Here is a 57,671-nt window from a genome sequence, read left to right as displayed (position 1 = left end):
TGCGACTTCCCTGTAGACCCCTTTAGACCCCTTTCAGGATTCCTTGTCAGGCTCCCGCACTACCAGATCTGCGGCCGCACGAACCCGTGCCGCTCGAGGAACCGCTGCACGTCGCGCAGCTCGTCCATGTTGATGGAATGTGCCATGCCCGGGTACACGTGCTCGTCGAGCGTGCCGTGCGTGCGCCAGAACGCGCTCATCGCCGCCACATCCGACTTGGGGAAGATGTCGTCGATCGCGCCATGGCCGTAGAAGACCGGCGGCTTCGCATCCGCACCCGCGCCCGCGAGCGTCGCGTCGCCGGGCAGGTCGCCGGGGGCGAGCCAGCCGGAGAAGCTGACGGCCGCCGCATAGCGCGCCGGGTCGAAGCGGAGCATGTGCGCGGCGAGCAGGCCGCCCTGCGAGAAGCCCATCGTGACGACCGTGCGGTCGGCGGGGATGTTCTCGTGCACCCAGTCGTCGATCGCCTGCGCCGCCTCCTTTGCCTGACGGGTCAGGGATTCGCCTTCCGGCACGCCCTCGTGCGCCCAGTCGCCGAACCAGGTGCCGCCCATGCCGTAGGGGATTGGGGCCCTCAGGCTTGCGTAGTCGGCGGAACCCGCGCCGCAGTAGCGCAGCAGGTCGGGCAGATCGTATTCGTTGGACCCCCATCCGTGCAGCAGCACGAACACGGGGGAGTCGGAGGAACCGTTCAGACGCGTCAAAGCCTTCGTGATCTTCATGCCTCCCAGTGTAGGCCGGGATGCCAGCGCGATAACAACCGCGATAACACCCCATAAGGAAGGCGTATAGCAACGCCGTATGTTTTCCGGACGACGTTGGTTATGCTCGGTACCAGCCGCATGGGGAACGGCCTCATGCCGATGCCGGTCGCGATACGCGCAAGCGATACGCGACACGGCGATACGCAACACGCAACACGCAACACGATAGGGGGTGCGCAATGACCAGGTTCAACACTCAGCTCGTCCACGGACTGCCGCTCGGAGACAACTCCACCGGAGCCGTGAACCCGCCGATCTACAACTCCACGACATATGCCTTTGAGAAGGTCGAGTCCATGCCCCGCTATGATTACGCGCGCAGCGGCAACCCGACCCGCGAGTTCCTGGAGAACCAGATCGCGCAGCTCGAGCACGGCACGCGCGGTTTCGCGTTCGCGTCCGGCCTGGCCGCCATCCACGCCGTGCTGAGCGTGTTCAAGCCGGGCGACCGCATCGTCGTCGGCAAGAACATCTACGGCGGCACCTATTCGATGTTCCACGAGTACTTCGCCGACCGTGGCCTCGAGTTCGTCACGGCCGACACGCATGACTACAAGGCGCTGGAGAAGGCGATCGCCGGCGACGTCGCGGAGGGCCGCGAAGCCGCGAAGGCCGTCTACTTCGAAGTGCTCACCAACCCGCTGCTCGACGTGAACGACGTGCGCGGCATCGCGAACATCGCGCACCGCTACGGCACGAAGGTGATCGTCGACAACACGTTCGTCACCCCGTACCTGCAGCGTCCGCTCGATCTGGGCGCCGACGTGGTCCTCCACTCCGCCACCAAGTATCTCGCCGGCCATTCCGATGTGAACGCGGGCCTCGTGGTCACGCTCGGCGAGAAGATCGGCCAGCAGATCTACTTCGCGCAGAACCGTTTCGGCGGCGTGCTCGCGCCGGCCGAATGCGACGCGGTGCGTCGCGGCATCCAGACGCTCGCCCTGCGCATGGACCGTCAGCAGGCGAACGCGAAGGCCATCGCCCAGTACCTGCTCGCGCATCCGCTCGTGAAGACCGTCCACTACCCGGGGCTTCCCGGCAACGAGGCGGAGCTCGCCGCCAAGGGCCTCAAGGGTGCGGGCGGCGTCCTGAGCTTCGAGGTCGTGCCGGGCGTCGATCCGGCCGACGTGCTCGACAACCTGCACATCTTCCGTCTGGCCGTCTCGCTCGGCGCGGTCGAAAGCCTCGCGGAGCTTCCGTGTCGCATGACGCATTTCGAACTGCCGCGTGAGGAGCGTCTCAAGGTCGGCATCACCGACGAGCTGGTGCGCCTGTCCGTCGGCATCGAGGATGCGGCCGACCTGATTGAGGATCTCGGCCAGGCGTTCGACATCGCCTACGACCGTTACATCAAGCGTCACGCCGGCGCCGACGTCTTCAGCGAACTCACCGCCGGCGTGCTCGCGTAAGGCTCGCGTAAAACCTGTCTAAGGCCTGCGTAAGACCCGCCTGATTCCTCAGATTAGCCCATCCTCCTCAAGCGCGGCCGCCATGCGGTCGAACGCCTCGACGAGCAGCGGGCGCGGCATCGCGACGTTGAACCGCACGCAGCCGCGCCCGGCCTTGCCGCATTCGCGCCCGTCGGTGAGCGCCACGTGCGCGCGCTCCAGGAAATACCCCGCCGGGTCGTCGAGCCCGAGCGGCGTGAAGTCGAGCCACGCGATGTACGTGCCCTGCGGCCGCGCATACCGCACCGCCGAGAGACGCCCGCGCATCGCGGCATCGACCACGTCGAAATTGCCCTTCAGATAATCGAGCACGCCGTCCAGCCACGCCGAGCCGCCGTCGTAGGCGGCGACCGCCGCGAACGCGCCAATCGTGGCCGTCTGATGCTCGGACATCTCCGCGTCGCGGAGCCACATCTCCATATCCGCCGGATTCGTGAGGATCACCTGCGCGCATTTCGTGCCGGCGATGTTGAACGCCTTCGAAGCGCTCGTCGCCGTGAACGCCTGCATCGCCGTGCGTTCGTCGATCGACGCGAACGGCACGTGCCGCGCGCCATCGTAGACGAACGGCGCATGGATCTCGTCGGAGAAGATACGCACGTCGTACCGCTCGGCGAGCGCGGACAGCCGCAGCATCTCGTCGCGCGTCAGCACCTTGCCGATTGGATTATGCGGGTTGCACAGCACGAATGCGTGGCAGCCGCCCGCGAACGCGCGTTCGATCGCGTCGAAGTCGAACAGCCATCCCGCGCCGCTGCCGTCGCCGCCGTCCTCGCCGTCGCGCAGCATCGGAATCTCGATCACGTCGACGCCGCACAGTCCCGGCACGCTCAGGAACGGCATGTACGCGGGCGTCGGCACAACGATCGAGCTGCCCTCGCCGACGATCTCGTTCAGGAAGACCTCGTACGCCTCCATCACGTCCGGCACGGTGCGGATGACCGCCGGGTCGACGGTCCAGTCGTAACGCAGCTGCCATGCGGCGCACGCGCGCGCCACCTCGCGCTTCAACGGGTCCGACAGGTAGCCGGTCGCGCCGCGCGTCGCCGCGTCGGCGATCGCGCGTGCGACGCACGGCGCGAGACCGAAGTCCATTTCCGCGATGAACGCGCCAATCGCGCCCGGGAACCGCGTCCACTTGTCCGAGCCGATGCGCACGAGGTCGTCCGCCGTGAGCGCATCGATCGCCGCCGCGTCGAACGCCGGCGTGGCGGCGCCGCACGTGCGTGCGCGCGCGCCGCAGCCGGCGGTTTCGGTGATGATGGTCTCGTCGATGATGGTGCCAGTCATGCTCATGGCGTCCATTGTCCGCGCGACGGCATCGCCGCTCAACGCCGCGGCACCACGAAATCGTGATGGCGTCCGTCCATTTGCTTATCGCGACGGACGCGGCGAGGCGGCGGCCATGCCGCGCCGCCGTCGCCGCGACGTCACTGCGCGGTCAGATACGTGACCGCCGTACGCTGCATCTCGCGCACCAACGCGTCCACCGCCGGACGATGGTCGCCGGCGCGCGTCACCACGCCCACCTCGCGCGTCGCGTAATCGTCGGCGATCGGGCAGGCGACCAGGTCCTCGCCCAGATTGATGTGCGTGTCCAGTTCGGGCACGAGCGAGACGCCCATGCCCACTTCGACCAGATTCTGCGTCGCCCAGTAGTCGTCCGTCGCGTGGACGACGTCCGGCGTGAAGCCGGCGCGCGAGGCGAGTTTGACGAGATTCGCGCGGCAGGTCGGGCAACCGGCGATCCATGACTCGTCCTTCGCGGCCGCCAGCGAGACCGGCTTGTGGTCCTCCTCGTAGCGGCGCGCCACGTCGCTCGACCGGCGCACGAGCAGACGCAGCGGATCCGAGCCGAGCGAATGGAACGTGAGATCGTCGCCCAACGGGAGGAACGACGGGATGGAACTGTAGCGGAACACGGCCGCCGCGTCCGCCTTGCCGCGCGACACCTGCACGATCGCCTCCGGCGGCTCCATCTGCGTGAGACTCAGCTTCACGTCGGTGAACATGCCCAGCTTGACCACCGTGCGCGCCGCGATCGTCGAACAGATCGACGGCGGGGCGATCAGCGACAGGTGCGAGTAGCGGCGCTCGCGGTAGTCCTCGAGTTCGCGCGAGGCGTGTTCGAGCCGTTCCGCGATCGACTCGCCGTGACGGGCGAGCATCGCGCCCGTGGCCGTCAGCCGCACGCCGTGCGACGTGCGCTCCACCAGCGTCGTGCCGCACTGCGTCTCCAGCTTCTTGACCTGCTGGCTGATCGCCGGCTGCGACCAGCCGAGCGCCTTCGCCGTGGCCGAGAACGAACCGTAGCGTTCGATCTGCCACAGGGTGACCAGCGACTGCGGGTTCAGTTCCGTCATAAGCGACTCGATTCGTTGAGGGTGGGTGGATGATGCGGTGCGTGGAATGGGTGATGCCGTCGGCTAGTTTTCGTTCGTCAGATAGGTGCGTGCGGAAATGAACGAGGCGTGCTTCCCTCGGAAATCCACATCTCCACGATAGACCACGGAACGCTGTTCCGGCGGGATGCCGAGTCCGTCTCCCACGGGCGTGAGGTTCTTGCAGAAATCGTCGCGAGCCGTCTGTCCGGATTTGATTTCGATGAGCCGCGGATGCAGGGCGTCGGTCATGTCCATGAGGTCGATCTCCACGCCGTTGGCGTCGCGGTAGAAGAACAGGCGAGGCTCCTTGTCCGCGTTGAAGTACCGTTTGATGGTCTCCCCGATGATGAGGTTCTCGAACACTTCGCCGCGCTGTGGATGATGGATGAGCGTCTCCGCGCTGTCGATGCCGAGCAGGTAATTCAGCAGTCCGGTGTCGTGGAAGTAGAGTTTCGGCGTCTTGATCAGACGTTTGCGCGCGTTCGACGCGTATGGTGCTAGCAGGAAAACGATGTAGCTGGATGTGAGAATGGATAGCCACGCCTTCGCGGTTTTACTGCTGACACCGGCTTCCGCCCCCAGTTTGCTGAAATTGACGAGCTGACCGGCGCTCTGCGCGCACAGGCGCAGAAACGTACGGAACGATTGCAGGTTGCGTACGTCGAGGATATCCGCCACGTCGCGCTGTATGTAGGTGGTGATGTAGCTGCGGTAATACACGGATTCGGGGATGTCCACCTCGTACAGGTGAGGGTATCCGCCGCGGAACATGAACGCGTCGACGGTAAGCGAGGGGTTGTCCTGAGTGGCTTCGGCATAGCTCAACGGCAGCAGCTGCATGATGCCGACCCTGCCGGCCAGTGATTCGTCCACATGCTTGAGCATGAGAAAATTCTGGGAACCGGACAGGAGATATTGGCCCATGTCATGTCGTTCATCGGATGCGGCCTGAATCTCCGAGAACAGGTCGGGAGCGTATTGCGCTTTGTCGATGAACAGATGCGAGGGGCGGGATCGGATGAATCCCACCGGATCCTCCTGTGCGCCTGTCCGGATGTTCCTGGTCTCCAGATTGAGATAGTCGTAATCGGGGAACGCATGGCGGAGCAGCGTGGATTTGCCGCTTTGCCTTGGGCCCATGACCGATACCACGGGGAACCATGTCGCCATCTGGCGGGCGCGTGCCGTAAGCGTGCGTGGGATCATCGCTGATGCCTTTCCTGCAGGTTCGTCGATCGCCGAGAATGGATATGTAGATTCGGAAGTAGGACTTATGATAATCGGGAAGTGGGACTTATGATAATCAGGAAGTGGGATTGCTGATGATTCATCAGTGGAAAGCATGCGGATTCATCAGTGGGCCGATGAAGGCGAAGATCTCGTCCAGCACGGCGCGGCTCCAGAAGTCGTTCTCGTGTTCGGCGCCGTCGACGAGGACGAGCCGCGCATCGTAGCCGTGGGTGACGAGGCGGTCGCGCATCTTCACCGACTGACGGTAGGGGACGACGGTGTCGCCCGTGCCGTGCAGCAGCAGCGTCGGCGGGTAATCGCGGCCGTCCTCCACCTGCAGGAACGGACTCATCGCGGCGGCGCGCTCACGCACCTCGTCGGTGATGCCGGTGGCGGGCGTCGCGCCCACGACGGCGGCGAACGGGCCGAAATAGTAGAGGCGGAACGGGTCGTCCTCGTGGCCGAACGCTTCGACTGCCTCCGTCAGGTCCGTGGGCGGGAAGCAGCTGACCACGAAATCCACGGCGTCGCTTTCGTCCGGCCAGGTGCCGTCCTCATAGCGCGGATCGTTCGCGGTCATGCCGACCAGCAGCGCCGTGTTGCCGCCCGACGACGTGCCCCAGATGCCGAGTCGGTCCGGGTCGACGTGCCATTGCGCGGCATTCGCGCGCAGATAGCGGATCGCCGATTTCACGTCCTCGAGATATGCGGGGAACACGTGCTCCGGATTGCGCGAGGCGTTGCGATGGTTCACCGTGGCGACCACGTAGCCTTCACGCGCGAGCTCGGCGAGCTGCGGCAGCTCGTAGTCGCGGTCCGGCGTGGTCCACGCGCTGCCCTGCACGAACACGACGGCGGGGTAGCGGCGGTCGTCACCCTCGCCGAACGTCTGCGGCGCGATGATGTCCATGACGAGATCGTCCGATCCGGTCTTGTATGCGACATTGCGTGTGACGCGAGCGAGTCCCAGCCGTTGCGGGTTCGCGGGAATGTGGACGGTGGGTGCGGTTTGCGCGGTGGGTTGCGACGGGAGAGAAGCGGTTTGCGATGATACGTTTTGCGATGATGCGGTCGGCATAGGATGCGCAGCTTTCGGTCGGAGTGGGTTGGGTGATGGGAAAGAGGTACGGATTGCTGCCCATGGTAGGCGACGCACAGCCGCCGTTCCCGTAACGGTTCATAAAGGATGGATATAGCAGGGATAGCCGTTCATAAGGAGGTCGTATAGCCACGCCGTGTTTTCGTCGATTCCGGCATGGTAGTTTCTAGGTACACGCGGAAAACGTGTGGAAATACGAGGATTCCGACCGGTGGGGGAACATCCGGGCGGAATCACGAATCAGGGGGGCACCATGGAAGGTACGAACCGTATCGGCATATTCGCCATACCACGTCGCACTGTACGAATGTGATGGCCTGCGGCCAAGGATTCAGCTAGGCCGCGGGCGGTAAACCAATCAATCTTCAAGCATGGAACGGGATTCCCGGCAATAGGGGAGCCGGAATGACCATTCCCATTCCGTGTGCGGGAACCGGCATCGTGAGAAGGGGATTCACACGACGATTCCGATTCCCATTCCAGCCGTGTACGCTACAAGGCCCTGCGTGAGCCATATCTCCAGGGCCTTGGCGTGGGGAGCAGTGGACCATGTTCGGTTTATCCCAAAACAGTGATGTCGAGCGTCATGGTCGATTTGTCCAACTGCTGACAAGGTAGACGTCAGGTTGGCTTATAAGGGGGACACCGACCTTGCCGGGGAGCAGAGATACCGTTCTAATCTCTTTCAGGTAAGCGAAACCGGATGCTCTGGAGATAAGCTTGCGACTTCGGTAATCGGAAGTAATTAATTGGAGCGGCTCGTCTATTCATATGGAACGGCCTCCGTTGCAGAGAGACATCTGCATTCGTCATGCTTGAACACAGATGTCTTGACGTTCAGTCGCCAGAGCCAATCAATTCCACCATAGCGACAAACCTTCGTTTATAGCGCGTCATAACGTCGGCCGATAAGGGCTTGAATCCTATTGGGCGACGTTATGACGCGCTATTGGCGTTAGGGATTCCAACGCCTGACGAACCGCGCGACGACGTGCATAACCGATGCTTATGTCTTGCCCTAATCAACGGTGATAGAAAACCCGTGGTGGGCGCTTCCGATGCCGTGTATAAACGAAAACAACGTTGGGGAGATCGGGAAACCACAAGTGGAAGACCCCCGCGCAGCACACATGAAACGTCATTGGACACGTCGCATCACGATCGTCGTATCGGACTGCATCGGGGAAGAGAAGGACAAACAGGCATGAGCGTCGCACAATCTGTTCAGCTGGACGGGGTCTCTCCGGCCGTCCGGCGCGAAAGCCGCAGCGAGAGGTCGACGAGGGCGCTGTGCTTCCTGCGCTTCGTCGGCGCGCGTCTCGCCCAGGCGGTGTTCGTCGTCTGGAGCGCCGTCACCCTCGCGTTCGCGGCCATCCATCTCGCTCCGGGCGATATCGTCGATTCGCTGTTGAGCGAGGCTCAGAAGAACAATGTGGAACTGCGCATGAAGGTCGTGCAGGACTGGGGATTGGATAAGCCCGTCATCGTGCAGTACGTCGGTTACCTATGGCGTCTGCTCCACGGCGATCTGGGCGTATCCTACGCGCAGAAGAAAAGCGTGAACGCGATCTTTGCAGACCAGTTCCCGGCCACCCTGCAACTCGCCCTGACCGCTTTCGTCATCGCCGTGGTCGTGGCGTTGCTCGGCTCCCTGCTTGTCAACGGACGCTTCGGTGGTTTCGGCTCCTCCCTGTACAAGGGATTCGAGCTGACGCTCCTGTCCACGCCGCCGTTCTGGTTCGGCATCCTGTTGCTGTCGATCTTCTCCTTCCGTCTCGGTTGGTTCCCGGTCGCCGGTGATACCGGCATCCGTTCGCTCATCCTGCCGGCGCTGGCCATCGGCATCCCGGTCGGCGGCAATCTGTCGCAGATTCTGCGCCAGGGCATCGAGAAGAGCTCGGAACAGCCCTATACCGTCACCGCACGCTCCCGTGGCCTGTCTCCGATGGCGATTCGCATCCATCACTCGCTGCGCCATGCCAGCATTCCCGCGCTCACTGTGGGCGGCATGATGTTCGGCGGCCTGCTCGGCGGCGCCGTCATCACCGAACAGGTCTTCGGTCGTCCCGGCCTCGGTCAGATCGCCGTCAACGCGATCAACACCAAGGATCTTCCGGTGCTGCTGGCCGTCGTGTTCGTCACCTCGCTCGTGTTCGTCACGGCCTCCACATTGCTGGATGTGCTGTACTACATCGTCGATCCCCGTCTCAAGGTCATTCGTTCAGGAGAGCAGTCATGACGCAAAGCAACGCCAATGTCATCGATTCCAAAGTCTTCCAGTCGCTCGTCTATGAAAAGGAGCGCGTCGCGTCGGTCTCCCGCACTGCGTCCGCCTCACGTACCGCGGCCATCGCCCGTGTGCTCAAGTCCGTCAGGCGTGTGCACATCGGCACGTTGCTGGCCGGACTCTATGTCGCACTGATCGCGCTCATGGTCATCGCGCCCGGTCTCTTCACGAAGGCCGATCCGCTGGAGAACGACCTGCTGTCCGTCAACCAGGCGCCGTCGGCCGCCCACTGGGCCGGCACCGACTATCTGGGACGTGACCTGTTCGCCAGAATCATCTATGGTGCCCGCTACTCCGTCGGCATCGGTCTGGCGGTCACGGTGTTCGCCCTGGCGTTCGGCATCCTCTTCGGTGTGCTGGCGGGCACCAGCCGCTCCCGGTTTGTCGATGCCGTCGTCATGCGCGGCGTCGATATCCTCTCCTCCTTCCCGTCGGTCCTGCTGGCTCTGGTCATCGTGGGCATCACCGGCGCCGGCGTGCAGAACCTGATTCTGGCCCTCGGCATCGGAGCCATCCCCTCATTGACACGACTGATTCGCGCGGAGACGAAGAAGGTGCTCACCTCCGAATACGTCCAGCAGAGCAAGACCTTCGGTCTGTCCAGGACCACTATTCTTCTGCGTCACGTGTTGCCCAACTCTCTGGGAGTCATCCCGTACATGGTCACGATGAGCGTCGGCGAAGCGATCATTGGCGTCTCCGGCCTGAGCTTCCTCGGCGTCGGTCCGCAGCCGCCCACCCCGGAATGGGGCACCATCATCGCCGAATCGCGCAACTATCTCAACGCCGCTTGGTGGACCGGTGTCTTCCCGGGCATCGTGCTGGTGCTCGCCGTGATCTCGTTCACCGTGCTGGGCCAGGCCTGGCAGGCCAAGTTCGAAAGGAGGAGCCGATGACCGCGACCGCAACGGCTGTAAAAACCGCAACGACCGTCAAGGCGGATGCCTCCGCTCCTCTGGTACGTGTGCGCAATCTCAACGTCGGCTTCGATGGTGACGAGGGATTCAAGAAGGTCGTCAACGACGTCTCCTTCACGATTCACCCCGGTGAGGCGGTCGGCCTCGTCGGTGAATCCGGTTCGGGCAAATCGGTCACCGTGCGCACGCTGCTTGGTCTGTTCGATCGAGGCGAGCGTCTCAATGCCGAAGAGTTCGAGCTGTTCGGCAAGCCGTCGCTCGGCAATACCGAGAAGGATTGGCGTGCCATCCGCGGCGAGAAGATCGGTTTCGTGCTGCAGGATGCGCTCACCTCCCTCGATCCGCTCAAGACCATCGGATATCAGGTCGACGAGGCGCTGAAAGTCCATGGTTCCGCATCCAAGACCGAGCGCGACCATGAGGTCTCCACATTGCTGTCCGAGGTGGGCATTCCCGAGCCGGATATCCGCCGTGACCAGTATCCGCACGAGCTTTCCGGCGGCCTGCGCCAGCGCGCGCTCATCGCCGGCTCCATCGCCAACTCGCCGTCCCTGATCATCGCCGACGAGCCCACCACCGCGTTGGACGTCACCGTGCAGCAGCAGGTGCTCCAGCTCCTGCGCGACCGCAAGGACTCCGGCAACGCCCTGTTGCTCGTCTCGCACGATCTGGCCGTCGTGGCCTCCGTGTGCGACCGCATCCTGGTCATGAGGCACGGCGAATTGGTCGAATCCGGCACGTCGGATCAGATTCTCAACCATCCGAAGACCGAATACACCAAGCTGCTGCTGGCCGCGGTGCCGTCCGCCCGCTCGCGTGGGCGTCGACTTTCCAGCATCGAGCATGAGCCGTTGCCTGCCAGGAACGTCGATCTCGACCATGTGGTGCTTCGGGGCGAACATATCCACAAGACGTATGCCGGTCGCCACAGCGGCGTCGTCACAGCCGTGAACGACGCGACGATTGATCTGCACCGTGGAGAGACGCTCGGCATCGTCGGCGAATCCGGCTCCGGCAAGAGCACCTTGGCCCGCATTCTGGCCGGTCTGATCGAGCCGGATTCCGGAACCGTGGAATTGGACGGCGAAGCGTGGTCTCCGCTCCCCGAACGTCGCAGGAGGAGCCGCAGGCGTGACATTCAGGTCATCTCGCAGGACCCGATTTCCTCGTTCGATCCCCGTTATAGCGTCGGCAAGATCATCGCCGAACCACTCAAGGCGTTGAAGACGTACGACCGCAAGCAGATTCGCGAACGCATCGATGATCTGCTCGACCTGGTCCAGTTGCCCCGCACCGTCATCGACCGCAACCCCCGCCAGCTTTCCGGTGGACAGCGTCAGAGGGTGGCCATCGCCCGCGCGTTGGCGACGGACCCCAAAGTGCTGATCGCGGATGAGGCCGTCTCTGCGCTCGACGTGTCCATTCAGGCGCAGATTCTCGATCTGCTCGCCGACATCCAGTCCAAGACGCAGGTGAGCATCCTGTTCATCTCCCACGATCTGGGCGTCATCCATCACATCTCGGATGCCGTCGTCGTGATGAAGAACGGCGTGATCGTTGAACAAGGCGATCCCGACCGGGTGTTCACCCATCCCGAGCATCCGTACACGAAGAGGCTGCTCGCTGCGCTACCGACCGTTCCGGTCCAAGGCGGGGAGCGAATGCCGGAAACGGCTGCCGACTGATTGACATTGCCGGCCCCGCAAGGGGCCGGGCCCACTTGATTCCCATCACTTCGACGATGCCGATTCCCGGCACCGTTTCCACCGTCTTTTCATATCTTCTTCGAATCGTTTCGTAGATTCTTGTTTTTCCATTTTTGCTTTTCGCAACACACAGAGAGGGGAACCCATATGTTCATCAACCGCATCAACCGATTGAGGACCGCGGCGGTGGCCGCCGTGCTGGCCGTCGGACTGACGCTGTCCGGCTGCGGCAGCTCCGGCGCCGCGTCTTCGGCTTCGGCCACCGACACGGCCGGCGAACCGGTCAAGGGCCAGACCATTACCTGGGGCATCGAGAAGGAGCCCACCACGCTGAACCCGCAGCTCAACAGCTCCGACGCCGCCATCCCGATCCTGCGCAACATCGCCGACTCCTACCTGTACCTCGATGACAACGGCAAGTACGAGCCGTGGCTCGCGGAAAGCTACAAGCAGAGCGACGACCTCAAGACCATCGACCTCACCCTGCGCCAGGGTGTCACCTTCTCCGACGGCGAGCCGTTCAACGCCGACGCGGTGATCGCGAACTTCGACTACTTCAAGTCCGACAAGAACACCAACCCGGGCACTTGGCTGCAGTACCTGGATTCCTGGACCAAGACCGGCGACTATTCGGTGCGCTTCACCCTCAACGCCGTCTACCCCGGATTCCTCGCGGTTCTGGCCGACACCGGCACGGCACCGATCTCCCCCAAGTCCCTCAAGGAATCCAAGGAGCTTGAGACCGGCGGCAAGTCCGTGGCGCTGACCGGACCGTATACGATCGAGGACTACCAGCAGGGCAGCCAGTTGACCCTCAAGGCCCGTTCCGACTACTCCTGGGCGCCCGAAGCCGTCACCAAGACCCTCAAGGGCAAGGAGTCTGTCCCGTACGCCTCCAAGCTGGTGTTCCGCTTCCTGCCCGAGGCCGCCACCCGAACCGGCGCCCTCACCTCCGGCCAGGTCGACATCATCAACGGCGTGCCCTCGCAGGACATCGCCCAGATCAAGTCCAACTCCTCCCTCACCTACGGCCAGGTCATCAACTCCGGCACCGCGTACACCCTGTACTTCAACACCACCAAGGCACCGTTCGACGATGCCAACGTCCGCCGCGCCTTCCAGCTCGGCGCCGACTACCAGGCCATCGTCAAGAGCGTCTACTACGGCACCGGCACGTGGGCCGACCAGTCCTTCTCCCCGGCCAGCATCTTCTACGACAAGTCCTTCACGAGCCTGAAGTTCGACAAGGCCAAGGCCAACAAGCTGCTCGACCAGTCCGGATGGACGAAGCGTGATTCCGAAGGCTACCGCGTCAACGCCAAGGGCGAACGACTGTCCATCTCCCTGTACTCCGACGCCCCGTACGTGCGTGACTCCCGTGACGTGCTCAACCAAGCCATCGCCTCCGAGCTCAAGAAGAACGTCGGCATCGAGTTCACCTTCAAGGCGCGCGATACCGGCACCGTCACCGAGACCTGGAACAAGAACACCAACGACGCCTTCGACAATTCCATGAGCGGACTCGACATCTCCACCTCCATCGACTCCGCGTACCTGTGGAAGGCCGAGCCGAACCGCGTGTTCCTCAAGAACGACCCGAAGGTGCTCGAATACGTCAAGGAAGGCCAGAACGGCGCCACGACCGAAGCCCGCAAGACCGCCTACTCCAAGCTGCAGAAGTACGTTATCAACGATCAGGCGTACATCCTTCCGCTGTACTTCCCGCGCGACAACTGGGCCGCCTCCAACAAGGTCCACGGTTTGGTGATCAGCAAGAGCGGCGGCCACATCTTCAACTCGGCCACCCTGTGGAAGCAGCAGTGAGCCAGGAACGGAGCAAGCGACATGACCACCACGCAATCCGACGTCCATGACCCCATCGGCGTCGCCGGCGCCAGGAGCAATCCCGCCCGCCGAGTGATCGCCGCCGCGCATCTGCTTACCGGGCGTCCCGGGGAACAGCTCGACGACCATGCGCTCGCCATCGACGGCAGGCATATCGTGTGGGTCGGCCCCACCGCCCAACTGCCCGCGGAGTACGCCGATTGGCCTCTTGAAAACCATCCCGGTGCGACCATCCTGCCTGGGCTGGTGGAGACCCATGCCCACTTCGGACCGCGTCCCGGCGACGAACCCGCCGTCTCCTACCCGGAACTCCACGAACAGGCGTGGAACGCGCTGCACTCCCTGCACTGGGCGCGCAGAATCGCGTCGGTCGGCGTCACCTCCGCGCAGTCGCTCGGAGCGAACTTCTACACCGATGTGGCGCTGCGCGAGGCCATCGACAAGGGGTATGCGCAGGGTCCGCGCATCGTCGCGGCCGGCCCGATGATCACCACGACCGGAGGCCACGGTTGGCGCGAAGGCGGTGAAGTGGACTCGCTCGACGATATCCGCCATGCGGTGCGTGAACATCACAAGGCCGGCGTCGACGTCATCAAGGCGGCGGCCACCGGCGGATTCTTCACCCCCGGCACCGCCCAGTGGAAGGCGCAGTTCACCGTCGAGGAGCTTCGGGTCCTCGTCGAGGACGCGCATCGTCTCGGCCATCGCGTGGCCGTGCACGCCCACGGCACGCAGGGCATCCGCCGCGCCGTCGAGGCCGGAGTCGACTACATCGCCCATGGCACCTTCATCTCCGATGACGGGACCACGCGCTTCGAGCCCGATTTGGCCGATGAAATCGCCCGCAAGGGCATCTACGTCGATGTGGCGGCACCGCCGTCCTATCCGCCGGTGGAAGGCGAGACCATTGCTCCCAGGGCGCACGATCTCTACAGCCATGGCGTGCGGATCGTCACCGGACATGACATCGGCGCGGTCATCCCGCCCGAGGCGTATCTGTATGGGCTCCATCAGCTTGAGGAGGCGGGCATTCCGCGTGCCGAGATCCTGGTCGCGGCCACATCCCGCGCCGCCGCCGCCATCGGACTGGCCGGCGTGACCGGTGTGCTCGAGGCCGGGTACGAGGCGGACCTGCTGGTCGTGGACGGCAATCCGCTCGACGACCTGTCCGCGCTGGAACGCAAGCTTCGGATCGTCATCAGGGGCGACGACTTCCACCCCGACTACGTACCCGAATACGCGGGGCGCGATTCCTCGGCATCCGAACACAAACCCACCGGAAACGTACTCGCCGAACGGCTCGAGCGCGTCCGTCGCGCCTCGTTGCAGCAGTGGTGAGGGACGTATAAGCCGACATTATCGGGGGCAACAACGAAAGGCGATATGCACGCCGACGTGTTGCCCCCGAACCATACGCATAATAATCCACAACATCGGCCGAACGCCATCCACAAGAAGGCCGGTCGAACGGCGGCGAATCGGGGGACACCATACCGCCGACCATTCACCTAATCGAAACGGACCTTGCATGTCCGTCAGCACCAACAAAGGGGAAACCATCATGGCACTCACTGTCTCGCCCATCTCGCTGAAGGCGTCCGACGTCGCCGCCGACGCTTGCGGCGTCCGTTCCGCGCAGCCGGCCGCCACGCCGCGTCCCGGCCATGACAAGCTCGACCGCCCGTTCGAGGAGACCACCGTCGAACAGACTCCGGACGGCGCCTTCCGCCGCCAGCGCAACGCCTTCACCGTGCGTTTCGGCGACCAGCCCGGCCAGGCGCCGGTGGAGGCCGGGCGATACCACATCCTCGGCGCGCTCGGTTGCGGCTGGAACCGTCGCCAGCGCATCGTCATCCGACTGCTCGGCCTGTGGGATGCGTTCACTCCGGAGATCATCTACGGCCGTGACCAGGACGGCTGGAAGCTCACCAAGACCCCGGGCGGCGTCGCTGAGAAGTTCGGCTATGATCGTCTCAACGACTTCTACCGCCGCACCGTGGGGGACCGATTCACCGGACGCGGCACTTCGCCGACCGTCATCGACCTGACCAACGGCAAGGTCGTGACCAACAACTACCACATCCTGAGCAACGATCTCGAGACCGCATGGGCGCCGTTCCACAAGCAGGGCGCGCCGGACCTGTACCCGCAGGAGCTGCGTCAGGAGATCGACCTGCTCAACCAGCAGCTGTTCGACGACATCAACAACGGCACCTACAAGGTGAACTTCGCCACTTCGCTCGGTGCCGCGAAGGCCGCCTACACGATCTTCAAGGCCCGTCTCGCCGACTACGACTTCCGTCTCGCCTCCCGTCGCTACCTGTTCGGACCCAACTTCACCGACTCCGACGTGCGCCTGTTCCAGACGCTCGAATCGTTCGAGTTCGGCTACCGTCCGGGCTTCGTCCGCACGCTCGGCACCGAGGACATCGTGCACGTGTGGGACTACCCGAACCTGTGGGCCTACGCCCGCGACCTGTTCCAGACGCCGGGATTCATCGACGACCCGGAGCTGTTCGAACTCGGATACGTCCCGGACGAGGACGGCAACTACACGCGCGACCCGTTCACCCGCGACGAGGGCACCACGCCCCAGTCCGTCAAGGACGAGCGCAAGGCCATCTACGAACGCTGGCTCGAGCCCGCCGGTCGCGAGAACCTCACCGGTTCCCCGTTCTACTCCGGCCCTGGCGTCGGCGGCTCCTACGAGCTGTGGAAGTTCGGCGCGTTCAACAACTACTACGAGGCCTGAGAAGGACCATTCCATACACATCTCCGCCCTTGTCCCGGAGCCGGTCGGCCGGAGTCGGACAGGGCGGATGGTGACATCCTGGAACGACGAAAGGGAGAATCCCGATATGACGACCGTTGCGACGCTGCCCGACGCGCTGCTCGTCGAGGATCTCGGCGACGGCTTCACCCTGCGCATCGCCCGTGAGGACGAGTATGGGGCCGTGGGCGACGCGTTGACGGCGGCATTCACGGATGGATGCTGGGTCACCCCGGAATATGAAGCGGGGCTGCGTCGTATCGCCGAACGCGCCGAAACCTCCGACGTGTGGGTGGTCGTCGGCGCGGATGGCGTAGTGCAGGCCGCGGTGCTCACTCCGAAGCCGGAACACCATCACGAGGAGCGGTACACGTTCAACATCCTCGGCGTCGCACCATGGGGGCGTGGTCATGGTTTCGGCCGAAAACTGGTCGAGCATGCGCTGGCGGTCGGTCGTACCTACGGCTACCGGACCTTCGAACTGCACTCCAGCCCGCAGATGACGCACGCCCACCGGTTGTACTATTCGTGCGGGTTCCACCGGCGTCCCGACTGGGAGACCATCATCGTGGATCGGGGGCAACGCCTGCTGACCTTCACACGAACCGACTACGCATTCGCCGATACCAGCGTGAAGACGGGTGCTCGGCCGGAAGCGGCATCTGCAACGCAACGGAAAGGAAACGAACAGTAATGTCGCAAGCGACGCAATCGACAAAGGCATCCGTGGTGTTCACGCCGTCCGACATCGCACGCAGACTGCCCGCCGGCGAAGTGGACGAACTGGGATTCTTCGCATCGCGTTGTCCGGCGGCACCGATTGTCGTGGAGGACGGTGCGTATCGCACCTCTGCCGAGCTCTCTTCGCCGATTCTGTCGGCGAGCCCGCTCGACCCGCGTGCATGGTCGTCTTTGATCGCCGCGCGGTGGGGGAGCGGAGATTCCATTCCCACGCGTTCCGCGGAATCCAAGTCGGTATCGGTGGGAGTTTCGGTTCCCGAAGTCCTGTTGCTCGATGCCCGTGATCGTGACTCGTCCGCCGTGACGGTCAGCGACGACTGGCGTCGTCTCAGCCGATGGGTCGAACAGTCGCGTGCCGCCGCATCCGAACTGTATCCGCGGGAACTTGCCGCGCGTATCGACGCCCTCGATGACGTGATTGATCGGGACCTCGTCGACACCTTGTTCGCCGTCGTGCATTTGTCCGCGGATGCCGGCGACGAGCAGTTGGATCGACGCGACTTCCTGCACGGCGCACAGGGGCATGCCGTGTTGCGGCGCGTGTTCTACGCGCGTCTCGGATGGTTCGACGATATTCTGTCGCGCAACGAGTTCGTTCTCGGAGACCGGTTCACCGACGTCGACGCGCACTTGTTCGGCGTGCTGCTCACATTCGACATCGGTTATCGCAACGCGTTCCCCGTACCGGACGCTGCGGTCGTCGATTATCCGCATCTATGGGAGTACGCGAAACGCATCTACGCGATCGAAGGTCTGGTGTCCGATGCAGACAAGCGTGCCATCGGACTGCTGCCTCAGGCGGATGGCACCTATGCTGCACCATGGGGTGCGCCTGCATTCACCGAAACGGTGGACGACATCCGAGCCGCCTGGAACGCGTGAGATTTCGACGTCAAAGTGCCATAGCGATTGATGGCGAAATAAGTCAGGTTTTCTCCACAATCCGTAGAGACGGCCGGCCGCAAGAGTAGCCGATGGGCATCACGTGAACGTGGTGCCCATTATGTTTGCCGGACCGCAGATTTTGCCGTGTCCGCTGCGGGGCTTCTTCGTCATATCGGCACGGGTTCCCTCCATATTCGTCACGCCTCGCTCCTCGCCAGTCACGCTTCGCTCCGGGGTCAGCCACGTTTTCGCGTGGCAAACCCCGGAGCGAACCGTATGCAATCGGGAGCGAACCGTATGCAATCGGGAGCGGACCGCCGTAGACCGCTGCGAACCGACCGTGAGGGCGATGCGGCTGCCGGTGCCGGCATTGCTGCCGACCCGCACCTGCACCGATCATTCGGCCATGTCCTCGAACGGGACCAGTTGCAGTGCCTCGTCCTTGTCGGCCAGACGTCTGAGGTCGTCGGTGAAGCCGCTTTTCGAGAACAGGATGTAGTGCTTGTCGGGGTACGGCAGCAGCAGGCCGCGACGCCGGAGTGTGTGGTATTCGGCCTCGCCCATGGGATTGTTGCGCCATTTGCATTCGCAGAAGATCGCCTGTGAAGGATCGTTTCCGGTGGCGATGATGTCGATTTCCTCCTGCTGCCGGGTCTTTGGGTCCGAGCCCCACCAGCGTCCGGCCTGCAGTACCGGGAACGGCAGCTGGTCGTATCTGCGTCCCCACAGCCATTGCAGGCTCATGTCCTCGAATACCTGTCCCATGAATCGTGGCAGATCGTCCATGACCATGTCGGCCACGAGGTCGAGTCTGCGGGCCTGCAGCGCGGACATGCTACGCGGAACATACCGGTACCAGAAGCGGAAGAACGAGTCCTTGATCCGATAGATGGTCTTCCGGTGGCTCTTCGCGCCGAACGGCGTCTCCTTGTCGAGGATGCCGAGGTCGATCATGTTGGTCAGATATGCCTGTGCCTGTCCTGTCGGCATGTGGCTGGCCGAAGCGATTTCGCTCATCCGTGATGAGCCGGTCGCGATGCTGTCGATCATCGCATTGTATTCGGCCGGCTTGCGCACTTCCTGCTGCAGGAGCATGTAGGGCTCGTCGAACAGGTTGCATGAGGGGGAGAGCATCCTGTCCCTGATCGTGGCGCGGATGTCGTCGGCGGGGTCGAGCCATTCGAGGTATTGGGCCACGCCGCCGGTCAGCCCGTAGGCGATGGCCGAGTGCTCCTTCGTCAGCTCATGCGTGTATTCGCGCGTTTCCTCGAAGGTGAACGGGTTGAGTCTGATGGATCCGGTCCTCCGACCGTACAGAGGGCTTTTGTAGTCGAGTACCTGTCGTTCCATGAAGGACATGCTCGACCCGCAAAGGATGAGCATCAGGTGGCTGTCGTCCTTATGGCGATCGATGGCATGCTGCAGTATCGACGACACCGATCGATCGGCCTGTGCAAGGAATGGGTACTCGTCGATCGCCCACACCAGGCGTTGGCTCTTCGCCATGTCGAAAACGGCGTCCACCGCGCTTTGGAAGTCACGGTAAATTGGGGCGTTCGTCTCCAGTCCGCCGCCGTTGCGGTAGGCGCCGATGGCATTGCTGAGCGCGATGAGGTTTCCCTGCATGGTGGACTCGATCGCCGAGTAGAAGATGCCGGGCTTGTCTTCGAGGAATCGGTTGATGAGCGTGGTTTTGCCGATTCGGCGACGGCCGTATACGACGATGCATGCGAATCGTCCCGAATCGTATGCCTGCTCGAGTTGACGCTGTTCCTCGCTTCGCCCTACGAACATGGCTCCGTGCCCTTTCTCAATTAGGTATATCGCAATATAGTATATTGCGATATACTAGTATATCGCACTGCGGAATCACCGATGATGAACCTCTCGACCCCGCCTGATGGCCGCTACAGACAGTGTGCCATGTACAAGGGCAGTCTCACGCGTTCTCCCTCGACTTCCATCTGCCGGGGATGCAGTACGTACTCCTTGCCGAGCCGGTTGCCGTACAATGCGCGGAACTTGTCGAGTGACGACGTGCCATACCGTTTGGTGGATTTCACTGGCGTTTCGGTATGTTCCGCCACAAGATACACGAAATCAATGGTGTGGAGTCGCCTGCTTCTACACGAAATCAACAGTGTGGAACCACCGGATTCTACACGAAATCAACAGTATGGAGTTGCCGATTTCTACACGAAATCAACGGTATGGCCGCAGATTCCGGCGTCTTCCCCACATCCCCGGCCCATCGCCCATAACCGATTCCTATAGACGCGTCCCGCCAATCGCGATACCGGTGCGACGGGTCGCGAGCCGGATTCCTGATAGCATGCGTGCAGTGCCGCCGCAGACGGCGGTCGCGAAGGGCTCGAATCGTCGTGGCATGCGATCGCGGCGATACGCATGAAGGGGAATGACCATGGCCGATACATCGAATACACCAAATACGCCGAATACACCAAACGCAACGAACCCGCGCACGGCGGTCGTCACCGGGGCGAGCGGCGGCGTGGGTGGCGCGCTGGCGCGGTTGTTGGCCGCGCGCGGATGGCGCGTGATCGCGCCGGTCCGCTCGCAGGCCGCGTTGTCCGAACTCGACGCGATCGACGGCGTCGAAGCCGAACGACTCGACTTGTCGGACGGCGAGCAGGTGCGGCGGTGGGCGGAGCGGACCGCCGCACGACTCGACCGTCTCGACCTGCTGGCGCACGTCGCCGCGGCCGGTCCCACCGGCAAGGCGGTGGACGCCGGCCTCGACCTGTGGGAATCGACGTTCGCCGTCAACGTGATCGCGCCGGCGACGCTCACCTCGGGATTGATCGCGCCGATTCGCGCGGCGCGCGGCACCATCGTGTTCGTGAATTCCGGCGCCGGCACGCGTGGCGTGCCGAACCACGCCGTCTACGCCGCGAGCAAGCACGCGCTGCGCGGCTATGCGGACACGTTGCGTCTGGAGGAGTCGGCGAACGGCGTGCGCGTGAGCACGGTCGCGCCCGGTCCGATGGACACGAGGATGCTGCGCGAGGACGACAGTTGGGGCGCGTTCCGTCACGAGGACGTCATCGATCCGGCGAGCGTCGCGAACGCGATCGCATGGATCGCCGACGCCACTCCGGACGTGCAGATCACCAACATCGACGTCCGCCCCCGCCAGGAGCTCTCCATCAAAGTGAAATGATGGGCCCGTCACCCGCGACCGGGGTGGGGTGCGGGGAACCGCACAATGAGCGGTTGGGCGGCGGCGCATTGGCCGACGGGGACGAAGACGGGCGTGGCCTGCGGCGCGCCCGTCTTCGGCGTATCGGGGTTCCGGTCCAGTCCCAGCAGCTGTAGCAACGTCGCCAAGCGGGATGATTCCGCCGGATTATGTGATTTCCCATCGTGTCGCGTCGCCATCGTTCCCCCGTTGCCGAATGTGCGCGCCCCCGCGCGTCACGTTTGAAAACCAGCGTATCCGGCCCGCGGCCGGGCCATTCCGGCGCCGTTAGCCGGTTTCGCTATGGACGGTCATCCACCGAATCTATGACCCTGCCGCGCACGCCCTGCGCCGTTGCGGCGCGCGGGTCTGATAGTCGCGTATAGGCAACGGTTATACGTGACGGCGCATTTCCGCGTTCGTCGTGCCGTATATTCGCTGTCGTCCGCGATTCGTCGCGGGCAGGTTGGGGAACATCGTGGGGGATGGCGGATGACGGGAACGTCGTCCGCCATGGTCCGCGGCATCATCGCATGATTCGGGGGAATCAGGATATGACTTTGCGGCTCAAGGGGATCGGCTACCGCGTCAAGGGGCGCACCATCCTGGACGGCGTCGATCTGACGGTCGAGGCGGGGCGTACCGCCGTGATCCTCGGCCCGTCCGGCGTGGGCAAGTCGACGCTGCTGAAGAACATCACGTTCCTCAAGCCCCCGGTCCAGGGCAGCGTCACGCTGGACGACCGCACGGTCGCCGCCGGCGAGGCGAAACCAGCCGACGTGGCGTGGCTGCGCCGCACCATCGCCACCGTCTTCCAGACCTACCCGCTGTTCAACCACCGCACGGTGCTGGAGAACATCGTCGAGCCGTTGCGGCTCGTGCACGGGCTCAAGCGCGAGGAGGCGGAACGGCTGGCGAAGACCAATCTCGAGCAGCTGCGTCTGGGGTCGAAGTTCGACGCCATGCCACGCGAACTGTCCGGAGGCGAGAAGCAGCGCGTCTCCATCGCGCGCGCCCTCGCCGCCAAGCCGAAGGCCGTGCTGTTCGACGAGCCGACCTCGGCGCTCGACCATGCGCTGGTCGGCGAGGTCTGCCAGACGATCCGCGATCTGGAGGGCAAGGGCATCGCGAACGTCGTGGTCACGCACGACATCGACTTCGCCCGGCGTCTCGACGCGGACGTGTACGAGCTCAACGGCACGCTGCGCCCGCTGAGCGGCGTCGACGAGTTCATCGCCGGCCGCTGAGGCGCCGCGCAATCCGCGATATCGCATATCGCATATCGACAAGACGTCAAGAAGAAGGGGAATCACCATGCCCAAGACCACCATCATCCGCAAAACCATCGCGCTCACCTGCGCCGCCGCGGCCCTCGCCTCGCTCGCCGCATGCGGGTCCGGCACCGCGTCCGGTTCGGGCGACGCGAACGCGAAGACGATCAGCATCGCCGTCGCCGCGAACTCGAAGCCGCTGAGCTACACCGACGACAACGGCCAGCTCGCCGGCTACGAGGTGGACGTGCTCAAGGCCATCGACGAGGACCTCAAGGACTACAAGTTCACCTACGAGGCCGTCGCCGACGACGCCGAGACCGTCGGCATCGACTCCGGCAAGTACGCGCTCATCACCGGCGGCTACTTCAAGACCGACGAACGCGTCAAGAAGTACCTGATCCCGGACGAGACGACCGGCATCTCGCTGATGAAGATCTACACGCTGCCGGGGGAGAAGGACATCAAGTCCCTCGACGACCTGCACGGTAAGAAGGTCGCCCCGATCTCCCCGGACGGCGGCGTCAACAAGCTCGTCACCAAGTACAACGCGGCCAATCCGGACAAGGCCATCACCGTCACCCACCAGGACAACGTGACGATGGCCCAGAACTTCCAGGGCCTCGTCGACAAGAAGTACGACGCGGTGATCGAACCGGAGCAGAGCTTCGACGTGAACGCCATCAAGAAGAGCCTCGGCGTCGACTTCCGCGCCACCGAGCCGGTGGAGGTCGACCAGCAGTACTTCCTGGTCTCCAAGAAGCAGCCCGAGTTCTTCAAGGCGCTCAACAAGTCCATCACCAAGCTCAAGAAGGCCGGCACGCTCAAGGACCTGTCCGTCAAGGACTACGGCGAGGACGTCTTCAAGTACGACACCCAGCAGTGACGTCGCCGACGCCGCCGGCATCGCCATGACGTCGCCGGCGTCGCCGCCATGACCCCGCACCGCACCATCATCGACGATCATCGACAAAGGACCCGCATCCCGTGGATTTCGCATACGTACTCACCCTGCTGCCGGCGTTTCTCGTGAAACTGCCGTACACGCTGGCCATCGTCGCCGGCTGCTACGCCGTCGCGTTCGCGCTCGCGTTCCTGATATTGCGGGCCCGCGTCGACCGGATCCCGGTCCTGTCCGCGATCCTCGACGTGTACGTGTCGTTCGTGCGGTGCGAGCCGATCGTGCTGCTGCTGTTCCTCATCTACTTCGGACTGCCGCAGCTGCTCGGCAACTTCGGCATCGACATCACGTCGCTGACCAAGACGACGTTTGCCTGCGTCACGCTCGTCTTCTTCAACGCGGGCTGGCTGAGCGAGATCCTGCGCGGCGCGTACCTGAGCGTCACGCCCGACCAGTTCGAGCTCGCCGACTCGCTCGGCTACAGCAAGGGTCAGCTGTGGCGGCACACGCTGCTGCCGCAGATCGTCGGCATCGCGATCCCGGACCTAGGCAACGCGGCCGTCGACCTGCTCAAGGACACGTCGCTGCTGTTCACGATCGGCGTGGTCGACATGATGGGCCTCGCCTCGATCAAGGTGGCGAACAACTACGGCGTCAAACAGTCCGAGGTGTATCTCGCCGTCGCGCTCATCTACTGGGTGGCGGCGCTCGTCATCGAAGCCGTCGTCCATCTCGCGAAACGTTCCAACCGCTACTACCGCGTGGTCGACGAGGCCTCGCGCGCCCGTCTCGCCGCGGACGCGGCCTGACGGACGCGACCGGAAGCCCGCAAACGAAGGAAGAACGAAGGAAACCACCTATGCCGGCATTACTGGACTACCTCATCAAGATCGCCGTCATCGTGCCGTCCGTGCTGCTGCACGCGATCGTCATCCTCGCGCTCGGCCTGCTGTTCGCGATCCCGGTCGCGCTCGCCTTCCGCGCCCGCGTGCCCGTGCTCTCGCAGCTGCTGCGCCTGTACACGTCGTTCTTCCGCGGCACGCCGATCCTCGTGCAGCTGCTGTTCTGGTACTACGCGCTGCCGCAATGGTCGTCGGCGATGCTCGGCACGGTGGGCATCCACGTGAGCAAGAACTCGGTGAACGCGACCGTCGTGCTCATCTTCACGTTCGTGCTCGTCTACATCGCCTACCTGCAGGAGACCGTGCAGGCCTCGCTCGCCTCCATCGACCCGAACCAGCTGGAGCTCGCCGACTCGCTCGGCTACACGCGCTGGCAGAAGGCGATCCACGTGATCGTCCCGCAGGCCGTCGTCTACGCGTTGCCGAACCTGTTCAACATGTTCATGAACATCATCAAGGCGCTGTCGATGGGCTTCACGATCGCCGTGATTGACATCTTCGCGCAGGCGAAGCTCATCGCCGGCCTCAACGGCGACTACATGACCTCGTACACGGCGGCCGCGCTCGTCTACTGGGCGTTGTGCGGCGTGCTGTTCGTCCTCATGAACCTCTACCTGCGCCGCCGCGACGCCTCGCTCACCGGCGTGCGCCTGTGACGTGACCCGCGCGTCCGCCATCCATCCTTACCCATCGAACAACACCGTCGCCGCCACCGCCGCATGACGACGACGCCACCCACGCGGCAAACGAAAGGCACCATCATGACCCGCGACCGCAGACAGGAATTCCACGACCTCGCCAAGGGGGAGGGCAGCACGCCGTACCTGACCAGCGCATGGCAGCATTTCGTCGGCGACGAATACGACGTGGAGCGGCAGGCACAGGCGCACATCGACTTCGTGCGCAAATGGGACTGGGACTACGTGAAGATCAACCCGCGCTCCGCCTACTACGCGGAAGCGTTCGGCGCGCACTTCGACCCGGACGACTACGGCACCGGCCGCTCCCCGCGCCTGCTCGACTACCCGGTGAACGCTCCGGAGGACCTGGCGAAGATCGCGCCCGTCGACCCGACCGCGAGCAAGCCGTTCGCCGACCAGATCGCCTCCGCGCGGATCATCCGCAGGGAGCTCGGCGACCGCGCGATCCTCGAGACCGTGTTCTCGCCGCTCACCGTGCTCCTGTTCGTCGCCGGCCTGCCGCGCATCAACGGCAAGCCGCTCTACGGCGCCGCCCCGAAGCTCGACAAGGACACGCTCCTGTTCACCGACAAGGAGGCCACCGCCAAGGCGCTCGACGCGATCACCGAGACGCTCATCGCCTACGTGAAGACCGTGCTCGCGCCGGTCGAACAGGGCGGTGCCGGCCTCGATGGCATCTTCTACGCGGAGACCGGCATGGCCAGCCGCGGCTACTTCACGTACGAGCAGTTCGAGGAGCTCGCCCGCCCCTACGACGAGCGCATCCTGGCCGCGGTCGGCGACGGCGTGAAGCTGCTGCACACCTGCCGCGATCATGCGAACCCCGACTGGTTCGCCGACTATCCGATCGACTTCCTCCAGTGGGATCCGTACGTGCCCGGCAATCCGCCGATCAGCGACGACTTCAACGCCGTACCGGTCAGCGGCCCGGACGCCGTGCTCATCGGCGAAGGCACCGACATCGACGAGCTGAAGCGCCAGGTCGCGGACACGGTGAAGGCGCGCGAGGGCAAGCCGTTCCTGCTCGCCCCGAGCTGCACCGTCCCGCCGAAGCCGGACGACGCCCACCTGCGCGTGCTGCGCGAGGCGTGAGTCCAGACATGAGAACGCCTCCCGTACCGTGTGGTACGGGAGGCGTTCGTCGTTTCGTTTCGTATCGTCGTGTCGTCGCCGTCTTCCGCCACGTGACGGAAGACGGCGACGTTCCGGCTACAGGCTGCGGTAGCGCGCCTTGCCGATCGTCACGTCGAAGGACTTGCCGGCCGGTGCCTCGTACTGGAGTTCGGTGATGGCGTTGCGTCCGCCGCGCACGAACCGCCACGCGCGGCCCTCTCCCACGTTCAGGTCGATATAGCCGTCGCCGTCCGTGCGTTCCAGGTCGAACACGTCCGACCAGTGGGCGGCCACGGTCTCCGGATCGGGCACCTCGAACAGCGCGCGGCGCGTGTTCACCTCGCCGATCGCGTGCTGGTGCAGCAGCCCGCTCTTCTCGTAGCGTTCCAGCTGTTCGGCCTCGCTCGCGCCCCAATCGATGACGAACGGGTAGCGCAGACCCTGGTCGTCGCCCTTGATCCACAGCAGCTGCCAGCGGATCTCCTCGCCTTCGGCGGTGGTGCGGTTGCCCGGCACGATCTCGCCCAGATCGAGGCCCTTGGCGCGCAGACGCTCGGCCGCCGCCTCGATGCCGTGCACGTGCAGCGCCGGGCGGTAGAAGCCGACGAAATCGGGCAGCAGCTCGCCCGCCTCGTGGAAGATCAGGCCGCGGTCCGGCGTCTCCGCCAGCGCCTCGTCGCGGCTGTAGAGCGTGAGGAACTCGAGGTAGTTGTCGGTGAAGTAGGCGAGCGAGTTCTCGGTGCCGTGCCCGACGTGCTTGCCGCCGTAGCGCGCGGTGAGGCCCGCCTTGGCGAAGCGCTGCTCCGCCTCCTTCAGGTCGTTGACGAATTCGACCGTGTGGTCCCAAGTGAATTGCTGTGCCATGTGTCTGCTAGGTCTCCTGTCCCTGTCCTGTTTGTCCGTCCTCTTGCGTCACTTCGCGTTCGCGCCCAGCGACGTGGTGCGCTCCATGGCGGCGAGCACGGCCGTCTGCACGGAGGCCGCGAAGCCCGTCTTGTTGAGCGTGTACGCCTCGGTGATGCCCACGCCGCCCGGCGAATTGTTGATGTTGAGCAGCACCTGCGGCAGCACGTCCTTCTGCTTGAGGAACTCGGTGCCGCCGATGATCGTGTCGAGCGCGATCGCCTTCGCCACGTCGCGCGGCAGGCCGGCGAGCACGCCCGCGTCCACGTAGGCGTCGATGAAGTGGTAGACGATGTTCGGCGGGTAGAAGCCGGTGATGATGTCGATCAGACGCTCCTCCACATACAGCACCTTGCCGAACGTGTTGAGGAACGCGTCCACGTCCTCCTTGCGCGCGTTCGTGTTGAGCGCGGCACCGCTGTAGCCGTAGTCGACGGTGGTGAGCGTGTTCGGGATGATGCGCACGACGCGCCAGCCCTCGCCGAGGCTCTGTTCGAGCTTCTCGATCGTGTACCCGGCGACGATCGAGACCACGGTGGTCTTCGCCGGGTCGAAGCGCTTCGCCACCGATGCGGCGACGCCGGCCACATCGTCCTGCGGACGTACGGCGATCACGACGATGTCCGCGTCGGGCGTGTCCGTCGGCTTGGCGGGCTCCACGCCGTACGTGTCCTTCAGGAACGCGGCGCGCGCCTCGGAGATCTCCTCCACCCGGATATGGGCCACCGGGTAGGTCGCCTCCTTGCGCCTCACCGCCTCGATGATGGCGGTCGGCATGTTGCCGCCGCCGATGAAATACAGGTTCGCTCCCATGATGATTCCCCTTCCGTGGGCTCGTGGTCGTTCGCGGTTTTCGATATACACATCCCGTCATACCGGATGATCCCGCGCGCCGCGGCCGTTTGGCCGTGGAACGCCTATAGGTGTTATCGATAGGGAATTGCAAATCCCAGCAGCCGCCGGGCACGGATAAGACGCTATAAGAAAAGCGAGTAATGCAAAGGTGGATTCCGGTTTGACAGCGCCGCCGCGCATCGGTTTCGATGGTTGGCATCGGGGAAACCATCCACACCATTCGAGACAGGGAGGGGACCATGACGGATCGTCGCAGCGTCTTCCATGACATCATCAACCACAAGCCGACCGACGTGCCGTACCTCGTCGGCGCATGGCAGCATCTCGTCGGCCACGAATACGGCGCCGAGGGGTTCGCCTCCGCCTACGTCGACTTCGTCAAACGCTGGGACTGGGACTGGGTGAAGATCAACCCGCGCGCCGTCTACTACGCGGAGGCCTGGGGCTCCCGCTACGACAAGGACGACTACGCCGGATTCGTGCTGCCCAAGCGCGTCTCCTCCGCCATAGAGACCCCCGACGACGTGAGGAAGATCAAGGAGTTCGACGCCGCCGAGAACGAATACTTCGCCGAGGCGATCGCCGCCGCCGCGCTCATCCGCAAGGGTCTCCAGGACCGCGCCGTGCTCGAGACCATCTTCTCGCCGCTGAGCGTGCTCCTGCAGATCGCCGACCTGCCGTTGTACCCGGGCGACGACTACGCGACCGGCACGCTCACCGTCAAGGAGCTGATCTTCGACCAGCCGGAGGTCGCCAAGCTCGCGCTCGCCAACATCGCCCACACGCTCGCCTCCTACGCGCGCGCCCTCGTCAAGCCCGTCTCCGAAGGCGGTGCCGGCCTCGACGGCGTCTTCTACGCGGTCACCGGCACGGTGAGCGAGGACTACTTCGACGCGGCCCGCTACCAGGAGTTCTCCGAGCCCTACGACCGCATCGTCATCGACGCGGTCAAGCGCGCCAACCCGGACGCCGTCGTGCTGCTGCACACCTGCCGCGCGCACTCGCACCCGAACTGGTTCGACGTGCACGGCGTGGACGCGCTGCACTGGGACCAGTACCTGCCCGGCAACCCGAAGGCGGACGCCGACCTGACCGCCGTGCCGGTCGCCGGCGCCAACTACGAGCTGTTCGCCCCCGGCGGCGACGTCGACCAGCTGCGCCGCGAGCTCAAGGAGAGCATCGCCCTGCGCGAGGGCAGGCCGTTCCTGCTCGCCCCCAGCTGCACGGTGCCGACGCCCGCCTCCGACGAGGCGCTGCAGGCGCTCGCCGACGCCCGCGCGACCCGCTGAGCCAAGACTTCCAATCCGAACGCATGGTTTTTAGGAGAGAGGACAACACCATGAAGACATCACTGATCCGCAAGGCCGTCGCCGGCCTCGTGGCCGCCGGCACGCTGCTGGGCGTGTCCGCCTGCGGCCTGCAGGGCGATTCCGCCAGCTCCGGTTCGGGCTCCGGCTCCGACACCGTGAACATCGGCGTCATCTACCCGAAGACCGGCCAGTACGCCGAATACGGCAAGCTGTTCCAGCAGGGCTTCGACCTGGCCGTCGCCAAGGTGAACAAGGACGGCGGCGTCAAGGGCAAGAAGCTCGGCCTCAAGTACTTCGACACCCAGTCCGACGCCAAGCAGGACGCGGCCGTCGCGCCGAAGCTCGTGGCCGACAAGTCGATCATCGCCGTGGTCGGCGACTACGCGTCCCCGGCCTCCGCCGCCGCCTCGCCGACCTTCCAGCAGGCCGGCCTCGTCCACTACGGCTTCAACAACTCGGCCCCGACCTTCACCGACACCGGCGACCACGTGTGGACGCCGCAGATCGGCCAGGACAAGTACCAGAAGGCCAACGCGGACATCGTCGCCAAGAAGGCGAAGAAGATCTCCGTCGTCTACATCGAGAACGACTGGGGCAAGCAGGCCTACCAGTACTTCAAGCAGGAGGCCGAGAAGAACGGCACGCAGATCGTGTACGAGTCCAGCTACCTGCCCGACTCCACCGACCTCTCGCCGATCCTGATCCCGGCGCGTGACGCCAAGCCGGACGCGGTCGTCGACATCGGCTACGGCCCGGACGGCGCGCTCGTCATCAACACGCTGCGCGACAAGCTCGGCTACACCGGCCCGTACTACGGCGGCCAGGAGACCAAGGAGTTCCTCGACCTCGCCGGCAAGAACGCCGAAGGCTCGATCATCACCGGCTCGTTCTCCGCCACCGGCACCAAGGACGCCAAGGCCCAGCAGTTCGTCAAGGACTTCAAGGCCAAGTACGGCAACAACCCGGGCAACTTCGAAGTGACCGCCTACCAGGCGATCATCGACCTCGCCTACGCGGCCAACAAGACCGAGCCGACCCGCGAGGGCATCCAGAAGGCGCTGCAGACCGTGACCGACTTCCCGCTCTACCAGGGCAACGGCGGCACGTTCAAGTTCAACCAGAAGACCCGCCGCGCCGACAACATCGAGCCGATCCTGCTCATCGCGAAGGACGGCAAGTTCCAGCAGTACGAAGGCTGATCTCCGCGGCCTTCCCGTATCCCGCCACCCCGGCCGCGCCATCCGCGCGCGGCCGGGGTCCGGCGGGTCTCGGGAGGGCCATCGTAGATCGAGGATGAGATAGGACAACAATGTTTGATGTGCTTTTCGCCGGCGTGATCCACGGCAGCGCCTACGCGCTGGTCGCCGTCGGCATGTCGCTGATCTTCGGCGTGACCAACGTGGCCAACTTCGCGCAGGGCTCCATCGTCGCGGTCGGCATGATGGTCGCCTGGTGGCTCGGCACCACGGCCGGCTGGGGCATCGTGCCCACGTTCGTCGCCGTGGTCGTCGTCACCGGACTGCTCGGCCTCGTCATGAACGTGGCCGTCATCGCCCCGCTCGAAGGTCGCAAGCCGATCGCCGCGCTGCTCGCCACGATCGGCGTCGGCCAGGTGCTCGACAACGGCCTGCAGATGATCTTCGGACCGCAGACCCGCCCGTTCCCGAAGCTGCTGCCCACCTACAACCTCCAGTTCGCCGGCGTGCGCTTCGGCACCTCCGACGTGGTGATGGTCATCCTCGCCGTCGTCTCGATGCTCGGCCTGTGGGCGTTCCTCAAATACGGCAAGTCCGGCCAGGCGATCCGCTCCACCTCGCAGGATCCGGAGGCCGCGCTGCAGATGGGCATCCCCGTCAAGGCGATCCGCAACCTGTCCTTCGTGATCGGCTCCGTGCTCGCCGGCGTCTCCGGCATCTTCGTCGGCCTGTTCAACGCGAACATCAACCCGATGAACGGCGGCACGATCGGCATGACCGCGTTCGTCGCCGCCACGATCGGCGGCCTCGGCTCGATTCCCGGCGCCGTGGTCGGCGGCCTCGTGCTCGGCGTGGTCGAGGCGTTCGGCATCTCCCTGTTCGGCGACGGCGCGCACGACCTCATCACCTTCGGCGCGCTGCTCATCATCCTCATCCTCAAGCCGCAGGGCCTGCTCGGCCCGAAGAACGACGTCAGGTCCGAGCCGCTCACCGGCACGTTCCTCGGCGGCGGCCGGCCCATCCAACTGCCCTGGTGGGGCAACCTGATCGGCGCGGTCGTGCTGCTCGCCACCCCGTTCTTCTTCTCCGACTATCTCGCCGGCATCGGCACGCAGGTCGCCATCTACGCGATCGCCGCCGTCGGCCTCACCATGATCTCCGGCTCCGCCGGCCAGACGATCCTCGGCATGGCCGGACCGTTCGCCGTCGGCGCCTATGCCTCCGCGCTGCTCACCACCGAGGCGCACTGGCCGTTCCTCGCCGCCCTGCTCGCCGCAGGCGTGATCGCCGCCGTCGCCGCCAGCATCCTCACGTTCCCCGTGTGGAAGCTCTCCGGCCACTACGTCGCGATCGCCACGATCGGCGTGGGCGCGGTCATGGTCGCGATCATCCGTCTCGCCGAGCCGATCACCAAGGGCTCGCTCGGCATCCAGGGCATCCCGTTCCCCAAGGTGTTCGGCTTCACCCTGTACACGCAGCAGATGATGTACCTGCTCGACGTCATCGTCCTGCTGCTCACGCTCGTCATCGTCACGCGTCTGCGCGCCACGCACCTGGGCCGCGTGTTCGAGGCCGTCGGCTCCGACCGTGAGGCCTCCGAGGCGCTGAGCATCCGCACCGGCGCGTACAAGGCGCTCGCCTATGCGCTCGCCACGTTCTTCGCCGGCCTCGCCGGATCGCTCCTCGCGCACCAGTACACGTACATCGATCCGACGATCTTCAACTCGAACATGTCGATCCTGATCCTCACGATCATCGTGCTCGGCGGCATGAACTCGCCGGTCGGCGCGGTGCTCGGCTCGATCATCCTCATCGGCGCGCCCGAACTGCTGCGCTTCGCCACCGACGCTCGCATCCTCCTGTACGGCGTGCTGCTCGTCCTCGTCATCCTGTTCCGTCCGCAGGGCCTGTTCGCCCGGAAAGCCTGAGTGGTAGCCATGACCGACTCCGAATACTCCACCGTCGACACAGTCACCGGCATCGACATCGACAACGAGCGGCTCACGAACCCCGAGGCGCTCGCCGAATACTCCGCCAAGCACCGCAAGGCCGTGCTCGAGGCGCCCGTCGTGCTGCGCGTGCGCGACCTCGACAAGTCCTTCAACGGCCTGCACGCCGTCAACAAGGTCTCGTTCGACCTGCATCGCGGTGAGGTCATCTCGATCATCGGGCCGAACGGCTCCGGCAAGTCAACGACCATCAACCTGATCTCCGGCTTCCTCGACCCGGATTCCGGCATCATCGACCTGGACGACGAACCGGTCGCCGGCTACCCGTCCGCCGAGATGTCCGAACGCGGGCTCGCCCGCACGTTCCAGAACGGCCGCGTGTTCGGCGCGCTCACCGTCGACGAGAACATCAACCTCGGCTACCACAAGCGCCTGCGCGCGCTGCGCCCGTTCAAGAACCTGCAGCGCTACCCGATCGTGCGCTGGCTGCCGCTGCTCGCCGAGACCGGCGTCGCGCTCATCCCCGGACCGAAGGCGCGCAAGGAGGCCAAGGAGGTCGACATCCGCGTCGGCCGCGAGATCGACCGCTTCCGCGAACGCCTCGGCTCCCGCCGCAACGACTACGCGTACACGCTCTCCTACGCGAACCGCCGCCGCACCGAGATCGCCCGCGCGCACATCAGCGAACCGAAGATCCTGCTCCTCGACGAGCCGACCGCCGGCATGAACCAGTCGGAGACCGCCGAAGTGCTCCAGCAGCTGCAATACCTGAAGGCGCAGGGGCACACGATCCTACTCGTCGAACACAAGATCGAACTCGTCACCGCCCTCTCCGACCGCGTCATCGCGATGGACGGCGGCCGCATCATCGCCGAGGGCGCGCCGGACGACGTGCGCAAGGCGCCGCAGGTCGTCGAGGCGTATCTCGGCAAACGCCGCGAGATCAACCACACGCGCGTCTCCGGCCAGAGCAACGTGCTCGCCATGCAGAACGCCATCGAATCGGACAGTGCGTCCGGCTCCCTCGCCAAGGTCGAGGAGCACGACGCCGACCTCGAACAGGACAAGGCCGCGGCGCGCAAGGCCGACGAGTCGGCGCTGCTCGCGCTCGACGACGTCAACGTGTTCTACGGGCAGGTGCACGCGCTGCAGAACGTGTCCATCCGCGTGCCGCAGGGCGCGATCGTCTCGCTGCTCGGCGGCAACGCGTCCGGCAAATCCACGACGATGAAGACGATCCTCGGCATCAACCACCCGAAGACCGGCTCCCTGTGGTACCAGGGACAGGACATCACCAGACTGTCCACGCGCAAACGCGTGGAGACCGGCATCGCCGCCGTGCCGGAGGCCCGCCGCGTCTTCCCGCAGATGACCGTCGAGGAGAACCTGCTCTCCGGCGCGTACACCCGCAACGACAAGTCCGGCATCGCCACCGACCTCGAAGCCATGTACGAACGCTTCCCGCGCCTCAAGGAACGTCGCATGCAGCAGGCCGGCACGATGTCCGGCGGCGAACAGCAGATGCTCGCGTTCGCCCGCGCGCTGATGAGCCGCCCGAAGATCATCTGCATGGACGAGCCCACGATGGGCCTGTCGCCGAAACTCGTCGAGGACGTGCTGGAACAGATCGCGAAGCTGCGCGACGAGCTCGGCGTCTCCGTACTCATGGTCGAACAGCAGGCCGAGCTCGCGCTGTCCATCGCCGACTACGGCTACGTGCTGCAGAACGGACGCATCCGTCTGCACGGCAAGGCCGCCGACCTTCTCGGCAACGAACAAGTGCAGGAAGCCTACCTGGGAGGAACGAAACAATGACCGACGCCGCGACCGAAAAAGCCACGACCGAAGCCACGCAGGCCACGACCGCGCTGGAGGCGGAACTGCTCGACCACTACCGCTGGTTCCACCGCCACCCGGAACCCTCCTACGAGGAGCACGCCACCACGGCGAAACTGAGGGAGATTCTCGAAGCGCACGGCATCGAGATTCTCGACTCCGGACTCAGGACCGGACTCGTCGCCATCGTGCGCGGCGCGCTGGATGGCCCGGTCGTCGCCATCCGCGGCGACATCGACGGCTTGCCCATCACCGAGAACACCGGACTGCCGTACACGTCCGAGAACGTCGGATACATGCACGGCTGCGGCCACGACTTCAACATGACCGTCGCGCTCGGCGCCGCCATCCTGCTCCAGTCGCGCAAGGACGAGCTGCACGGCACGGTCAAGGTGATCCTCCAGCCCGCCGAGGAAGGCAAAGCCACGAAGGAACGCCCCACCGGCGCCGTCCAGGTGCTCGACACCGGCGTGCTCGACGACGTGCAGGCGTTCTTCGGCACGCACGACGCGCCCGGCGAGACCGGAGCCATCGCCATCCGCGAAGGCGGCATCTCCGGCGCCGTCGACAAATTCCAGGCGACCATCCACGGCACCGGCTCGCACGCCGCCGAACCCGACCGCGGCATCGACCCGATCGCCGTGCTCGGCGCCGTGCTGCAGGGCCTGCAGACCGTGACCGCACGCAGCCTCGACCCGGTCGACCCGCGCGTGCTCTCCGTCACGCACGTCGAAGCCGGCAGCACGTGGAACGTCATCCCGCAGGACGCGTTCCTCGAAGGCACGGTGCGCACCACCGAACCGAAGGACCGCCACCTCGCCAAGGACAAGGCCGTCGCCATCATCGAACGCACCGCCGAGGCGTACGGTGCCACCGCCGACGTCAACTGGTTCTTCGGCTCGCCATCCGTCGTCAACGACGGCGCATGGGCCGCGTTCGGCCGCCGCGTCGCACGCGACGAAGGTCTCGCCGTGGCCGACGATCGCCCGCAGCTCGGCGGCGAGGACTTCTCCTACTATCTCCAGCGCAAGCCGGGCCTGTTCGTGCACATCGGCGCCGGCGACGCCGGAGCCGCGCACACGCCCGCGTTCCGCCCCGATCCGGCCGGAATCTGGCCGGGGGCTCGCTTCCTCGCCGCGCTCGCCTTCCGCGCGTTGGACGAATGGGACGACGCCGCTCCCGCCGGCCGTATCATCCATGCTGATACCGAACGATAAACAACGCCTGTATCGGCAGGTACGTGTCGCTGCGACTACGTTCCTACACTGGTGACCATTCACGACTTCAAGGGGAGAATACGCACATGACGCAAGCCTTCGCCACAGCGGCCATCCATGCCGGCTACGACCGACTCCAGCACGACGACGCGGTGAGCACGCCGATTTACGCCTCGGCGGCGTTCGACATGGAAAGCGCCGTCCGCGGCGACGCGCTCGCGGCCGGCGAGACGACGGGATTCTCGTACTCGCGTGTGGCCAACCCGACCGTCGACGCGCTCGAGCAGCGCATCGCGGCGCTCGAAGGCGGCACCAGCGCCGTCGCCGTCGCCTCCGGCATGGCGGCCGTCTCGTTCGCGCTGCTGTGCGCCGCCGAGAACGGCGGGCGCATCATCTCGCCCTCCAACCTGTACGGCGCCTCGGTCGACGCGATGGAGAGCTTCTTCCCGCACTTCGGCGTGCACACTGATTTCGTGAAGAACATCAACGACCTCGACGAGGTCGCCTCGAAGATCGGTCCGGACACGCGCGCCATCTTCGCCGAATCCGTGGCGAACCCGTCCACCGAGATCACCGACCTGGAGCCGCTCGCCGAACTCGCGCACAAGCACGGCATCCCGCTGATCGTCGACAACACCGTGCCCACGCCCTACCTGCTGCGCCCGTTCGACTTCGGCGCCGACATCGTCGTGCACTCCACGACGAAGGGCATCACCGGGCATGGCAATGCGATCGGCGGCGTCGTGGTCGACGCGGGTCGCTTCGACTGGGCGAACGGCCGCTTCCCGCAGTTCACCGAGAACGAGCAGGTGATCAGTGACGAACGTAACGGCGTCGAGCACAGCTTCGCCGAACGCTACGGCAAGGACGCGTTCATCCGCCGCATCCGCATCAAGTACCTGCGCACGTTCGGCGCCGTGCCGAGCCCGTTCAACGCGTACCTGTCGCTTGTCGGCGTGGAGACGCTGCCGCAGCGCGTGCGCCAGGAGGTCGAGACGGCCACGGCGGTCGCGCGCCACCTCACGCACACCCCGCACGTCATCAAGGTCAACTACTCCGGACTCGGCAATACGCCGCAGTTCGACCTGCTGCCCAAGTACTTCCCGAAGGGCGTCGGCACGATCCTGTCGTTCCTCGTGGACGGCGACGAAAGCAACGTGCGCCGCATCCTCGACGGCACCAAGGTGTTCTCCTACGTGCCGAACATCGGCGACGCGCGCTCGCTCATCGTCGACCCGGCGCGCATCACCCACCGCGAGGTCCCGGCCGAGTACCGTCTCGCCGCCGGCGTGACCGACAACCTGATCCGCCTGTCCATCGGACTGGAGGACGCCGCCGACCTGATCGCCGACCTCGACCAGGCCATCGCCGCCGCCTACTGACGCCTCGCCGCCGGGCCGTGCGCATTGCGGTGTATCCGCATGCGCATGGCCCGGCGGCGTGATTATCGGCTCAATGATTGTCCGCAAACGGATTATTGTCCGTAAATACCCGTAATTGTCCGTAAATTGGCTGATACTGGTCTGCAATCAGGGTTATTGTCCGCAAAATGGCTGATTTGGGGTGGATATGTTCGATTTACGGTCATTGGATGACTTGCGGGAAGGCAATCGTCTGGAAGCCAAGGAAGCCGCCGGCGGTGTGCCGAAGAGCGTATGGGAGACGTATTCGGCGTTCGCGAACACCAACGGCGGAGTGATTCTGATGGGCGTGAGCGAAGACCGGCGGCATAATCTGACCGCCACGGGGGTGCGTGACCCGGAACGCACGGTGAAGGATTTTTGGGACACGGTCAACAACCGCAACAAAGTCAGCGCGAATGTGCTTGCCGACGAAGACGTGTCGATCGAGCAGGTCGATGGCGCATCGGTCGTCGTCGTGCGTGTGCCGCGTGCCAGCCGTGAATCCAAACCCGTGTATATAGACCGCAATCCCGTCGGCGGGACATACCGCCGCAACGGCGAAGGCGATTACAAGTGCTCGGAAGAGGAATACCGTGCCATGGTGCGCGATAACGGCACCGGTTCCGAGACGCTCGACCATATGCCGTTGGAACGGTTCGGAATCGAAGATCTCGATGCGGATACGGTAGGCTCCTACCGCAACACCCTCAGCGCCGTCCGTCCGGGGCATCCGTGGCTGGCTCTGGACATGGACGAATTCCTGATGCGCTTGGGCGCGGTGGCCAAAGGCGATGACGGTCGGCCGCATCCGACCCGTGCCGGCCTGCTGATGTTCGGCCACGATTGGAAGATCACGCAGGAATTCCCCTACTATTTCCTCGACTATCGGGAGGTCTCGGATGGCGTGCGTCGCTGGGATCACCGCATCGTCAGCGGTGATGGGGAATGGAGCGGCAACCTGTATGATTTCTGGCTCAAGGTCTGGGCGCGGCTGGCGCAGGCCGTTCGTCGTCCGTTCGCCGTCGACGTCGATATGCGGCGTGTGGACGATACGCCGTTGCATCTGGCGTTGCGTGAGGCGTTGGCGAATACGCTCATCCACGCCGACTACTACATGCGTGGCAACACGGTGATCATCCGGAACCGGGAATCCATTTCCTTCTCGAACCCTGGAGGATTGCGCATCCCCGCCGATGTGGCCATGGCGGGAGGGCTGTCCGACTCCCGTAACCCCACGTTGCTGAAGATGTTCGCATTGATTTCCGTCGTCGAACGCGCCGGCAGCGGCTTCGACGCCATGCGTTGGGGTTGCGATTGGGCCCATATCCCGCACCCGAAGTTGACTGAATCCTTCGACCCGGATCGGACGATGTTGGAGTTCCAAGTCGACGATGCGGATGCGTGGGATGGCGGCTCGTCGCAGTCCTCCTCTGTCGTGTCGGCGTCGGGGGAGGGGATTCCCCAAGTGAAGTCGAAACCGGACGCGCGCGACATCGTGATCGACTATCTGCGGCGTGAACGTTCCATCAGCAGGGCCACAGTGGAACGGTTGGCTGATGTCAGCGCCTCCAAGGCGAAGTACGTGCTGAGAGGCCTTGTGGACGAGGGGATAATCGAGCAGCAGGGCCGAGGGCGAGGAACGCGCTATACGTTGCGTTGATCGTCGTTCCGTGCGCGCCGTGAAGCCGCCCGTGACGCACGTCGTGCGTACGGGCGGCTTCACGCGTACAGTATGCGTACGGGTGACGCGCACGTCGCGTGGAGCGTGTGTCGCGTGAACGAAACGAAACGGATGATGACGAGGGGAGCGTGGCAGGCATGACGGCATACATGGACCACAAGGATCTGGCGAACGAGACGATCGACGAGACGCGCACGCGCGAGATCGCCGACGGCGTCAAGCGCGTGCTTGACGGCATTGCCGAGGCGGAGCAGGCGGCCGGACGCGACGCCGGATCGGTCAGGCTGCTCGCCGCGACGAAGACGCGCGACGTGGGCGAGATCATGGCCGCGATCGACGCGGGCGTGCGCATGATTGGCGAGAACCGCCCGCAGGAGGTGCAGGCGAAGGCCGAGGGGTTGGCGCGACAGTGCGCCGCACGCGGCCTCGAACTCGGCCGCGACGTGCCGTTCCACCTGATCGGGCAGTTGCAGTCCAACAAGATCGGCAAGGTGCTGCCCGTCGTCAACACCATCGAATCGGTGGATTCGATCGAACTGGCGGAGAAGATCGCCCGCCGCGCGGTCATGCGCGACATGACCATCGGCGTGCTGCTCGAAGTCAACGAATCCGGCGAGGAATCGAAGTCCGGCTGCGCGCCCAGCCACGCCATCGACCTCGCCAAGCGCATCGGCGCGATGGGCGGGCTGGAACTTCAGGGATTGATGACGATTGGCGCGCATGTGGACGACGAGGCGACGATCCGCGCCGGATTCGCCCACCTGCGCCGCACCCGCGACCAGATCCTCGCCTCCGGCGCGCAAGGCACCGAAGGCTGCAAGGAACTGTCGATGGGCATGACGCAGGACATGGCGATCGCCATCGAGGAAGGCTCCACGATCGTGCGCGTAGGCACCGCGATCTTCGGCCCCCGCGCCTTCATCTGAGTCGATTAGGCCTCCAGCGCTTCCTTGATCGCGCCGACGAAGTAGTCGAGGTCGTCGGGCTTGCGGGAGGTGATGAGCTTCCAGCCGTTGTTGTCGTCCACGTGCAGCTGCTCGTCGACGTAGTGGCCGCCCGCGTTCTCGATATCGGCGGCGATGTAGCGGCACGGCGCGGCGGTCTTGCCGGCCACGAGGCCCGCGTTCACCAGCAGCCAGGCGCCGTGGCAGATCGCGGCGATCGGCTTGCCTTCATGCGCGAACTCCTGCGCGAGCGTGATCGCGTCCTCGTTCACGCGGATGCGGTCCACGTTGCAGGTGCCGCCGGGCACGACCAGCAGGTCGTAGTCGGCCGCCTGCACGTCGGAGAGCGTCGTGTCCGGGGTGAGCGTCTCGCCCTCGTAACGGTCGTGCTGCACGGTCTCGCACTTGTCGAGCGTGGTCGCGGCGAGCGTCACCTGCGCGCCCGCGGCCTTCAGATCGCGCAGCGGACGGGTGAGTTCCGTCTCCTCGATGCCCCAGTTGTTCACGATGATGAGCACCTTCTTGTCCGCGATGGCCATGGTTCCTCCTTGGAATGCCTTGGTGATGCGCCGGCCGTCCGGAAGCGCCGGAACGGCCGGCCGCATATGTGGTTGCTTGCCGTACCCCATTATGCCGCGGGCCGCGTCGCGCGCGTCGGTTCAGCGCGCGCTAAGCTGAGGGAGATACGTCGAGCCATGCCCGCGGGGCTTCTTCCCGACAACAGGCTGACGGAGGACGGGGGAGAGAAAGCCGTCATTCGGAATCACGCAGGATGAACCGGTGATCCTGCGAACCGGCACACTGACGCAGCCGACGCAATCGGCGAGGAGGACGCAATGAGCGAACCATACAATACGAATCCCAATCCCTATACGAATCCCAATCCGGTCGGTCCCGATACGAACCCCGCCGGCGTTCCGGCGCAGGAGCCGTACGGAGCGACGTCGCCCGACCCGTATGCGCCGGCGACGCCCGCAAACCCGTATGCGCAGGCCGCGCCGGAGCCCGCCGCCGGTGGCGCGCCGTACGGTGCGTACGCGCCGGCCGGCGCGGCTGTGCCGCCGGTGCCGCCGGCACAGCCCGCGTACGGCGTCGCTTCCAGTGGCGTTCCGGGCGGCGTGCCCGGCAATCCGTATGTTCCGGGCACCGCGTACCAGCCGTACTACCAGCCGGAGCCGCGCTGGAACGCGATGGCCATCGCCGGGTTCGTCGCGTCGTTCATGGTCTCGATCGTCGGTCTGGTCCTCAGCATCATCGGTCTCAACCAAATCAACAGGACCGGCGAGAAAGGCAGGGGCCTCGCCATCGCCGGCATCATCGTCGGCGCGCTGTCCACGCTCGTGTCCGTCGTGTTCGTCGTCCTGTTCGTCACGGCCGTCGTCGACGCGTCATCGCACGGCTACGACTATTCGTATGATGACGGCGGCGACGGCTACGACTATTCCGACGAAGGCGACGACACGACGAACGCCGCCGACCGTCTCGCCGCCGCACCGGACAGCGCGACCGCACGTCTCGACGCGATTGTCGCCGCGACCCTGCCGACCCGCTGACCGCCGCATACGCCGGAACGCACGCCGGAACGCGCCGGACGGCGCGACGGCGTGCGGCTAGACTAAGCAGCATGAGAATCGCACGTTTTTCATTGAATGACACGCCGCGATACGCCTTCGTGCAGAAGGACGAATCGGACGGCAAGGATTATCTCGTCGAACTCGACGGCCACCCGCTGCTCGGCGGCAAGGTCGCCCCGACCGGCAAGCGCTACGCGCTCGACGCCGACGGCATCCGCCTGCTCTCGCCGGTCCTGCCGAGCAAGGTGTACGGACTCGCCAAGAACTACGAGGCGCACGCGCAGTACATGCACGAGGCCGGCCACTCCGAGATCTCGCACGCCCCGGAGGACATGGTCATCTTCACCAAGCCGTCCACCTCGGTGATCGGCCCGGACGACCCGATCGTGTACCCGGCCTGCTCGAAGGACATGAACTTCGAGCCGGAACTCGCCGTCGTCATGGGCCGCGTCGCCAAGAACGTGCCGGTCGAGAAGGCCATGGACTACGTGCTCGGCTTCACCTGCGTCAACGACGTGACGCTGCGCGACCTGCAGGGCCTCGACCCGACGTGGACGCGCGCCAAGGGCTTCGATACGTCCTGCCCGCTGGGGCCCTGGATCGTCACGCGCGACGACGTGAACTGGAAGGACGCGAAGATCTCGTTCACGCTCAACGGCGAGGACGTGGCGATGGCGTCCGGCACGACCGCGAACCTCATCCACGGCATCCCCGAGCAGATCGCCGCGATCAGCTCGTTCTCGACGCTCCTGCCCGGCGACGTCATCATGACCGGCACGCCGAACGCGTCCGGCCACCTCGACCCCGGCGACGAGACCATCGTCCACGTCGAAGGCGTCGGCGACCTGCGCAACGTGATCGTGCGCGCGTAAGACGCACTATCTCTGCGCCCCCTTGAGGGGGAGCTGGCAGCCGAAGGCTGACTGAGGGGGTGCCCGCCGGATCGCCGGCGAGTGCCCCCTCAGTCTCACTGCGTTCGACAGCTCCCCCTGAAGGGGACGCAATGCGTGGCGCCGTCGTTTTCGCAGCGATGAAATGAAACTTGAGTCGATGGCGCTCAAGTTTTGGGAATAGAATGTCCTCCAGGTCGGTTGAACGTGTCAGAACACGAACAACCTAGAGACTTGGAGGACAGACTTATGGAACAGAAGTTCACGACCATGGCCCAGGAGGCCATCGGCGACGCCATCCAGAGCGCTGCCGCCGCAGGCAACGCGCAGGTTGAGACCCTGCACGTGATGGACGCGCTGCTACGCCAGGAGCAGGGCGTCGTGCGCGGGCTCATCCAGGCCGCGGGCGGCGACCCGCAGGCCATCGGTGCGGCCGTGCGCAACGCATTGGTGGCGCTGCCGAGCGCGTCCGGCTCGACCACGTCGCAGCCGCAGGCCAGCCGCCAGCTGACCGCCGCGCTCGCGCAGGCCGAGAAGGAGATGCAGCAGATGGGGGACGAGTACGTCTCCACCGAACACCTGCTCATCGGCATCGCCGCATCGGCCCCGAACCAGTCGGCCGAGATCCTGAAGAAGAACGGCGTCACGCCTGAGGCCCTGCGCAAGGCCGTGCCCGGCGTGCGCGGCGGCGCGAAGGTGACCAGCCCGGACGCGGAAGGCAGCTACAAGGCGTTGGAGAAGTACTCCACCGACCTGACCGCCGCCGCGAAGGAAGGCAAGCTCGACCCGGTGATCGGCCGCGATCAGGAGATCCGCCGCGTCATCCAGATTTTGAGCCGTCGTACGAAGAACAACCCGGTGCTGATCGGCGAGCCCGGCGTCGGCAAGACCGCCGTCGTCGAAGGCCTCGCGCAGCGCATCGTCGCCGGCGACGTGCCGACCACGCTGCAGGGCAAGAAGCTCATTTCGCTTGACCTCGGCTCCATGGTGGCCGGATCGAAGTACCGTGGCGAGTTCGAGGAGCGCCTGAAGGCGGTTCTCAACGAGATCAAGAACGCGAACGGCCAGATCATCACGTTCATCGACGAGATCCATACGATCGTCGGCGCCGGCGCGGCCGAAGGCTCGATGGACGCCGGCAACATGCTGAAGCCGATGCTCGCCCGCGGCGAACTGCGTCTGATCGGCGCGACCACGCTCGACGAGTACCGCGAGAACATCGAGAAGGACCCGGCGCTGGAGCGTCGTTTCCAGCAGGTGTTCGTCGGCGAGCCTTCCGTGGAGGACACGATCGCGATCCTGCGCGGCCTGAAGCAGCGTTACGAGGCACACCACAAGGTGACGATTGGCGACGACGCGCTCGTGGCCGCCGCGACCCTGTCCAACCGGTACATCTCCGGCCGTCAGCTGCCCGACAAGGCCATCGACCTGGTCGATGAGGCGGCCGCTCATCTGCGTATGGAACTCGACTCCTCCCCGGAGGAGATCGACGAGCTCCAGCGCAAGGTGACCCGCTACGAGATGGAGGAGATGCAGCTCAAGAAGGCTGAGGACCCGGCCTCCAAGGAGCGTTTGGAGAAGCTGCAGGCCGAAATGGCCGACGCGCGCGAGAAGCTCGCGGGGCTCAAGGCCCGTTGGGACGCGGAGAAGGCCGGCCACAACAAGGTCGGCGACCTGCGCGCCAAGCTTGACTCGCTGCGTGTCCAGGCGGACAAGTTCACCCGTGAGGGCAACCTCGCCGAGGCGAGCCGCATCCTGTACGGCGAGATTCCGGCCATCCAGAAGGAGCTCGCCGCCGCCGAGAAGGCGGACGCCGAGTCGAAGGAAGGCGGCGAAGACGCGAACAAGCCCGAGCCGATGGTCCCGGACCATGTGGACGCCGATTCCGTCGCGGAGATCGTCTCCGACTGGACCGGCATCCCCGTCGGCCGCCTCATGCAGGGCGAGAACGAGAAGCTGCTCCACATGGAGAACTACCTCGGCAAGCGCGTGATCGGTCAGAAGGAAGCCATCCAGGCCGTGTCCGACGCGGTGCGCCGCTCGCGCGCCGGCATCTCGGACCCGAACCGTCCGACCGGCTCGTTCCTGTTCCTCGGCCCCACCGGCGTCGGCAAGACCGAGCTCGCCAAGGCGCTCGCGGACTTCCTGTTCGACGACGAGAAGGCCATGGTGCGCATCGACATGTCCGAGTACATGGAGAAGGCCTCCGTGTCTCGTCTGATCGGCGCCGCGCCGGGCTACGTCGGCTACGAGCAGGGTGGTCAACTCACCGAGGCCGTGCGTCGTCGCCCGTACTCCGTCGTGCTGTTCGACGAGGTCGAGAAGGCGAATCCGGAGATCTTCGACGTGCTGCTGCAGGTGCTCGATGATGGCCGTCTGACCGACGGTCAGGGCAGGACCGTGGACTTCAAGAACACGATCCTTATCATGACCTCCAACCTCGGCTCCCAGTTCCTCGTCAACGACGATATGGACGCCGACGCCAAGAAGAAGGCTGTGATGGACGCGGTGCACATGAACTTCAAGCCGGAGTTCCTGAACCGTCTCGACGACATCGTGATGTTCCACCCGCTCACCCGCGAGGAGCTCGGCGGCATTGTCGACATCCAGGTGAAGAGCGTGGCCGCGCGTCTCACCGACCGTCGCATCAAGCTGCATGTGACGGCCGCCGCCCGCGAATGGCTCGCCAACACGGGCTACGATCCGGCGTACGGCGCCCGTCCGCTGCGCCGCCTCGTGCAGACCGAGGTCGGCGACCAGCTGGCCCGCATGCTGCTCGCCGGCAAGGTGCACGACGGCGACACGGTGCTCGTCGACCAGACCGGCGGCGAACACCTGGAGCTCACCGCCATGCCCGAGGACCCGCTCGCGGGTTCCGGTAACGCGTCCGCGCCCGACGACCCCGACGTCAACGTCGAGGACGTCAAGACCGACGAGTGATTGCACGGTCTGCGGCACCCTATGACGGGTGAGGAGAGCGCATAAGCTCCATCTCCTGCGCCCCCTTCTAGGGGGAGCTGTCGAGCGTAGCGAGACTGAGGGGGTGTCCGGCAGGCATAACAAGCCGCCGGGCACCCCCTCAGTCGTCCTTCGGACGCCAGCTCCCCCTGAAGGGGGCGCAGCGGGGCGCTACGACTAGCGGTTGTCCGGTACGAACGCTTCGAAGATGTGGTGGTCGAAGTACTGGTCGCACTGCGCGAGTTCGTCGCTGGAACGCACCGTCCACGAGACGGCGATTGCGCCCATCGAACGGGCGAGACGCACCTGCGGCAGCGCGCCGCCCGTCCAGTCGTAGGCGATGAAATCGGGGCGGGACAGCCAGTCGAAGGCGAGCAGACCGGCGGCGAACTCGGCCGGACCGTTCTTCGTGAGCGAGGCGGGCCAGCTCAACTGGCCACGGCACACTTCCGGATGATGCGCCTTATACCAGTTCACCGCACCCGGGTTGAACGATTCGATGACGTACGGCCCCGCGTACGCCTCCAGCAACGCGTGGCCTTTCTCCATCAGTTCGGTCTCGCGCTCGCCCCACGCGGCGTTGTCGTTGAACTTGTATTCCACGATGAGCGGTGCACGCCCCGCCACCACCTTGAGCACGTCGGCGAACAACGGCACATGCTGGTAGTAGCCTTCCGGCGCGGTGGCCGGCGTGACGACCAGCGGCGGATTCTCGCTCGCGCCCGGCAGCGGATGCGCCTTGAGATCGCCCGGCTTCGAGCCGCGGGAGGCGGGGAACAGGGGGATGCGCGTCAGCTCGTCGTAGGTGAGATCCTCGATGCGGCGCGGGTCGCCCGCCACACGCAGGAGATTCGCGTCATGCACGACGACCACCTGGCCGTCGAGCGTGAGCTGCAGATCGAGTTCGATGCCGTAGCCGGCCTCGCAGGCTGCGGCGAACGCGGCGAGCGAGTTCTCCGGCGCGATCGGCCCGGTCTCGTCCGCCGTGCCGTACCCGGCCTTCAAGGCCATGCGCCGGGCGAGCGCCACATAATCGGCGTTCTCGGCAATCGAGGCGTCGGTCGTGTCCGCCTTCGCACTGACCGGATTGTCGCCGCCGTAATCGGGGATATCCGTGACGTTCACGAGCCCCGAACCCGCGTCGTGCAGACCGCGGTGCGCATACCAGACGTCGGGGATGACGGGCACATAGTTGCGGCGTTTGTCGTTGAACGTGCGCGGCGCCATGGCCCACGCGGCGGCTCCCGCGGCCGCGATGCCGCCGATCAGAACGTTTCTCAGGGCCTTCGACATGGCAATCCTCCCATACGTGTGACGTGACGCCGGCGGGGAGTGGTGCGCGAGGCGATGCCGCGGACCGTTGCCGCGACCCGCCGTCACGCCGCTCCCGTGCCGGATGCTGCCCCCAGACTACACCGCGCGAATGGGTGGCGGGTCATATCGCCCGCGCGGGTGGCGTCGGTCCGCACGGGGCGTGTCGTGGCCGTGTCGTGGATGCGTTGTGGCCGCGTTATGGCCGTAGCGCGTCGGCGAGCCACGTGGGCATCAGCGGATCGTCCGGGTCGAGCCGACGGTCCGCGTGTTCCGCGCGCAGCGGCTTCCAGCCGCCCGTGCGGAACACGTCGAGCAAGTCGCGTGCCGTGCATGGTTCCGGCGTTTCGGCGAGCCGCAGCAGCCACGCGCACACGCCCGTCACCTGCGCCGCCGTCACGCCGCGCTCCCGCAGCGCGCCCATGTCCAGCGAGCGTTCGCGCTTGGCGAGTCGACGGCCCGCCGCGTTGTCGATGAGCGGGATATGCGCGTAGGACGGGTGCGCGGGCGTGGGGTGGTCTGGTTGCGGGCGATCGTATGCGTGATTGCGGGTGATTGTGGATTGCGCGGTGATTGTGGATTGCGCGGACTTTGCGCGGGCGGTCTCTCCCCCAGTCAGCCTACGGCTGACAGCCCCCTCGTCAGAGGGGGCCGGAGAGATGCTCGAACAGTCGTTCGGCAGTGCGCGAAGGCTGACGGCCCTCTTGTCAGAGGGGGCCGAGGACTCGTGCGAGGGGAGTGCGATGTGCCAGCCGGCGGCGATGAGGCGCTCGCGGATGTAGATTTGCAGGGCGGTGGAGCGTAGCAGATCGCGGCCGCGCATGATCGAGTCGACGCCCATCGTGAGATCGTCGACTGTGACGACGAACTGGTACCCGAACAATCCATCCGACCGGCAAATCACCGAATCGCCGATATCGCGCGTGAGATCGAACGACTGCGGCCCGAACACCGCATCGTCGAACGTGACAACGGTGCTCTCGGTCGTTCCGATATCGGGCATCGCGATGCGCAGGGAGTGGCGGTCGCCGCGCGCGAGACGTGCGCGCACCTCGTCGGGGCGGTCGCGCATGAGACGGCGGCAGGTGCCGGGGTAGATCTGGAAGCCGTCGCCCTCCTGCGGCGCGGACGCGGCGCGGATGTCCGCGCGCGAGCAGAAGCACGGGTAGATGAGCGGGATGCCGTCGACGCTCTGCGATTCCAACAGACGCAGCGCCTGCTCGTACAGGCCGATGCGCTGCGACTGGTAGACGGGTTCGCCGTCCCAGTCGAGGCCGAGCCAGTCGAGATCGTCCATGATCCACCGGTCGGCGTCCGGCAGCACGCGCGGGGTGTCGATGTCCTCGATACGCAGCAGCATGCGCTGGCCGCGCGCCCGCGAGTCGAGCCACGCGGCCAGCATCGCCGCCATATTGCCGATATGCATGCGCCCCGAAGGCGTAGGTGCGAACCGTCCCGTCATGCGACCCAGCCTACACGCGGCACGGGCGGGCGGGGCGTATACACCCCCTCAGTCGTGCTCCGCATGACAGCTCCCCCTGAAGGGGGCGCAACATGCACGGTCATATGCGCCCCCCTTCAGGGGGAGCTGTCCGCCGCAGGCGGACTGAGGGGGTCAACCCGCGTATCCCCTACTTGTGGTACGGCTCTCCCGCGTTGATCTTATAAGCGCGGTAGATCTGCTCCAGCAGGATGACGCGCATCAGCTGGTGCGGGAACGTCATCTTCGAGAAGCTCAACTTGAAATCGGCCCGGCGCAGGATCGCGTCGTCCAATCCGATCGAACCGCCGATGACCAGCTGGATGTGGCTGATACCACGCAATCCAAGATCGTTGATTTTCGCGGCGAGCTCTTCGCTCGACAGCTGCTTGCCGTCGAGCGCCAGGGCGATGACGAACGCGTTGTCGCGCAAGTGCTTCGCGATGCGCTCGCCCTCCTTCGCCTTGATCTGGCGTTCCACGCCGGCCGAGGCGTGTTCGGGCGTCTTCTCGTCGGCGACCTCGATGATGTTGAGTTTGCAGTAGCGCGACAGCCGCTTCGAGTATTCGTCGATGGCGTCGCGTAGGTAGCGTTCCTTCACGCGCCCCGGCGCGATGATGTCGATTTGCATGATGATTCCGTAGGATGGGCTCCCGCTGGTGGGAGTTGCCGAACGTAGTGAAGTTGAGGGTGGCCGTGGCGGAATCCGTGGTGAACCACCCCCTCAGTCGGCCGTTGGCCGACAGCTCCCCCTGAAGGGGGAGCGGGGAAGGTGGGAACCGGGTGGCCGTCGGCCGACGGGTTCCGCTGGTGGGGGGGGGCGAAGGAACGGTCTCCCCGTGAGGGGAAACCGTAACCGTCAGTCGATCACCCCGTAGAGGCGGTCGCCGGCGTCGCCCAGTCCCGGCACGATGTAGCACTTGTCGTTGAGCTTCTCGTCGACGGCGCAGACCACGACCTTGAAGTCGATGGACGGGTCGATGTGCTCCTCGACGTACTTGATGCCTTCCGGCGCGGCGATGATGTTGATCGCGGTGACGTCCTTCGCGCCGCGCTCGGCCAGATAGTGCGTGGCGGCGACGAGCGTGCCGCCGGTGGCGAGCATTGGGTCGATGAGGAAGCATTGGCGGCCGGTCAGGTCGTCGGGCAGACGGTTCGCGTACGTGATCTGCTGGGTGGGGTGGTCCTCGTCGCGCTTCATGCCGAGGAAGCCGACTTCGGCGGTGGGCAGCAGGCGGGTCATGCCGTCGAGCATGCCGAGTCCGGCGCGCAGCACAGGCACGATGATCGGGCGGGGCTCGGCGAGCTTCTTGCCGGTCATCGGCGCGACCGGGGTCTCGATCGGCGTGGCCACGACGGACAGGTCGCGCGTGGCCTCGTATGCTTCGAGCATGACGAGTTCGGAGACGAGCTCGCGGAAGGTGGAGGACGGGGTGTTCTTGTCGCGGAGCACGGTCAGCTTGTGCTCGACGAGCGGATGATTCAAAACGTGAAGTTCCATGCCTCCCAAGCCTACCCGCCCCACGCGTCCGCATGGTGGATACGCGTGGCGGCGGGGCGGTCGTCTCCGGGGCGGAATCGCCGGAAAACCACGCGCCCGCGCGATGCCACGGGCGTGTAACCGTCATGTCACGGGGGATATGGAATCGAAACACGGGGGCAATTTGCCGTCAACTGGGCGCTGCCATTCTTGCGTCTTACGGAATCGCTTCTGCGGAACCGGTTTCACTGAATCATCGAATCGGACAAACCCGAACGTTCGGCATACGTGAAGAGGGAGAAGGACGTATGGCCATATCACATCGACTGAAGGCGGCCGCGGCGTGCTGCGTGACGGCCGCCGTGCTCGCCACCGGCGGCTGCGGCTGGGGCCGCACCGTCGCCGAGAAGGAGGCGCAGGAATCCGGCGCCTCCACGGCGAGCACCGCGAGCTCATGCGTCGACACCTCCGGCGACACCATCAAGATCGGATTCGTCAACTCGCTGTCCGGCACGATGGCGATCTCCGAACAGACGGTCAGCGATTCGCTGCACATGGCCGTCGACGAGATCAACGCGAAGGGCGGCGTGCTCGGCAAGAAGCTCAAGGTCGTCCAGCAGGACGGCAAGTCCGAGCCGGCCGTGTTCGCCGAGAAGGCCAAGACGCTCATCGAGAAGGAATGTGTGGCCGCGGTGTTCGGCGGCTGGACGTCCTCCTCCCGCAAGGCCATGCTACCCGTGTTCGAGGCGGACAACGCGCTGCTGTTCTACCCGCTGCAGTACGAGGGCATGGAGGCGAGCCCGAACATCTTCTACTCGGGCGCCGCCCCGAACCAGCAGATCGTGCCCGCCCTCGACTACCTCAAGGAGAAGGGCTACAAGAAGCTGTTCCTCGTCGGATCCGACTACGTGTTCCCGCAGACCGCGAACCGCGTGGTCAAGGCGTACGCGGAAGGCAACGGCATGCAGGTCGTCGGTGAGGAGTACACGCCGATGGGCTCCACCGACTTCACGACGATCGTCAACAAGCTCAAGTTCTCCGGCGCGGACGCGGTGGTGAACACGCTGAACGGCGATTCCAACGTCGCGTTCTTCAAGGAGTACAAGGCGTCCGGCCTCAAGGCGGACACGGTGCCCGTGATCTCCATGTCGATCGCCGAGGAGGAGGTCTCCGCCATCGGCGTCGACAACGTGAAGGACCAGCTGACCGCCTGGAACTACTACCAGACGCTCGACAACAAGCAGAACACGACGTTCGTGAAGAACTTCAAGGCGAAGTACGGCCAGAACCGGCCCACCTCCGATCCGATGGAATCGGCGTACACGTCCGTCTACCTGTGGAAGGGCATGGTCGAGAAGGCCAAGTCGTTCGACGTGGACAAGGTCAAGGCGGCGGCCGACGGCGTCACCTTCGACGCCCCGGAGGGCCGCGTCAAGGTGGACGGCAAGAACCACCACATCTACAAGACCTCGTACATCGGCAAGATCGGCGACGACAAGCTCATCCACACCGTGTGGAAGTCCGACGGACCGATCAAGCCGGACCCGTACCTGACCACCTACGACTGGGCGAAGAGCCTGAGCGCCGGGGCGAAGGACGAGGTCGCGTCGAGCACGTCCGGCGCGTCGAGCGCGTCAGGCAAGTAACGAGAGCGGAAGGGAACACGAAACCATGGGTATGCTATTTCCACAGATCGTGGCGGGTCTGTCCAACGGATCGATCCTGCTGCTCGCCGCGCTCGGACTGTCGCTGACGTTCGGCCAGATGGGCGTCATCAACAACGCGCACGGCGAGTTCATGATGGCCGGCGCGTACACCGCCTACGTGATGAGCACGGTCATCGGCAACAAGGCCGTCTCGCTGGGCGTCGCGCTCGTCGTCGGATTCCTCGTCGCCGGCCTGCTCGGTCTGCTGCTCGACGTGCTGCTGCTCGAACGCATGCGCACCCGTCCGCTGGACACGCTGCTCGTCACGTTCGGCGTCTCGCTCGTCCTCCAGCAGCTCGCGCGTGACATCTTCGGCGCGACCCCGGTCTACGCCTCCGCGCCCGACGCGCTCACCAACCCGGTGACCGTCTTCGGCTACAGCTTCTCCGCCGGACGCCTGTTCATCTTCATCCTGTCCGTCGTGTGCGTGGCCGCGCTGTATGCGATCCTCAAGCTCACGCCGCTCGGCCGCCAGATCCGCGCCACCTCCGAGAACCGCGACCTCGCCGAGGTCTCCGGCATCTCCACGAAGACCGTCGACCACGTCACGTTCTTCCTCGGCTCCGGCATCGCGGGCATCGCCGGCGTGGCGTTGAGCCTGCTCAACTCGATCAGCTTCAACTTCGGCACCACGTTCATCGTGCAGGCGTTCCTCGTGGTCGTAGCCGGCGGCGTCGGCCAGCTGAAGGGTGCGGTCATCGCCTCCTTCGTGCTCGGCCTCGCCCAGTCCGCGATCGAGCTGCCGACGTCCGCGTCGATCGGCCAGGTCGCCGTGTTCCTGATCGTCGTCGTCTTCCTGCAGTTCCGCCCGCAGGGACTCGTTTCCATCCGTTCGAGGAACCTCGCGTAAGGGGAGGGGAGAATCATCATGAACAACGCTTCTCTGAACGCATTCGCCGTGAAATACAAGCCGTGGATCGGCACCGTCATCGCCATCGTGCTGATCTTCCTCGCGCCGTCCGTCATGAGCGTGTACAACCTCGGTCTGCTGTCGAAGTACCTGTGCTACGCGATGGTCGCGATCGGCATCGGCCTCGCCTGGGGCCAGGGCGGCATGCTGACGCTCGGCCAGGGCCTGTTCTTCGGTCTCGGCGCGTACGTGATGGCCATCCACATGAAGCTCGAGGACATCGGCCCCGGCCAGGTGCCCGACTTCATGGCCCAGTACGGCATCGACAAGGTCCCCGGATTCTGGGAGCTGTTCCGCAACCCGGTGATCGCCGTGATCGGCGTGGCCGCCGTGCCCGGCGCGATCGCCGCGCTGCTCGGCCTCGCCGTGTTCGGACGCGGCGTCCGCGGCGCCTACTTCGCGATCCTGTCGCAGGCGCTCGTCGCCGCCTTCTCCGTGCTGCTCATCGGCCAGTCGAAGACCACCGGCGGCACCAACGGCCTCAACGATTTCAAGGGCTTCTTCGGCTACGACCTCACCGACGACGCGAACAAGCAGATGATCTACTACATCTGCGCGTTCCTCACGCTCGCCATGGTGCTCATCGTCTACTGGATCCGCAAGTCGTTCATGGGCGACCTCATCATCGGCGTGCGCGACCAGGAGAACCGCATGAAGTTCCTCGGCTACAACCCCGCGTCCATCAAGGTGTTCGCGTTCTCGATGGCCGCCATGTTCGCCGGCATCGGCGGTGCGATGTTCGTGCCAGTCGTCGGCATCATCTCCCCGTCCGACATCGGCGTGACCCCGTCCATCCTGATGCTCGCCGGCGTCGTGATCGGCGGACGCACCACGCTGCTCGGCCCGCTCGTCGGCACGCTCATCATCCGCTTCGCGGAGACGCAGCTGTCCGAGGCGTACCCGTCCGCGTGGACGTACATCGAAGGCCTCATCTTCATTCTGGTGATCGCCTTCGTGCCGATGGGACTCGGCCAGTTCAAGGGCGTGTGGCCCTGGATCAAGGAGAAGCTCGGAGGCGGCGCGGCCGGTGCCGCGGCCGCGGCCACCGGAACGGCTGCCGGAACCACTGTCGCCGGAACCACTACTGCTAAGGCGGTGAACGCATGAGCGAGAAGAACGTGAAGAACACTCCCGCCTCGCAGGAGGATCTGGAGAACCTGCGCGCCGAAATGGTCGCCATGCGCGACGAGGCCAAGCGCCTGCGCGACGAGGCGGCCGCCATGAAGGCCGAGATCGTCGAGGAGCGCGAACGGCTGCACGAGCAGCTCACCGCGCTCGACGACCGCGGCGGCCAGTGGAACGACTACCTCGAGATCAAGGGCCTGCACGTCGAATTCGACGGATTCGTGGCCGTCAAGGATCTCGACCTGACCGTCGAACACGGTGACCTGCGCTTCCTCATCGGCCCGAACGGCGCCGGCAAGACCACGATCATCGACGCGATCACCGGCCTCGTCCCCGCCACCGGCTCCGCCAAATTCCGCGGCGAGGAGCTGCTCGGACGCAAGCCGAACGACATCGTCAAGCTCGGCGTCGGACGCACCTTCCAGACCGCGTCCGTCGTCGAGGAACTGAGCGTGCTCGAGAACCTGCAGCTCGCCGAAGGCTTCCGCAAGAAGGGCCGCGACCTGTTCAAGCCGATGGGCGGCGTCACGCAGAACATCGAATACATGATGGACGTGTGCAACCTCACCGAGGACGCGCACAAGCCCGCCGGCATCCTGCCGCACGGCAAGAAGCAGTGGCTGGAGATCGGCATGCTGCTCGTCCAGGACGCGCACCTGCTGCTCCTCGACGAGCCGGTCGCCGGCATGACCCCGGCCGAGCGCATCGCCACCGGCGAACTGCTCAAGCGATGCAGCAAGAACCGCACGGTCATCATCGTCGAGCACGACATGGAGTTCATGCGCCAGTTCGCCGACTCCGTCACCGTGCTCAACCAGGGCGAAATCCTCGCCGAAGGCTCGGTCGAGGATATCCAGAACAACGAGGAAGTCGTCAAAATTTATTTGGGTGGAGGTGAGAACTGATGGCAATGCTGGAAGTGAAGGACCTGAACACCGGCTACGGCAAGGTGACGGTCGTCAACGACATCACGTTCGACGTGGCCGCCGGCCAGTGGGTGAGCATCGTCGGCAACAACGGCGCCGGCAAGACCACGCTGCTCAAGTCGATCCTCGGCCTGCTGCCGGTCTCGTCCGGCACGGTCACGTTCGACGGCGAGGATATCACGAAGGCCGCGCCGAACAAGCGCATCCGCAAGGGTATGGCGTTCGTGCCGCAGGGCCAGCAGTCGTTCGGCACGATGACCGTCGACGAGAACCTGCACGTGGTCGCCGACCGTTACGGCGCCGAGGCGAAGGCCCGCTACGACGAGGCCGTCGCGATGTTCCCGGTGCTCAAGGAGTTCTCCGGGCGCCGCGCCGGCCTGCTGTCCGGCGGCCAGCGCCAGCAGTTGGCGATCGCGCGTGCGCTCATCACCCGGCCGAAGCTCATGATCCTCGACGAGCCGACCGAGGGCATCCAGCCGAACATCGTCGCCGAGATCCAGCAGGCAATCCGGTCGATGGCCGAGCAGAAAGGCATCGGCGTGGTGCTCGTCGAGCAGAAGGTGCAGTTCGCCGTCGAACGCGCGGACAAGTACTATGTGCTCGCCTCCGGCCGCTTCATCGCCGCCGGCGAGGGCGGTCCCGACCAGGTCGAGGCGGCGAAGGACGCGATGAGGGTGTGATCGTGCACGGCGTGATGCGGTTCGCGTGGTTCGCGGCGTGATGCGTTGCGATTGCGGCGTGATGCGCGTGTGATAGCCTGACTCACGATTTCAGCGGTGCGGCCCCACGGTTCTCTCCCATGCTCATATACCGGGCTTATGCCGGTTGCGGCGGGGAGCGACCGTGGGGCCGCACGCGTACGCGCGGATCGCAGGACGGGAGAGGATGCCTTGCTTCCCTTGCCTCGCGATTCGCCTTGAGAACGAGGGGAACCACCGATGAAGAAGAGTCTGCTGGCCGTCGCCGCCGGGGCGTTCGTGCTCGGCGCCGCCGAATTCGTGATGATGGGCATCCTGCCCCAGGCCGCGGCGGCCACGCACGTGTCCATCCCGACCGCCGGCCATTTCATCTCCGCATACGCGATCGGCGTGTGCGTGGGCGTCACCATGCTCGTGTTCGGGCGCAAGGCGAGTCCGAAGCATCTCGTCATCCTGTTCATGGCGCTGGCGTTCGTCGGCAACGCGCTGAGCGCCGTCGCGCCCACCGCCGGCGTGCTCGTCGCCGCGCGCTTCATCGCCGGACTCCCGCACGGCGCGTTCTTCGGCACCGGAACCGTGATCGCGAAGACGCTCGCCGACAAAGGCAAGGAAGGCAAGGCGGTCGCCGTGATGGTGACCGGACAGACCATCGCCAACATGTTCGGCGTACCAGCCGGAACGCTGCTCGCCGAATACCTGAACTGGCGGCTCGCGTTCACGATCCTGGCGATCGGCGCCGCCCTCACCATCGCGCTCACGCTCGCATGGATGCCGCTCGTTCCCGCCGTTCCGGACGCGGGTCTCGCCGGACAGTTCCGCTTCCTCGCCAAGCCCGGACCGTGGCTGGTGCTCGGCGCCGTGTTCATCGGCAACACCGGCGTCTTCTGCTGGTGGAGCTACGTGAGCCCGTGGCTGCAGAAGACCGGCGGCTACGATTCGCGGTTCGTGCCGCTGCTGATGATGCTCGCCGGATTCGGCATGGTGGTCGGCGGCCTCGCCGGCGGGCACCTCGCCGACCGGTGGCTGCACGCCGCGACCGCCGCCGTCGGCCAGTCGATCTCCGCGGTCGGACTGCTGCTCGTGTTCCTGCTGCCCGGCAATCTCGTGACCTGCGCTGTGCTGACGTTCTGGATCGCGTTCGGCCTGTTCTTCATCAACGGGCCGCAGCAGCTGCTCATGGCCGACGCGGGCAAGGGTGGCGGCGAGCTCATCGGCGGCGCCGCCGTGCAGATCGGCTTCAACGGCGGCAACGCGGTCGGCTCGCTCGTCGGCGGCATGGCCCTCAACGCCTCCGGCATGAACTATCACATGACCGGTCTGGCCGGCATGCCGTTCACCGTGGTCGCGGTGATCCTGCTCACGACGTTCGCGCTGCGGTTCGAGCGGGCTCGGCGCAGTTAGTGGTGCGGCGGCGTTTGTTACGGATATGGCCGTTATCTTCCGTACATTGGGACGCTGAGCCGCCTTCAGCGTCCCAATGTACGGAGCCGATGAGGCGATTGCGTACTGTCCGTCGCTGAGGGAGCGGCGGGCATTTATGCTGCTAAGCGCACACAATCAGTGATCCTGCTCGATGGGATAGTGCTTCTTATCGCGGAAGTATTCGATGACTGGTCGTTGGATATATGTTCCGAACGACTGCTGATACGGGTATCCACAGCCTCCGTTCATCGCGTAGAGATTCTTATCGTTGTCGAAGCTCAGGATGCGATCTTCGCGGTCATCGGTGGCGGATGTAACGACCACCAACAGGCGGTTACGGTCGAAACGGGCAGTCGGGGCAAGGGAACTCTTGGGTACGGCCGCCTGGATCTCCTTCCCTAGGCGTTGTTCGAAGGTATCTCTGTCGATGTGGGGGTTATCTTGGGCGAATTTATGTGCGATTCGCTCCAGAATTTCCTGCTTGCCGATTTTGTATGCGGCATGCCCCTCCTCGGTCCAATTCCATTTGGAGAAGTCCCGACCTACGGAATCCGTTGTCTGGTTCACGGCCATCGGCGTAATCTGCATGATGCGTTTGACGGTGCTGAGCTTCATGTCGGTGAACACTTGGTTGCGAAGGTACCGTTGCGCATATAGGAACTCATTTTTGCCAATGACGTTCGAAACCGACGACGGGAGGCCGTTCGTCTGCTGGCTGGTATCGTCGGATGTCTCTTCGCTCTCGGTGATGTCATGTATGAAGTCGAGGGAGGAGAGCTTGGTCTCCAACTGTTCGGCGTCGATGGTGTTGACGTATTGTGCGATTTTCGCGTAAAGGCCCGGCCACGAGACCTGCAATCCCAACAGATATAGGAACGCCTTCTGATCTACCGGTTCGGCTGCGTCGTGCAGTCGGTCCCAGAACATGCTTGACAGCAACAGGAACGTGTTGATGAAGCGCTTCGTCTGTCGTGGGTTGGATTGCAATGCCTCCAGTGCGATTATGCGTACATCATCCTTGAGACTTCTGTCAAGCCAAGTGCCCAGGATCTTCCCCCAGCTTTTCTTGCCTACGAGATTTTCGATAGTGACCTGTGTGCCGGCGTTCTGGGAGAATTCGGATAGCGGGATGGTAAATGGCAGCTGGATGATCTTTTCGAGATACCGGGTTCCGTCGATGGCGCTGCCGTGTGATTTGTAGTGCGTCTCCAAAGCACTGACGATGTAGTTACGATCCAAGGCAAGCACGAAAATCATGCCGGCTCGTCCGGTCAGGGAACTGATGGTCTCTATGGAACGAGTGATGCTGTCCGGGGCGCAACGATCTAAGTCGTCGATGAGAATGACGAGCCGTTTGTTGGCTACCGCTAGGCATCCGGCAAGCAGGTCGAGAGCCTGAGACATGGAAAAACTGTTCTCGTTGAATGGAAGTGTTTCCAGTATCTCGGATACACGCTTCAACGTGGGATTGGCCGATTGCTTAAGGTCAGGGATTGCGTTGGCGTATTGGGCGAGGGTGAATTCCGTTGTCACGGGACCGTTCGCGCCAACAGTGACAGTTGTATTGGCCGCTGCATGTGCCAACCCGGCGAGAAGGCTTTTCATGTATTGGATTGCGGTACGTGCATGGTCGGACAGGGTATGCTTCTTGGTGCTTTCCTCCTGTTCAAGCATATTTTTTACCGCTTGATACATTGCGCCGATGAGTTCCTGATCAAGGTTGGAGGAACGCTC

The 57,671-nt window shown here is 64.8% G+C and carries 47 protein-coding genes (2 of these 47 cut by a window edge); 33 read left to right on the top strand and 14 right to left on the bottom strand.

Features of this window, described 5'->3' with window-relative positions:
• A protein-coding gene (locus AC1AYX_RS06755; protein ID WP_476502795.1) for a GTP-binding protein crosses the window boundary here: on the top strand, nt 1–16 show its 3' end. It extends 2,357 nt beyond the left edge of the window; the window shows 16 of its 2,373 coding nt (coding positions 2,358–2,373); the start codon falls outside the window, past its left edge; its stop codon occupies nt 14–16.
• Between the two features lie 43 nt (nt 17–59).
• Here the strand turns inward: AC1AYX_RS06755 and AC1AYX_RS06750 are convergent, their stop codons facing one another.
• On the bottom strand, nt 60–722 hold the full coding sequence (locus tag AC1AYX_RS06750; RefSeq protein ID WP_476502794.1) for an alpha/beta hydrolase: 663 nt from the start codon (nt 720–722) through the stop codon (nt 60–62).
• A gap of 221 nt (nt 723–943) precedes the next feature.
• Here AC1AYX_RS06750 and AC1AYX_RS06745 point away from each other — a divergent pair, with 221 nt between their 5' ends.
• Nucleotides 944–2,173, top strand: a complete 1,230-nt coding sequence (locus AC1AYX_RS06745) for a trans-sulfuration enzyme family protein (protein ID WP_476502793.1) — start codon at nt 944–946, stop codon at nt 2,171–2,173.
• 48 nt (nt 2,174–2,221) lie between these two features.
• Here the strand turns inward: AC1AYX_RS06745 and AC1AYX_RS06740 are convergent, their stop codons facing one another.
• From AC1AYX_RS06740 to AC1AYX_RS06725, 4 genes are all read right to left on the bottom strand, one after another.
• Nucleotides 2,222–3,508: a MalY/PatB family protein gene (locus AC1AYX_RS06740; RefSeq protein WP_476502792.1), complete on the bottom strand. Its 1,287-nt coding sequence runs from the start codon at nt 3,506–3,508 to the stop codon at nt 2,222–2,224.
• 134 nt (nt 3,509–3,642) lie between these two features.
• Nucleotides 3,643–4,575 carry a LysR family transcriptional regulator gene (locus AC1AYX_RS06735; protein WP_476502791.1) on the bottom strand — a complete coding sequence of 311 codons (933 nt, stop codon included), beginning with the start codon at nt 4,573–4,575 and terminating at the stop codon, nt 3,643–3,645.
• Nucleotides 4,576–4,638: 63 nt separating this feature from the next.
• Nucleotides 4,639–5,940 (bottom strand): ATP-binding protein, encoded by a 1,302-nt coding sequence (locus AC1AYX_RS06730; protein ID WP_476502790.1) that lies wholly within the window; start codon nt 5,938–5,940, stop codon nt 4,639–4,641.
• On the bottom strand, nt 5,927–6,817 hold the full coding sequence (locus AC1AYX_RS06725) for an alpha/beta hydrolase fold domain-containing protein (RefSeq protein ID WP_476502802.1): 891 nt from the start codon (nt 6,815–6,817) through the stop codon (nt 5,927–5,929). Before AC1AYX_RS06725 ends, AC1AYX_RS06730 begins: the two co-directional genes overlap by 14 nt.
• A 1,312-nt stretch (nt 6,818–8,129) precedes the next feature.
• Here AC1AYX_RS06725 and AC1AYX_RS06720 point away from each other — a divergent pair.
• From AC1AYX_RS06720 to AC1AYX_RS06685, 8 genes are all read left to right on the top strand, one after another.
• Nucleotides 8,130–9,164: an ABC transporter permease gene (locus tag AC1AYX_RS06720; protein WP_476502789.1), complete on the top strand. Its 1,035-nt coding sequence runs from the start codon at nt 8,130–8,132 to the stop codon at nt 9,162–9,164.
• Nucleotides 9,161–10,108, top strand: coding sequence for an ABC transporter permease (locus AC1AYX_RS06715; RefSeq protein ID WP_476502788.1), 948 nt, complete (start codon nt 9,161–9,163; stop codon nt 10,106–10,108). The genes AC1AYX_RS06720 and AC1AYX_RS06715 overlap by 4 nt, the downstream gene beginning before the upstream one ends.
• The gene (locus AC1AYX_RS06710; RefSeq protein WP_476502787.1) at nt 10,105–11,814 is read left to right on the top strand and encodes a dipeptide ABC transporter ATP-binding protein; all 1,710 of its coding nucleotides are present in this window, start codon (nt 10,105–10,107) and stop codon (nt 11,812–11,814) included. The genes AC1AYX_RS06715 and AC1AYX_RS06710 overlap by 4 nt, the downstream gene beginning before the upstream one ends.
• Before the next feature lie 168 nt (nt 11,815–11,982).
• Entirely contained in the window at nt 11,983–13,659 is a 1,677-nt protein-coding gene (locus AC1AYX_RS06705; protein WP_476502786.1) for an ABC transporter substrate-binding protein, read from the top strand.
• 21 nt (nt 13,660–13,680) lie between these two features.
• The gene (locus AC1AYX_RS06700; protein WP_476502785.1) at nt 13,681–15,018 is read left to right on the top strand and encodes an amidohydrolase family protein; all 1,338 of its coding nucleotides are present in this window, start codon (nt 13,681–13,683) and stop codon (nt 15,016–15,018) included.
• A gap of 223 nt (nt 15,019–15,241) precedes the next feature.
• Nucleotides 15,242–16,432, top strand: coding sequence for a glutathione S-transferase C-terminal domain-containing protein (locus tag AC1AYX_RS06695; protein WP_476502784.1), 1,191 nt, complete (start codon nt 15,242–15,244; stop codon nt 16,430–16,432).
• Between the two features lie 67 nt (nt 16,433–16,499).
• Nucleotides 16,500–17,144 carry a GNAT family N-acetyltransferase gene (locus tag AC1AYX_RS06690; protein WP_476502783.1) on the top strand — a complete coding sequence of 215 codons (645 nt, stop codon included), beginning with the start codon at nt 16,500–16,502 and terminating at the stop codon, nt 17,142–17,144.
• Nucleotides 17,144–18,073 carry a glutathione S-transferase family protein gene (locus AC1AYX_RS06685; RefSeq protein WP_476502782.1) on the top strand — a complete coding sequence of 310 codons (930 nt, stop codon included), beginning with the start codon at nt 17,144–17,146 and terminating at the stop codon, nt 18,071–18,073. Before AC1AYX_RS06690 ends, AC1AYX_RS06685 begins: the two co-directional genes overlap by 1 nt.
• A gap of 399 nt (nt 18,074–18,472) precedes the next feature.
• Here the strand turns inward: AC1AYX_RS06685 and AC1AYX_RS06680 are convergent, their stop codons facing one another.
• The gene (locus AC1AYX_RS06680) at nt 18,473–19,870 is read right to left on the bottom strand and encodes an ATP-binding protein (RefSeq protein ID WP_476502781.1); all 1,398 of its coding nucleotides are present in this window, start codon (nt 19,868–19,870) and stop codon (nt 18,473–18,475) included.
• Nucleotides 19,871–20,498: 628 nt separating this feature from the next.
• Between AC1AYX_RS06680 and AC1AYX_RS06675 the strand changes: the two genes are divergently transcribed.
• The 6 genes from AC1AYX_RS06675 to AC1AYX_RS06650 all read left to right on the top strand — a co-directional run bounded on the left by AC1AYX_RS06675 (nt 20,499) and on the right by AC1AYX_RS06650 (nt 26,142).
• Nucleotides 20,499–21,257, top strand: coding sequence for an SDR family NAD(P)-dependent oxidoreductase (locus AC1AYX_RS06675; protein WP_476502780.1), 759 nt, complete (start codon nt 20,499–20,501; stop codon nt 21,255–21,257).
• A 572-nt stretch (nt 21,258–21,829) separates the two neighbouring features.
• A complete protein-coding gene (locus tag AC1AYX_RS06670; RefSeq protein ID WP_476502779.1) occupies nt 21,830–22,522 on the top strand; it encodes an amino acid ABC transporter ATP-binding protein in 693 nt (230 codons plus the stop codon).
• A gap of 67 nt (nt 22,523–22,589) precedes the next feature.
• Entirely contained in the window at nt 22,590–23,432 is an 843-nt protein-coding gene (locus AC1AYX_RS06665; protein WP_476502778.1) for a transporter substrate-binding domain-containing protein, read from the top strand.
• A 101-nt stretch (nt 23,433–23,533) separates the two neighbouring features.
• Nucleotides 23,534–24,256, top strand: coding sequence for an amino acid ABC transporter permease (locus AC1AYX_RS06660; protein ID WP_476502777.1), 723 nt, complete (start codon nt 23,534–23,536; stop codon nt 24,254–24,256).
• Between the two features lie 50 nt (nt 24,257–24,306).
• Nucleotides 24,307–25,005 (top strand): amino acid ABC transporter permease, encoded by a 699-nt coding sequence (locus AC1AYX_RS06655; RefSeq protein WP_476502776.1) that lies wholly within the window; start codon nt 24,307–24,309, stop codon nt 25,003–25,005.
• A 105-nt stretch (nt 25,006–25,110) separates the two neighbouring features.
• Nucleotides 25,111–26,142: a uroporphyrinogen decarboxylase family protein gene (locus tag AC1AYX_RS06650; protein WP_476502775.1), complete on the top strand. Its 1,032-nt coding sequence runs from the start codon at nt 25,111–25,113 to the stop codon at nt 26,140–26,142.
• Nucleotides 26,143–26,259: 117 nt separating this feature from the next.
• Here the strand turns inward: AC1AYX_RS06650 and AC1AYX_RS06645 are convergent, their stop codons facing one another.
• A complete protein-coding gene (locus AC1AYX_RS06645) occupies nt 26,260–27,027 on the bottom strand; it encodes a VOC family protein (RefSeq protein ID WP_476502774.1) in 768 nt (255 codons plus the stop codon).
• Nucleotides 27,028–27,075: 48 nt separating this feature from the next.
• The gene (locus AC1AYX_RS06640) at nt 27,076–27,879 is read right to left on the bottom strand and encodes a pyrroline-5-carboxylate reductase family protein (protein WP_476502773.1); all 804 of its coding nucleotides are present in this window, start codon (nt 27,877–27,879) and stop codon (nt 27,076–27,078) included.
• Nucleotides 27,880–28,160: 281 nt separating this feature from the next.
• Here AC1AYX_RS06640 and AC1AYX_RS06635 point away from each other — a divergent pair, with 281 nt between their 5' ends.
• The 8 genes from AC1AYX_RS06635 to AC1AYX_RS06600 all read left to right on the top strand — a co-directional run bounded on the left by AC1AYX_RS06635 (nt 28,161) and on the right by AC1AYX_RS06600 (nt 39,439).
• Nucleotides 28,161–29,210: a uroporphyrinogen decarboxylase family protein gene (locus tag AC1AYX_RS06635; RefSeq protein ID WP_476502772.1), complete on the top strand. Its 1,050-nt coding sequence runs from the start codon at nt 28,161–28,163 to the stop codon at nt 29,208–29,210.
• Between the two features lie 50 nt (nt 29,211–29,260).
• Nucleotides 29,261–30,430: an ABC transporter substrate-binding protein gene (locus tag AC1AYX_RS06630; protein WP_476502771.1), complete on the top strand. Its 1,170-nt coding sequence runs from the start codon at nt 29,261–29,263 to the stop codon at nt 30,428–30,430.
• 110 nt (nt 30,431–30,540) lie between these two features.
• Nucleotides 30,541–32,355, top strand: coding sequence for an ABC transporter permease (locus tag AC1AYX_RS06625; RefSeq protein WP_476502770.1), 1,815 nt, complete (start codon nt 30,541–30,543; stop codon nt 32,353–32,355).
• A gap of 9 nt (nt 32,356–32,364) precedes the next feature.
• Complete coding sequence (locus AC1AYX_RS06620; RefSeq protein WP_476502769.1) at nt 32,365–34,191, top strand: ATP-binding cassette domain-containing protein; 1,827 nt, start codon at nt 32,365–32,367, stop codon at nt 34,189–34,191.
• Nucleotides 34,188–35,429 carry an amidohydrolase gene (locus tag AC1AYX_RS06615; RefSeq protein ID WP_476502768.1) on the top strand — a complete coding sequence of 414 codons (1,242 nt, stop codon included), beginning with the start codon at nt 34,188–34,190 and terminating at the stop codon, nt 35,427–35,429. Before AC1AYX_RS06620 ends, AC1AYX_RS06615 begins: the two co-directional genes overlap by 4 nt.
• An 86-nt stretch (nt 35,430–35,515) precedes the next feature.
• Nucleotides 35,516–36,811, top strand: a complete 1,296-nt coding sequence (locus tag AC1AYX_RS06610) for an O-acetylhomoserine aminocarboxypropyltransferase/cysteine synthase family protein (RefSeq protein WP_476502767.1) — start codon at nt 35,516–35,518, stop codon at nt 36,809–36,811.
• Nucleotides 36,812–36,998: 187 nt separating this feature from the next.
• Entirely contained in the window at nt 36,999–38,492 is a 1,494-nt protein-coding gene (locus AC1AYX_RS06605; RefSeq protein WP_476502766.1) for an RNA-binding domain-containing protein, read from the top strand.
• Between the two features lie 158 nt (nt 38,493–38,650).
• Nucleotides 38,651–39,439, top strand: coding sequence for a YggS family pyridoxal phosphate-dependent enzyme (locus AC1AYX_RS06600; protein WP_476502765.1), 789 nt, complete (start codon nt 38,651–38,653; stop codon nt 39,437–39,439).
• A gap of 5 nt (nt 39,440–39,444) precedes the next feature.
• On the opposite strand, the gene AC1AYX_RS06595 is transcribed toward AC1AYX_RS06600, so the two are convergent.
• Nucleotides 39,445–39,996 (bottom strand): type 1 glutamine amidotransferase domain-containing protein, encoded by a 552-nt coding sequence (locus tag AC1AYX_RS06595; RefSeq protein ID WP_476502764.1) that lies wholly within the window; start codon nt 39,994–39,996, stop codon nt 39,445–39,447.
• Nucleotides 39,997–40,293: 297 nt separating this feature from the next.
• On the opposite strand from AC1AYX_RS06595, the gene AC1AYX_RS06590 reads away from it, so the two are divergent.
• The 3 genes from AC1AYX_RS06590 to clpB all read left to right on the top strand — a co-directional run bounded on the left by AC1AYX_RS06590 (nt 40,294) and on the right by clpB (nt 44,861).
• Nucleotides 40,294–41,010 (top strand): DUF4190 domain-containing protein, encoded by a 717-nt coding sequence (locus AC1AYX_RS06590; protein ID WP_476502763.1) that lies wholly within the window; start codon nt 40,294–40,296, stop codon nt 41,008–41,010.
• Between the two features lie 71 nt (nt 41,011–41,081).
• Nucleotides 41,082–41,903, top strand: coding sequence for a fumarylacetoacetate hydrolase family protein (locus AC1AYX_RS06585; protein WP_034529047.1), 822 nt, complete (start codon nt 41,082–41,084; stop codon nt 41,901–41,903).
• 267 nt (nt 41,904–42,170) lie between these two features.
• The gene (gene clpB / locus AC1AYX_RS06580) at nt 42,171–44,861 is read left to right on the top strand and encodes an ATP-dependent chaperone ClpB (RefSeq protein ID WP_476502762.1); all 2,691 of its coding nucleotides are present in this window, start codon (nt 42,171–42,173) and stop codon (nt 44,859–44,861) included.
• A 195-nt stretch (nt 44,862–45,056) separates the two neighbouring features.
• On the opposite strand, the gene AC1AYX_RS06575 is transcribed toward clpB, so the two are convergent.
• The 4 genes from AC1AYX_RS06575 to upp all read right to left on the bottom strand — a co-directional run bounded on the left by AC1AYX_RS06575 (nt 45,057) and on the right by upp (nt 49,171).
• Nucleotides 45,057–46,172 carry a glycerophosphodiester phosphodiesterase family protein gene (locus AC1AYX_RS06575; RefSeq protein WP_476502761.1) on the bottom strand — a complete coding sequence of 372 codons (1,116 nt, stop codon included), beginning with the start codon at nt 46,170–46,172 and terminating at the stop codon, nt 45,057–45,059.
• Between the two features lie 217 nt (nt 46,173–46,389).
• Nucleotides 46,390–47,652, bottom strand: coding sequence for a glutamate--tRNA ligase family protein (locus tag AC1AYX_RS06570; protein ID WP_476502760.1), 1,263 nt, complete (start codon nt 47,650–47,652; stop codon nt 46,390–46,392).
• A 169-nt stretch (nt 47,653–47,821) separates the two neighbouring features.
• Nucleotides 47,822–48,301, bottom strand: a complete 480-nt coding sequence (gene rlmH, locus AC1AYX_RS06565; RefSeq protein ID WP_476502759.1) for a 23S rRNA (pseudouridine(1915)-N(3))-methyltransferase RlmH — start codon at nt 48,299–48,301, stop codon at nt 47,822–47,824.
• Nucleotides 48,302–48,529: 228 nt separating this feature from the next.
• On the bottom strand, nt 48,530–49,171 hold the full coding sequence (gene upp / locus AC1AYX_RS06560) for a uracil phosphoribosyltransferase (RefSeq protein WP_034529067.1): 642 nt from the start codon (nt 49,169–49,171) through the stop codon (nt 48,530–48,532).
• Between the two features lie 287 nt (nt 49,172–49,458).
• Between upp and urtA the strand changes: the two genes are divergently transcribed.
• From urtA to AC1AYX_RS06530, 6 genes are all read left to right on the top strand, one after another.
• A complete protein-coding gene (gene urtA, locus AC1AYX_RS06555; protein ID WP_476502758.1) occupies nt 49,459–50,796 on the top strand; it encodes an urea ABC transporter substrate-binding protein in 1,338 nt (445 codons plus the stop codon).
• A gap of 25 nt (nt 50,797–50,821) precedes the next feature.
• Complete coding sequence (gene urtB / locus AC1AYX_RS06550) at nt 50,822–51,706, top strand: urea ABC transporter permease subunit UrtB (protein WP_476502757.1); 885 nt, start codon at nt 50,822–50,824, stop codon at nt 51,704–51,706.
• 18 nt (nt 51,707–51,724) lie between these two features.
• Nucleotides 51,725–52,873, top strand: coding sequence for an urea ABC transporter permease subunit UrtC (gene urtC, locus AC1AYX_RS06545; protein ID WP_476502756.1), 1,149 nt, complete (start codon nt 51,725–51,727; stop codon nt 52,871–52,873).
• The gene (gene urtD, locus AC1AYX_RS06540; RefSeq protein ID WP_476502755.1) at nt 52,870–53,796 is read left to right on the top strand and encodes an urea ABC transporter ATP-binding protein UrtD; all 927 of its coding nucleotides are present in this window, start codon (nt 52,870–52,872) and stop codon (nt 53,794–53,796) included. The genes urtC and urtD overlap by 4 nt, the downstream gene beginning before the upstream one ends.
• Nucleotides 53,796–54,497, top strand: a complete 702-nt coding sequence (gene urtE, locus AC1AYX_RS06535; protein WP_476502754.1) for an urea ABC transporter ATP-binding subunit UrtE — start codon at nt 53,796–53,798, stop codon at nt 54,495–54,497. Before urtD ends, urtE begins: the two co-directional genes overlap by 1 nt.
• A 258-nt stretch (nt 54,498–54,755) precedes the next feature.
• Nucleotides 54,756–55,916, top strand: coding sequence for an MFS transporter (locus tag AC1AYX_RS06530; protein WP_476502753.1), 1,161 nt, complete (start codon nt 54,756–54,758; stop codon nt 55,914–55,916).
• 156 nt (nt 55,917–56,072) lie between these two features.
• On the opposite strand, the gene AC1AYX_RS06525 is transcribed toward AC1AYX_RS06530, so the two are convergent.
• Nucleotides 56,073–57,671, bottom strand: the 3' portion of a protein-coding gene (locus AC1AYX_RS06525) for a KAP family P-loop NTPase fold protein (RefSeq protein WP_476502752.1). It continues 237 nt past the right edge of the window; the window shows 1,599 of its 1,836 coding nt (coding positions 238–1,836); its start codon lies off the right edge, out of view; it ends in the stop codon at nt 56,073–56,075.

The organism is Bifidobacterium sp. LH_419, from assembly GCF_056356955.1.
Note: the sequence above shows the minus strand (reverse complement) of the source record. Positions and strands in the feature narration are given on the sequence as shown.

What these genes read in the sequence shown, in the direction of transcription:
- AC1AYX_RS06720 (WP_476502789.1), top strand. Translation starts at nt 8,130, where the DNA reads ATGAGCGTCGCACAATCTGTTCAGCTGGACGGGGTCTCTCCGGCCGTC.
- AC1AYX_RS06735 (WP_476502791.1), bottom strand. Translation starts at nt 4,575, where the DNA reads ATGACGGAACTGAACCCGCAGTCGCTGGTCACCCTGTGGCAGATCGAA.
- AC1AYX_RS06700 (WP_476502785.1), top strand. Translation starts at nt 13,681, where the DNA reads ATGACCACCACGCAATCCGACGTCCATGACCCCATCGGCGTCGCCGGC.
- AC1AYX_RS06530 (WP_476502753.1), top strand. Translation starts at nt 54,756, where the DNA reads ATGAAGAAGAGTCTGCTGGCCGTCGCCGCCGGGGCGTTCGTGCTCGGC.
- AC1AYX_RS06605 (WP_476502766.1), top strand. Translation starts at nt 36,999, where the DNA reads ATGTTCGATTTACGGTCATTGGATGACTTGCGGGAAGGCAATCGTCTG.
- urtB (WP_476502757.1), top strand. Translation starts at nt 50,822, where the DNA reads ATGGGTATGCTATTTCCACAGATCGTGGCGGGTCTGTCCAACGGATCG.
- AC1AYX_RS06745 (WP_476502793.1), top strand. Translation starts at nt 944, where the DNA reads ATGACCAGGTTCAACACTCAGCTCGTCCACGGACTGCCGCTCGGAGAC.
- AC1AYX_RS06680 (WP_476502781.1), bottom strand. Translation starts at nt 19,870, where the DNA reads ATGTTCGTAGGGCGAAGCGAGGAACAGCGTCAACTCGAGCAGGCATAC.
- AC1AYX_RS06730 (WP_476502790.1), bottom strand. Translation starts at nt 5,940, where the DNA reads ATGCTTTCCACTGATGAATCATCAGCAATCCCACTTCCTGATTATCAT.
- AC1AYX_RS06740 (WP_476502792.1), bottom strand. Translation starts at nt 3,508, where the DNA reads ATGAGCATGACTGGCACCATCATCGACGAGACCATCATCACCGAAACC.
- AC1AYX_RS06600 (WP_476502765.1), top strand. Translation starts at nt 38,651, where the DNA reads ATGACGGCATACATGGACCACAAGGATCTGGCGAACGAGACGATCGAC.
- AC1AYX_RS06705 (WP_476502786.1), top strand. Translation starts at nt 11,983, where the DNA reads ATGTTCATCAACCGCATCAACCGATTGAGGACCGCGGCGGTGGCCGCC.
- AC1AYX_RS06585 (WP_034529047.1), top strand. Translation starts at nt 41,082, where the DNA reads ATGAGAATCGCACGTTTTTCATTGAATGACACGCCGCGATACGCCTTC.
- AC1AYX_RS06715 (WP_476502788.1), top strand. Translation starts at nt 9,161, where the DNA reads ATGACGCAAAGCAACGCCAATGTCATCGATTCCAAAGTCTTCCAGTCG.
- AC1AYX_RS06675 (WP_476502780.1), top strand. Translation starts at nt 20,499, where the DNA reads ATGGCCGATACATCGAATACACCAAATACGCCGAATACACCAAACGCA.
- AC1AYX_RS06750 (WP_476502794.1), bottom strand. Translation starts at nt 722, where the DNA reads ATGAAGATCACGAAGGCTTTGACGCGTCTGAACGGTTCCTCCGACTCC.
- urtD (WP_476502755.1), top strand. Translation starts at nt 52,870, where the DNA reads ATGAGCGAGAAGAACGTGAAGAACACTCCCGCCTCGCAGGAGGATCTG.
- AC1AYX_RS06610 (WP_476502767.1), top strand. Translation starts at nt 35,516, where the DNA reads ATGACGCAAGCCTTCGCCACAGCGGCCATCCATGCCGGCTACGACCGA.
- rlmH (WP_476502759.1), bottom strand. Translation starts at nt 48,301, where the DNA reads ATGCAAATCGACATCATCGCGCCGGGGCGCGTGAAGGAACGCTACCTA.
- AC1AYX_RS06645 (WP_476502774.1), bottom strand. Translation starts at nt 27,027, where the DNA reads ATGGCACAGCAATTCACTTGGGACCACACGGTCGAATTCGTCAACGAC.
- AC1AYX_RS06625 (WP_476502770.1), top strand. Translation starts at nt 30,541, where the DNA reads ATGTTTGATGTGCTTTTCGCCGGCGTGATCCACGGCAGCGCCTACGCG.
- AC1AYX_RS06670 (WP_476502779.1), top strand. Translation starts at nt 21,830, where the DNA reads ATGACTTTGCGGCTCAAGGGGATCGGCTACCGCGTCAAGGGGCGCACC.
- AC1AYX_RS06690 (WP_476502783.1), top strand. Translation starts at nt 16,500, where the DNA reads ATGGTGACATCCTGGAACGACGAAAGGGAGAATCCCGATATGACGACC.
- clpB (WP_476502762.1), top strand. Translation starts at nt 42,171, where the DNA reads ATGGAACAGAAGTTCACGACCATGGCCCAGGAGGCCATCGGCGACGCC.
- AC1AYX_RS06695 (WP_476502784.1), top strand. Translation starts at nt 15,242, where the DNA reads ATGGCACTCACTGTCTCGCCCATCTCGCTGAAGGCGTCCGACGTCGCC.
- AC1AYX_RS06640 (WP_476502773.1), bottom strand. Translation starts at nt 27,879, where the DNA reads ATGGGAGCGAACCTGTATTTCATCGGCGGCGGCAACATGCCGACCGCC.
- AC1AYX_RS06655 (WP_476502776.1), top strand. Translation starts at nt 24,307, where the DNA reads ATGCCGGCATTACTGGACTACCTCATCAAGATCGCCGTCATCGTGCCG.
- AC1AYX_RS06590 (WP_476502763.1), top strand. Translation starts at nt 40,294, where the DNA reads ATGAGCGAACCATACAATACGAATCCCAATCCCTATACGAATCCCAAT.
- AC1AYX_RS06635 (WP_476502772.1), top strand. Translation starts at nt 28,161, where the DNA reads ATGACGGATCGTCGCAGCGTCTTCCATGACATCATCAACCACAAGCCG.
- urtC (WP_476502756.1), top strand. Translation starts at nt 51,725, where the DNA reads ATGAACAACGCTTCTCTGAACGCATTCGCCGTGAAATACAAGCCGTGG.
- AC1AYX_RS06710 (WP_476502787.1), top strand. Translation starts at nt 10,105, where the DNA reads ATGACCGCGACCGCAACGGCTGTAAAAACCGCAACGACCGTCAAGGCG.
- urtA (WP_476502758.1), top strand. Translation starts at nt 49,459, where the DNA reads ATGGCCATATCACATCGACTGAAGGCGGCCGCGGCGTGCTGCGTGACG.
- AC1AYX_RS06630 (WP_476502771.1), top strand. Translation starts at nt 29,261, where the DNA reads ATGAAGACATCACTGATCCGCAAGGCCGTCGCCGGCCTCGTGGCCGCC.
- AC1AYX_RS06685 (WP_476502782.1), top strand. Translation starts at nt 17,144, where the DNA reads ATGTCGCAAGCGACGCAATCGACAAAGGCATCCGTGGTGTTCACGCCG.
- upp (WP_034529067.1), bottom strand. Translation starts at nt 49,171, where the DNA reads ATGGAACTTCACGTTTTGAATCATCCGCTCGTCGAGCACAAGCTGACC.
- AC1AYX_RS06570 (WP_476502760.1), bottom strand. Translation starts at nt 47,652, where the DNA reads ATGACGGGACGGTTCGCACCTACGCCTTCGGGGCGCATGCATATCGGC.
- AC1AYX_RS06595 (WP_476502764.1), bottom strand. Translation starts at nt 39,996, where the DNA reads ATGGCCATCGCGGACAAGAAGGTGCTCATCATCGTGAACAACTGGGGC.
- AC1AYX_RS06620 (WP_476502769.1), top strand. Translation starts at nt 32,365, where the DNA reads ATGACCGACTCCGAATACTCCACCGTCGACACAGTCACCGGCATCGAC.
- AC1AYX_RS06650 (WP_476502775.1), top strand. Translation starts at nt 25,111, where the DNA reads ATGACCCGCGACCGCAGACAGGAATTCCACGACCTCGCCAAGGGGGAG.
- urtE (WP_476502754.1), top strand. Translation starts at nt 53,796, where the DNA reads ATGGCAATGCTGGAAGTGAAGGACCTGAACACCGGCTACGGCAAGGTG.
- AC1AYX_RS06615 (WP_476502768.1), top strand. Translation starts at nt 34,188, where the DNA reads ATGACCGACGCCGCGACCGAAAAAGCCACGACCGAAGCCACGCAGGCC.
- AC1AYX_RS06575 (WP_476502761.1), bottom strand. Translation starts at nt 46,172, where the DNA reads ATGTCGAAGGCCCTGAGAAACGTTCTGATCGGCGGCATCGCGGCCGCG.
- AC1AYX_RS06665 (WP_476502778.1), top strand. Translation starts at nt 22,590, where the DNA reads ATGCCCAAGACCACCATCATCCGCAAAACCATCGCGCTCACCTGCGCC.